Annotated in this window: 32 protein-coding genes, 1 other RNA gene and 3 pseudogenes (1 of these 36 running past the window's edge); 14 read left to right on the top strand and 22 right to left on the bottom strand. The window is 59.7% G+C overall.

Translation table 11 applies throughout. The features are described from left to right. On the bottom strand, positions 1 to 876 hold an 876-nt coding region (locus NTD85_RS27375), incomplete at its 3' end, for an AraC family transcriptional regulator (protein WP_262143727.1). A gap of 211 nt (positions 877 to 1,087) precedes the next feature. On the opposite strand from NTD85_RS27375, the gene NTD85_RS27370 reads away from it, so the two are divergent. The 3 genes from NTD85_RS27370 to NTD85_RS27360 are packed head-to-tail and all read left to right on the top strand — an operon-like array spanning position 1,088 to position 5,873. After that, positions 1,088 to 2,683: an FAD-binding oxidoreductase gene (locus NTD85_RS27370; RefSeq protein WP_262143726.1), complete on the top strand. Its 1,596-nt coding sequence runs from the start codon at positions 1,088 to 1,090 to the stop codon at positions 2,681 to 2,683. A gap of 5 nt (positions 2,684 to 2,688) precedes the next feature. Next, on the top strand, positions 2,689 to 4,284 hold the full coding sequence (locus NTD85_RS27365) for a glycerol-3-phosphate dehydrogenase/oxidase (RefSeq protein WP_262143725.1): 1,596 nt from the start codon (positions 2,689 to 2,691) through the stop codon (positions 4,282 to 4,284). Between the two features lie 20 nt (positions 4,285 to 4,304). Continuing rightward, positions 4,305 to 5,873 (top strand): FGGY-family carbohydrate kinase, encoded by a 1,569-nt coding sequence (locus NTD85_RS27360; protein WP_262143724.1) that lies wholly within the window; start codon positions 4,305 to 4,307, stop codon positions 5,871 to 5,873. A 14-nt stretch (positions 5,874 to 5,887) separates the two neighbouring features. Here NTD85_RS27360 and NTD85_RS27905 read toward each other — a convergent pair. Then, positions 5,888 to 5,983: pseudogene (locus tag NTD85_RS27905) on the bottom strand (metal ABC transporter ATP-binding protein); the annotation flags it as partial. Between the two features lie 130 nt (positions 5,984 to 6,113). On the opposite strand from NTD85_RS27905, the gene NTD85_RS27355 reads away from it, so the two are divergent. From NTD85_RS27355 to NTD85_RS27340, 4 genes are all read left to right on the top strand, one after another. After that, positions 6,114 to 7,403 (top strand): phospholipase, encoded by a 1,290-nt coding sequence (locus tag NTD85_RS27355; protein WP_262143723.1) that lies wholly within the window; start codon positions 6,114 to 6,116, stop codon positions 7,401 to 7,403. A 48-nt stretch (positions 7,404 to 7,451) separates the two neighbouring features. After that, complete coding sequence (locus NTD85_RS27350) at positions 7,452 to 9,410, top strand: DUF1302 domain-containing protein (RefSeq protein ID WP_262143722.1); 1,959 nt, start codon at positions 7,452 to 7,454, stop codon at positions 9,408 to 9,410. Between the two features lie 148 nt (positions 9,411 to 9,558). Next, the gene (locus NTD85_RS27345; protein ID WP_262143721.1) at positions 9,559 to 10,932 is read left to right on the top strand and encodes a DUF1329 domain-containing protein; all 1,374 of its coding nucleotides are present in this window, start codon (positions 9,559 to 9,561) and stop codon (positions 10,930 to 10,932) included. A gap of 187 nt (positions 10,933 to 11,119) precedes the next feature. Beyond that, positions 11,120 to 11,356, top strand: coding sequence for a FitA-like ribbon-helix-helix domain-containing protein (locus tag NTD85_RS27340; protein WP_217436894.1), 237 nt, complete (start codon positions 11,120 to 11,122; stop codon positions 11,354 to 11,356). Positions 11,357 to 11,527: 171 nt separating this feature from the next. On the opposite strand, the pseudogene NTD85_RS27900 reads toward NTD85_RS27340, so the two are convergent. Next, positions 11,528 to 12,124: pseudogene (locus NTD85_RS27900) on the bottom strand (methyl-accepting chemotaxis protein); the annotation flags it as partial. A 309-nt stretch (positions 12,125 to 12,433) separates the two neighbouring features. Next, positions 12,434 to 13,414: pseudogene (locus NTD85_RS27895) on the bottom strand (methyl-accepting chemotaxis protein); the annotation flags it as partial. 288 nt (positions 13,415 to 13,702) lie between these two features. Here NTD85_RS27895 and NTD85_RS27330 point away from each other — a divergent pair. Then, on the top strand, positions 13,703 to 14,371 hold the full coding sequence (locus NTD85_RS27330) for a histidine phosphatase family protein (protein ID WP_262143719.1): 669 nt from the start codon (positions 13,703 to 13,705) through the stop codon (positions 14,369 to 14,371). 76 nt (positions 14,372 to 14,447) lie between these two features. Here NTD85_RS27330 and NTD85_RS27325 read toward each other — a convergent pair whose 3' ends face one another. Continuing rightward, positions 14,448 to 15,926: an ArnT family glycosyltransferase gene (locus NTD85_RS27325; protein WP_262143718.1), complete on the bottom strand. Its 1,479-nt coding sequence runs from the start codon at positions 15,924 to 15,926 to the stop codon at positions 14,448 to 14,450. A 30-nt stretch (positions 15,927 to 15,956) separates the two neighbouring features. Then, positions 15,957 to 16,544 (bottom strand): ribosomal protein S5-alanine N-acetyltransferase, encoded by a 588-nt coding sequence (gene rimJ, locus NTD85_RS27320; RefSeq protein WP_262143717.1) that lies wholly within the window; start codon positions 16,542 to 16,544, stop codon positions 15,957 to 15,959. 142 nt (positions 16,545 to 16,686) lie between these two features. On the opposite strand from rimJ, the gene NTD85_RS27315 reads away from it, so the two are divergent. Beyond that, positions 16,687 to 17,259, top strand: a complete 573-nt coding sequence (locus NTD85_RS27315) for a GNAT family N-acetyltransferase (protein ID WP_262143716.1) — start codon at positions 16,687 to 16,689, stop codon at positions 17,257 to 17,259. A 90-nt stretch (positions 17,260 to 17,349) separates the two neighbouring features. Here NTD85_RS27315 and NTD85_RS27310 read toward each other — a convergent pair whose 3' ends face one another. From NTD85_RS27310 to NTD85_RS27250, 13 genes are all read right to left on the bottom strand, one after another. Further along, positions 17,350 to 18,756: a DUF2252 domain-containing protein gene (locus NTD85_RS27310; RefSeq protein WP_262143715.1), complete on the bottom strand. Its 1,407-nt coding sequence runs from the start codon at positions 18,754 to 18,756 to the stop codon at positions 17,350 to 17,352. Positions 18,757 to 18,951: 195 nt separating this feature from the next. Further along, positions 18,952 to 24,633, bottom strand: a complete 5,682-nt coding sequence (locus tag NTD85_RS27305; protein ID WP_262143729.1) for a S8 family serine peptidase — start codon at positions 24,631 to 24,633, stop codon at positions 18,952 to 18,954. Between the two features lie 836 nt (positions 24,634 to 25,469). Then, on the bottom strand, positions 25,470 to 25,925 hold the full coding sequence (locus NTD85_RS27300) for a hypothetical protein (RefSeq protein ID WP_262143714.1): 456 nt from the start codon (positions 25,923 to 25,925) through the stop codon (positions 25,470 to 25,472). Between the two features lie 110 nt (positions 25,926 to 26,035). Beyond that, the gene (locus NTD85_RS27295; RefSeq protein ID WP_262143713.1) at positions 26,036 to 27,451 is read right to left on the bottom strand and encodes an HlyD family type I secretion periplasmic adaptor subunit; all 1,416 of its coding nucleotides are present in this window, start codon (positions 27,449 to 27,451) and stop codon (positions 26,036 to 26,038) included. Positions 27,452 to 27,546: 95 nt separating this feature from the next. After that, entirely contained in the window at positions 27,547 to 29,685 is a 2,139-nt protein-coding gene (locus tag NTD85_RS27290) for a type I secretion system permease/ATPase (RefSeq protein WP_262143712.1), read from the bottom strand. Positions 29,686 to 29,819: 134 nt separating this feature from the next. Next, a complete protein-coding gene (locus NTD85_RS27285; protein ID WP_262143711.1) occupies positions 29,820 to 31,232 on the bottom strand; it encodes a TolC family outer membrane protein in 1,413 nt (470 codons plus the stop codon). Between the two features lie 189 nt (positions 31,233 to 31,421). Continuing rightward, positions 31,422 to 31,811: a transfer-messenger RNA gene (ssrA, locus tag NTD85_RS27280) on the bottom strand. Between the two features lie 96 nt (positions 31,812 to 31,907). Beyond that, a complete protein-coding gene (locus NTD85_RS27275; RefSeq protein WP_103484340.1) occupies positions 31,908 to 32,186 on the bottom strand; it encodes a hypothetical protein in 279 nt (92 codons plus the stop codon). 129 nt (positions 32,187 to 32,315) lie between these two features. Further along, complete coding sequence (locus NTD85_RS27270; RefSeq protein ID WP_262143710.1) at positions 32,316 to 35,126, bottom strand: FAD-binding and (Fe-S)-binding domain-containing protein; 2,811 nt, start codon at positions 35,124 to 35,126, stop codon at positions 32,316 to 32,318. Next, positions 35,123 to 35,794, bottom strand: a complete 672-nt coding sequence (locus NTD85_RS27265) for a lactate utilization protein C (RefSeq protein WP_003221497.1) — start codon at positions 35,792 to 35,794, stop codon at positions 35,123 to 35,125. Before NTD85_RS27265 ends, NTD85_RS27270 begins: the two co-directional genes overlap by 4 nt. Continuing rightward, entirely contained in the window at positions 35,794 to 37,248 is a 1,455-nt protein-coding gene (locus tag NTD85_RS27260; protein ID WP_262143709.1) for a LutB/LldF family L-lactate oxidation iron-sulfur protein, read from the bottom strand. The genes NTD85_RS27265 and NTD85_RS27260 overlap by 1 nt, the downstream gene beginning before the upstream one ends. Continuing rightward, positions 37,245 to 38,069 (bottom strand): (Fe-S)-binding protein, encoded by an 825-nt coding sequence (locus tag NTD85_RS27255; RefSeq protein ID WP_262143708.1) that lies wholly within the window; start codon positions 38,067 to 38,069, stop codon positions 37,245 to 37,247. The genes NTD85_RS27260 and NTD85_RS27255 overlap by 4 nt, the downstream gene beginning before the upstream one ends. 161 nt (positions 38,070 to 38,230) lie before the next feature. Then, positions 38,231 to 39,925: a lactate permease LctP family transporter gene (locus NTD85_RS27250; protein WP_262143707.1), complete on the bottom strand. Its 1,695-nt coding sequence runs from the start codon at positions 39,923 to 39,925 to the stop codon at positions 38,231 to 38,233. 261 nt (positions 39,926 to 40,186) lie between these two features. On the opposite strand from NTD85_RS27250, the gene NTD85_RS27245 reads away from it, so the two are divergent. Beyond that, positions 40,187 to 40,954, top strand: a complete 768-nt coding sequence (locus NTD85_RS27245; protein WP_045122286.1) for an FCD domain-containing protein — start codon at positions 40,187 to 40,189, stop codon at positions 40,952 to 40,954. 144 nt (positions 40,955 to 41,098) lie between these two features. On the opposite strand, the gene smpB is transcribed toward NTD85_RS27245, so the two are convergent. Further along, positions 41,099 to 41,581 carry an SsrA-binding protein SmpB gene (gene smpB, locus NTD85_RS27240; RefSeq protein WP_003221505.1) on the bottom strand — a complete coding sequence of 161 codons (483 nt, stop codon included), beginning with the start codon at positions 41,579 to 41,581 and terminating at the stop codon, positions 41,099 to 41,101. A 119-nt stretch (positions 41,582 to 41,700) separates the two neighbouring features. On the opposite strand from smpB, the gene NTD85_RS27235 reads away from it, so the two are divergent. Genes NTD85_RS27235 through NTD85_RS27225 form a run of 3 tightly spaced genes read left to right on the top strand, consistent with a single transcriptional unit; the run spans position 41,701 to position 43,853 of the window. After that, positions 41,701 to 43,104, top strand: a complete 1,404-nt coding sequence (locus NTD85_RS27235; protein WP_262143706.1) for a sodium-dependent transporter — start codon at positions 41,701 to 41,703, stop codon at positions 43,102 to 43,104. 7 nt (positions 43,105 to 43,111) lie between these two features. Continuing rightward, positions 43,112 to 43,546, top strand: a complete 435-nt coding sequence (locus NTD85_RS27230; protein ID WP_003221509.1) for a type II toxin-antitoxin system RatA family toxin — start codon at positions 43,112 to 43,114, stop codon at positions 43,544 to 43,546. Further along, positions 43,539 to 43,853, top strand: coding sequence for an RnfH family protein (locus tag NTD85_RS27225; RefSeq protein ID WP_103484337.1), 315 nt, complete (start codon positions 43,539 to 43,541; stop codon positions 43,851 to 43,853). Before NTD85_RS27230 ends, NTD85_RS27225 begins: the two co-directional genes overlap by 8 nt. A gap of 61 nt (positions 43,854 to 43,914) precedes the next feature. Here NTD85_RS27225 and NTD85_RS27220 read toward each other — a convergent pair whose 3' ends face one another. After that, positions 43,915 to 44,442, bottom strand: a complete 528-nt coding sequence (locus NTD85_RS27220; protein ID WP_003221514.1) for an outer membrane protein assembly factor BamE — start codon at positions 44,440 to 44,442, stop codon at positions 43,915 to 43,917. 97 nt (positions 44,443 to 44,539) lie between these two features. On the opposite strand from NTD85_RS27220, the gene fur reads away from it, so the two are divergent. Beyond that, on the top strand, positions 44,540 to 44,944 hold the full coding sequence (fur, locus tag NTD85_RS27215; protein WP_003221515.1) for a ferric iron uptake transcriptional regulator: 405 nt from the start codon (positions 44,540 to 44,542) through the stop codon (positions 44,942 to 44,944). A gap of 75 nt (positions 44,945 to 45,019) precedes the next feature. Here the strand turns inward: fur and recN are convergent, their stop codons facing one another. Beyond that, on the bottom strand, positions 45,020 to 45,765 hold the end of the coding sequence (recN, locus tag NTD85_RS27210) for a DNA repair protein RecN (RefSeq protein WP_262143705.1). It continues 928 nt past the right edge of the window; only the last 746 of its 1,674 coding nucleotides appear in the window; its start codon lies off the right edge, out of view; it ends in the stop codon at positions 45,020 to 45,022.

The following is a 45,765-nucleotide window of genomic DNA, read 5'->3' as shown; positions in this document are numbered from 1 at the left end:
CTCCGCCAGCTCCTGACGCAAATCATCCAGAATCTGCTGATACGACGTCCCCGCCTGATGCAACTGCCGTTGCAACGTGCGCACCGACACCGCGAGCTGCTCGGCCACCTGTTCCTTGCGCGGCAAGCCTTCCTTGAGCAACTGGCGCAGGATGCTTTTGACCCGCTGCTCCAGCGATGCATCCTCCAGCGTTGCCATCAAGCCCATCGCGTGTTCTTCCAGCGTACGCAGCAATTGCGCATCGGCCTGACGCAGCGGTAATTGCAGATACGCCAGCGGCACGATCAGCGCCGAATAGGCCTGCTCGAACAGCACCGGGCAATCGAAAAAAGCTTCGTACTGCGCCTGGGTAGCGTCTGGCGGGCACGGATGTTCCAGCCACACGGCGGCGGGCGACATCTGCGTGTCGGCGATCCAGCGTGCATATTGCAGCCAGGAGCCGAGGACGTTTTCCACCAGATGCCGGCGAATCCGCGGACGCTCGTAGCGGCAAGTCCAGATCAGATGCACGTGGCCGTCTTGCACTTCGGCGCGGCTGACGCCCATGTCGCCCACCAGTTTTTCGAACGGCATGATCCGGCTCATGGCATCGCCCAGGGTCGCGCAGTTCATGGTGATGTAACCGAGCACGCTCCAGGAATTGGGCAGGACGAAGTTTGCCGCGTTGAGACCAAACAGCGGATCGCCCGAGTGCTCGCAGAAATAATCGAGTAGGCGTTCATGGGTTTCGCCCGGCAGGCGCAGGCTGTTGTCGCTCAGTTGCTGCGCCTGCAATCCGGCTGCCGCCAACGCCGGCTCGATGGCCATGCCCAGTTGCTCGGCATGGCGCACGTATTTGAGCAGCGGCGGAACCGAGGTGAAGCCGAGCGATTGCATGATCCGAATTCCTTGATCAAGGCCTGCGTGAGCGAATGAATGCCTGAAAGGTAATTTGAAACCCCGACTAAAGTAAATGGCTGGCACTTGCGCGACGTTTGACTCAATTGGCTACTCGAACTGGCCGGATGCGACCGTGACACTTTTGGGCCGCTGACTAGTATGGAGGCCTGCCACATCACTGATCAGACTGCATAAGAAGGACACACGCATGCGACGCTGGAACGGCTGGGGAGAGGCAACAACGGTGGTCGAACTGCCGGCCCAGGGCGCGAGTTTTCTCCATGAACGGCTGGGGGCCGGGCGCGCGTTGCCCGATGCCACGCTGGAGTCGGCATTGGCGCGGGTGCCGCTCTCACGATTGGCGGCGCACACCTTGTACAGCGTCGACGCCCATGATCGCCTGCTGCATGCCCGGGGCCAGAGCCTGCCGGACTGGCTGGCGTTGCGCGAAGGGGCGCTGGGCATCTATCCCGACGCGGTGGCATTCCCCGAGACTGCCGAGCAGATCCGTCAATTGCTGGTCCTTGCCCATGAGCAGGACCTGTGCCTGATTCCCTACGGCGGCGGCACCTCAGTGGCCGGGCACATCAATCCGCCGGATTCGACGCGGCCGGTGGTGACCGTGTCGCTGGCGCGGATGAATCGCCTGATCGACCTCGACGAGCAGAGCCAATTGGCGACGTTCGGCCCCGGTGCCAGTGGCCCGCAGGTGGAAAGTCAGTTGCGCGCTCGCGGTTACACGCTGGGGCATTTCCCGCAGTCGTGGGAGTTGTCGACGCTGGGCGGTTGGGTCGCCAGTCGCTCCAGCGGTCAGCAGTCGTTGCGCTATGGGCGTATCGAGCAATTGTTCGCTGGCGGCACCCTGGAAACCTTCGCCGGCCCCTTGGAAATTCCGACCTTTCCAGCCTCGGCCGCGGGGCCTGATCTGCGCGAAGTGGTGCTCGGTTGCGAGGGCCGCTTCGGGATCATTTCCGAGGTCAAGGTACGGGTCAGTCCGCTGCCCACCGATGAGCGTTTTTACGGCGTTTTCCTGCCCAGTTGGAGCAAGGCGCTGCAAGCGATCCGCCAACTGGCCCAGGCGCGGGTGCCGCTGTCGATGCTGCGCCTGTCGAACGCGGTGGAGACCGAAACCCAACTGGCGCTGGCCGGTCATCCGCAGCAGATCGCCTGGCTGGAAAAGTATCTGAACCTGCGCGGTGCCGGTGAAGGCAAGTGCCTGCTGACCTTCGGCGTGACCGGCAACCGTCGGCAAAACGCGCTGTCGCTGAGCCAGGCGCGGCAGCATCTGAAAGCCTTCGGCGGTGTGTTCACCGGCACCTTGCTCGGCAAGAAGTGGGCGCAGAACCGCTTCCGTTTCCCCTACCTGCGCGAGAACCTGTGGAACGCCGGCTACGTGGTCGACACCCTGGAAACGGCCACCGACTGGAGCAACGTCGACCACCTGCTCAACCTGATCGAAAACAGCCTGCGTGACGCGTTGGCGGCGGAGGGTGAGCGGGTGCATGTGTTCACCCATTTGTCCCACGTCTACGGCGAGGGTTCGAGCATCTACACCACCTACGTGTTTCGCCCGGCGGCGGATTATCCGGCGACGCTGGCGCGCTGGCAGGCACTCAAGCACGCGGCCAGCCAGACCATCGTCGACAACCACGGCACCATCAGCCACCAGCACGGCGTCGGCAAGGATCACGCGCCGTATCTGCCGCGCGAGAAAGGCGCACTGGCGATGGATACCTTGCAGGCGCTGAGCAAGCACTTCGATCCGGCCGGGCGCCTCAACCCCGGCACGCTGTTGCAGGAGTGACGGTCATGCACCCGGACTGGAACGCTGCGTGGCGCCAGCAAACCTTGCCGACATTGGCCGACGAAACCTGGGATCTGATCGTCATCGGCGGCGGCATCAGCGGTGCCGGCATCCTGCGCGAAGCGGCGCGGCGGGGCTGGCGTTGTCTGCTACTGGAGCAACGGGATTTTGCCTGGGGCACCTCTAGCCGATCATCGAAAATGGTCCATGGCGGTTTGCGTTACATCGCCAAGGGCCAGTGGCGCCTGACCCGCGATTCGGTGCGCGAGCGCCAGCGTCTGCTCAACGAAGCGCCGGGGCTGGTGGAGCCGATGAGCTTCATGATGCCGCACTACCGTGGCGGCTTTCCTGGGCCGCGTGTGTTCGGTGGCTTGTTGTCGGTGTACGACGCGTTGGCGGGACGCCGCAGCCATCGTTTTCATGATGCGCAGCAACTGCGTTTTCTGGCGCCGGGGCTGAAGGAAAATCACCTGCTCGGCGGTACCTGTTTTGTCGATGCGCTGACCGATGACGCACGGCTGGTGATGCGCGTATTGAGCGAAGCGCGGGCCGATGGTGCGGCGGTGCTCAACGGGGTGCGCGTCGAACATTTGCTGCGCGAAAACGGTCGGGTGTGTGGGGTGCAGATCGAGGACTGCGAAGCGGGTGGATCGCTGCAATTGCGTTGCGGCGTGCTGGCGGTGGCGACCGGCGCGTGGGCTGAGCGCCTGCGTTTGCCCGAGGCTCCGCGACAGTTGCGGCCATTGCGCGGCAGCCATCTGCTGCTGCCGGGCTGGCGCTTGCCAGTGGCGCAGGCGTTCACGTTTCTGCATGCGCGCGACCGTCGGCCAGTGTTCGTTTTTCCGTGGGAAGGGGCAACGGTGGTTGGCACCACCGACCTCGATCATCGCGAGAATCTGGATCAGAGCGCGAGCATCAGCGCTGACGAACTCGACTATCTGCTGGCGGCTTGCACGCAACAATTTCCAGGTGCCGAAGTGACGGCGAGCGATGTGCTGTCGACCTGGTCCGGCGTGCGTCCGGTGGTGGGCAGCGCGGCGGCTGAGCAGCAAGGCAAGCCGTCGAATGAAACCCGTGAACATGTGCTGTGGCAGGAGCCGGGTTGCGTCACCCTGGCCGGCGGCAAACTGACGACGTTTCGCCCGCAAGCCATCGAAGTGCTCAAGGCCTGCGCCGACATGCTTGGCCGCGATTTCGAAGATCACGGCGCGCCGGTGTTCGCAGCCGTCCCGCCACTGACCATTCCCGAACTCAGCCCGCAACAGTATCGACGTCTGGCCGGCAGGCACGGCCGTGATCTGCCGCGACTGGCGCAGCTGATCACCGAGTTGGGCCACGAAACGGTCGGCAATACCGACACCTTGTGGGCAGAACTGGCCTTCGCCTGCGAGGCGGAAATGGTCCTGCACCTCGATGATCTGTTGCTGCGCCGCACCCGACTGGGCCTGTTGCTGGCGCGCGGTGGCGAAGAGCATTTCGCTGCCATCCGCCAACGCTGCCAGCCACGTCTGGGCTGGGACGATGCACACTGGCAGCAAGAGCTGCAACGTTACCGGGCGTTGTGGCAACGCCATCACGGTCTGCCGGATGCCACGCCTTGAGGCCCCTTGAAGAGAGCGCCATGGATAACCACCCGAACACGCGTTACCTGCTGGCGATCGACAACGGCACCCAGAGCGTGCGCGCATTGCTCTTCGATTTGCAGGGCAATCTGCTCAGTAAAGGCAAGGTCGAGTTGCAGGCGTATTACTCGATGCAACCGGGCTGGGCCGAGCAGGACCCGGAATATTATTGGGCAAAACTCGGCGAGGCCTGTCAGCAGGTGTGGGCGCAAACCGGGATTGATCGCTCGCAGATTGCCGGGGTGTCGCTGACCACTCAGCGCGGCACGGTGATCAACGTCGATGCTCAGGGCAAGCCGCTGCGCCCGGCCATTCTGTGGCTCGATCAGCGCCAGAGCGAAGTCGAGGGCGGGATCAAGGGACCGTGGGGCTGGCTGTTCAAACTGGTCGGCGCTCAGGCCACCGTGGATTACTTTCGCGCTCAGGCCGAGGCCAACTGGATCGCCAGACACCAGCCTGAAGTATGGGCAGCGACCGACAAGTTTTTGCTGCTCTCGGGGTTTCTCACCCATCGTTTGTGTGGGCGCTTTGTCGACTCGGTGGGTTGCTGCGTCGGCTATCTGCCGTTCGACTTCAAACGGTTGAAATGGGCCGCGCCCAGCGACTGGAAATGGCAGGCGCTGGCGGTGCGTCCGGAGCAATTGCCAACCTTGCACAAACCTGGCGAAACCCTTGGGTATATCAGCGCTGAAGCGAGCCGTCACACGGGGATTCCCGAGGGGGTGCCGCTGATTGCCGCGGGCGCTGACAAGGCCTGCGAAGTGGTGGGTTCCGGCGTGGTCGATGCGAGCACGGTGTGCCTGTCCTACGGCACCACGGCGACGATCACCAGCACTCGCTCGCGCTATCTGGAAATCGTCCCGCTGATCCCGCCGTACCCCTCGGCGGTGCCGGATCAGTACAACTGCGAGGTGATGATTTATCGCGGTTACTGGATGGTCAGCTGGTTCAAGAACGAGTTCGGCCTGCGCGAGATGCAGCAGGCAAAAGAGCAGGGCATTGAACCCGAGCAACTGTTCGATGCGCTGGTGAATGCGGTGCCGCCGGGATCGATGGGGCTGATGCTGCAACCGTACTGGTCGCCGGGGATTCGTGAGCCGGGTGTCGAAGCCAAAGGCGCGATGATCGGCTTCGGCGACGTGCACACCCGCGCGCACATTTACCGGGCGATTCTGGAAGGGCTGGCGTATGCGCTGCGCCAAGGCCTGGAGAACATCGAGAAGCGCTCGAAGGTGTCGATCAAGCGCCTGCGAGTGGCCGGTGGCGGTTCGCAGAGTGATGCGGCGATGCAGCTGACGGCGAATATTTTCGGTCTGCCGGCGGAGCGTCCGCATGTGTACGAAGCGTCCGGGCTGGGCGCGGCGATCTGTTGTGCGGTGGGGTTGGGCTTGTATGCGGATTTCCCCACGGCAATCGCGGCGATGACGCGGGTGGGCGCGGTGTTCACACCGCAGCCCGAGGCGCAGCAGGTCTATGAGCGTTTGTACAACGAGGTGTACTTGCGCATGTACCGCCAGCTCAAACCGTTGTACCAGAGCATCCGCAAAATCACCGGTTACCCCGCTTAGCTGACCACCACCGTCCCCTGTGGGAGCGAGCTTGCTCGCGAATGCGGAGTGTCAGTCACTATTGTCTTGTCTGACCCACCGCTTTCGCGAGCAAGCTCGCTCCCACAAGGTTATGCGGTGGAATCGGAACCTCTTATGTGGCGCTATCGGAGAACTTTTCTGGTGAGATCGGACAGTGTCAGCGCCGGGGGCGGTTGTTAGGCTCAACCCCCACGGCACCTCCAATAAGAATTAAAAGCAATGAAGCTGACATTTCTCCTGTTGCTGCTTTGTGCAATGGCCCCGACGGCGTGGGGCTGGTCGAACCACACGGTGGGCAGCTATCTGGCGTTGCAGGAATTGCCAACGCTGCGCGATGCGCCGCCGGTTGAGGTCGAGCCGCTGGAGCGTTTTCTTGTCGAGCAATATCCGGCCGTGGTCGCACTGCTGGAACAACAGGAACACTTCGCCCGTGAACACTTCACCCAGTACCCGCCGCGCCCCGACAATCTGAAGCTGCCCGCGGTGCCGGGCGACAATCTGCGCCACGATTTTCTCACGGCGTTGCGGCTCAATCCGCGCATTCCTCTGGCGATGGTCATTCAGCCGCTGCCGGGCCAAGACCTGCCCGAACGCGAACACCTCAGTGCCGATCAGGTGATGGTCGAGCAGACGCTTTCGCCATGGAATCGTCAGCGTTTCATTCGCGTGGCGGACGGCGAGAAAGTCGCGGCGCTGGCGGTATTGGCGACCGCTGCTGATGAGCCGGATTACGGTCACGACATCAATCTGTTCAGCGATAACCCCGGCGAGGTCGGCGCGCTGTATGGCTTCGGCCCGCAGCCGTTCGGCGATGCGCGTTTTCAGTACAGCTCGCAGGCGCCGTTCCACATGGGCTTCTTTCATGAAAGCGCGGTGGTGTATGCCGCTGCCGGATTTCTTCAGCGCAGTTGGCCGGACTGGCGCGCCTATCAGTATCTGGGCCTGGCGCGTTTGGCGTTTGCCAGTGGCCATTCTTACTGGGGATACCGCTTTCTCGGATGGGGCGTGCACCACGTGCAGGACCTGACCCAGCCGTATCACGCCAAGCCATTGCCCGGGGTCGAGCTGCCGAGTCTGTTGCTGCTGGAAGGCAAGGCGCTGGCCGGTTTTGCCGATGATAAAAAAGCCTCGATCGAACGCGTCGCCACCCGCCATATGGAAATCGAAAAGTATCAATCGACCTGGTTGCGCCGTGTGCTACGCGCCGGTCAGGCGCATCCGATGCTCGCGGCCTACGCCGATGTCGCTCAAGACCAACAGTATCCGCCGTACTCGGTGGACTACTTGCGCGAAGTGGTCAGCGCCGAGTCAGTCGAGGACTCGGCGGCGTTCGATGAAGCCATCGGCCAGTGGTTGGAAACGGCGCCGCTGACCAGTGATTTCAGCAGCGGCAATCAGTTGCAGCGCGAGACATTCGAGCATCCGGCACTCAATCAGCAGCTGTTCAAACTGCTCGGACATTTCGGCGCGCACAGCCGGATTTATGTCCGTGCGGGACTGGCACCGTAGCCATCGCGGCCACGCAAAAAAACAATAAGAACAAGGAAGGAGGAACCCATGATCAACACTCGATTGCGCCTCACCGGCGTGGCACTGCCCGGTGTCGGCCTGGCAGGGCTGCTGCAACTCTGCGCGGTGGATGCGCTGCAGGCTGCCGAGTTCAGCGTGCTGGACAATCAAGTCACCGGCTCGATCGACACGACCCTGTCCTATGGGCGTTTGTGGCGGGTGCAGGGCCGCGACAAGAACAACGATGACGTCAACACCAACGACGGCAATCGCAACTTCGACACCGGGCTGGTTTCCGAGGTGTACAAGATCACTTCGGAGCTGGAGGCCAACTACCAGAACTACGGGATGTTCCTGCGCGGCACGGCGTTCTACGACACCCAGTTGATGGACAAGCGCAACGATTACTACCGCAACAACAACCCGGCGCAGCCGAGCCAGAGCTACCCGCAGGACGACCGTTTCACCAGCCAGACCCGCGACATCGCCGGCAGCCGGATCGAGATGCTCGACGCTTATGTCTACGGCAACTGGGACGTGGCGCAGATGCCGGTGACTGCACGGGTCGGGCGTCAGGTGTTCAACTGGGGCGAGGGGATTTTCTATCGCGGCGGGATCAACACCACCAACCCGGTGGACGCGGCGAAATACCGTTTGCCGGGGGCCGAGGTCAAGGAAGTGCTGATGCCGGTGGAGGCCGTGAGCTTCAACATCGGCCTCAGCGATTCGCTGACCCTGGAGAGCTTCTATCAGACCAACTGGAAGGAAACCCGCATCGACCCGGTCGGCACTTTCTACTCGCAGACCGACCTGTTCGCCGATGGCGGCAACACCGGTTACAACAACTTCAGCGGCACCGCGCTCGATACCCCGGTGCCGGGCTTCGGCAACGTCATCGGTCTGTACAGCGCACTGGGCAACAACCCGTTGCTCGGCCCGGCGCTGAAAAGCACCGGCCTGTACGCCAACGGTGTGACCCCGGCCTACGGCAACACGCTGAAAGTGGCGTCGATCGGCAAGGACTACAACGCGCGCAACGACGGCCAGTTCGGCTTCGCCTTCCGCTACATCGCCGAGGAACTCAACAGCACCGAGTTCGGCCTGTACCTGGTCAATTACCACGCCAAGGAACCGACCATTGCCGCTGACCTCGGTGGCTACAAAGGCATCGACATGAATGCCCTGACCAATATGCTCTCCAGCGTCGCTGGCAGTCAGGCCGGGGCGCTGGCGAATGGTCTGGCAACAGCCGACGTGATGGGCAATATTCAGGCGCATCGGCGCTATGCCGAAGACATTCGCATGTATGGTTTCAGCTTCAACACCACTTTGGGCCAGGCCTCGGTATTCGGCGAAATTGCCTATCGGCCGAACCTGCCAATCGGCATCGCCGCGACTAACGACTTGATCGGCGACCTGGCCAACGGTGCCGCTGTGGCGGTCACCGGCAAGGCGATCAACGTCGGCGGGCAGATGGTCACCCTCGACAGCGAGATCAACAACGCCGAGCGCGTGGAGGCGTTCAATACCTCGCTGGGCAGCATCTACAACTTCGGCCCGACGCTGTCGTTCGACTCGATGTTCGGCATCTTCGAACTGGCCTCCGAACACCTGCGCGGCAGCAGTCTGCAATACACCGCCTACGACGGCAGCACGCGTTATTACGCCGGTACCGGCAACACCTCTTATGTGTCCGGCGGTGATCGTGACGATCAGGTCAATCGCAACTCCTACAGCTACACGGTGATGTTCAACGGCACCTGGAACGACGTGTACGCCGGGGTGAACGTGTCGCCGTACGTCGTCTACAAGGACGACTTCAAGGGCAACAGCTATCAGGCCGGCAACACCATCGACGGGCGCAAGGCCTACACCCTGGGGATCAAGGCCAACTACCAGAACAAGCTCGAAGCCGAGGTGCAATACACCAACTTCTGGGGCGGCGGACAGAACAACGGGATTCGCGACCGCGACAACGTCGGGTTCAACCTCAAGTATTTCTTGTGAGTACCAAACACAATTTTTGCGGCAGCTCATCCCCTGTGGGAGCGAGCTTGCTCGCGAAGAGGCCGGCATATTCAACACAGATGTCGCCTGACAAACCGCTTTCGCGAGCAAGCTCGCTCCCACAGGTTTTTGTACTTCGGAGAAGATCATGTTCCACACTTCAAGACTGACCAAGATCTCGCTGGCACTCGTTCTCGGCCTTGTCACCGGCAGCACGCTGGCCGCCATCACCCCGCAACAAGCCGAACAACTGAAAACCACCCTCACGCCCATGGGCGCCGAGCGCTCGGGCAACGCCGCCGGCACCATTCCGGCCTGGACCGGCGGCATCACCCAGGCGCCCGCCGGCTACAAACCGGGCCAGCATCACCCGGATCCGTATGCGGCGGACAAGCCGTTGTTCACCATTACCAAGGCCAATCTCGACCAGTACAAGGCCCACCTCAGCCCCGGTCAGATTGCGCTGTTCAACAGCTACCCCGACACGTTCCAGATGCCGGTCTATCCGTCGCGTCGTTCCGGTTCGGCGCCGCAGTGGCTGTATGACAACACCCTGAAGAACGCGACCTCGGCCAAGCTGCTGGAGGGCGGCAGCGGATTCGCCGATGCCTACGGTGGTGTACCGTTCCCGGTGCCCAAGGACGGCATCGAAGTGCTGTGGAACCACATCACCCGTTATCGCGGGATTTACGTGGTACGTCGCGCCTCCGAAGCCCCGGTGCAGCGCAACGGCAGCTTTGCCCTCGTCACCTCGCAGCAGGAAGCGCTGTTCAACTTCTACCGTCCGGGCGGGCAGTACGCCGACCTGAAAAACATCCTGTTCTACTACCTCGCTTTCGTGAAAAGTCCGGCGCGCCTGGCCGGTGGTGCGGCGTTGGTGCACGAGATGCTCGATCAGCTCAAGGACCCGCGCCAGGCCTGGGTCTACGACGCCGGCCAACGCCGCGTGCGCCGCGCGCCGAACCTGGCATATGACACGCCGATCGCCTCGTCCGATGGCCTGCGCACGGCGGACGATACCGACCTGTTCAACGGCTCGCCGGATCGCTACGACTGGAAGCTCAAGGGCAAGCAGGAAATCTACATTCCCTACAACAACTACAAGGTCGGCAGCCCCGACGTGAAGTACGCACAACTGCTGACCCCGGGCCACCTCAACCCGCAATTCACCCGCTACGAGCTGCACCGCGTGTGGGTGGTCGAAGGCAACCTCAAGCCGGGCGCGCGGCATATCTATTCCAAACGCGTGCTGTTTCTCGACGAGGACAGCTGGGGCGCGGCGCTGGTTGATCAATACGATGGGCGAGGGGAGTTGTGGCGGGTGTCGATGGCCTACCTGAAAAACTTCTACGACCTGCCGACCACCTGGAGCGCACTGGACGTGTTCCACGACCTGCAGGCCCGCCGTTACTACGTGCAGAACCTCGACAACGAAGAAGCCTCCACCGTGGACTTCTCGCAACCGGTGCCGGAAGACGCGTATTTCATGCCGTCGGCGTTGCGCCAGCGTGGTACGCGCTAAGGGTCACCGGACTGATGATCGAACGCAATCCCTGTAGGAGCTGCCGAAGGCTGCGATCTTCTGACTTTGATTTTAAAAACAAGATCAAAAGATCGCAGCCTGCGGCAGCTCCTACAAAGGCTCGATCAAATGGCGTTACAACCTGAAAACGAAGATTCGTAAACCGAGTGGTAGTCTCGCTGCTTCGATGGCTGTATCGCTGGAGTACATTGTGGCGAGTTTGACTATCAGCAATCTTGACCTTCAGCTCTATGAAGAACTGCAGTTAGCGGCAGATATTAATAATCGTTCGATTGAAGAGCACGCGCGTGTGATGTTGCAGAAAGCGCTCGAGCAGAATCAATCTGCCGCTGGCTTGGGGACTCGAATTCATAGACGATTTAATAATGTCGGTGACGTTGAATTGGATGTGCCTTCACGCTGAAGCCAGTATTTTCTCGGCATCGCCAATTTTCAGTGGCAGTAAATCTGACCCAATCGCGGGCAAGCCCGCTCCCACAGGTTTTTCGGTCGTTCACATATTCCGTGTTCGACTCGTTTCCTGTGGGAGCGGGCTTGCCCGCGATTGGATTTACCCTTTGGTGCTGACTGAAAATCAGACGCGGAAGTGGCTGACCATCTGCTGCAACTGACCACCCAGGCGTGCCAGTTCAACGCTGGACGCTGCGGTTTCATCGCTGGCCGCGGCGGTCTGTTCCGATACGTCGCGCACGTTGATGATGCTGCGGCTGATTTCTTCGGCCACGGCGCTTTGCTGTTCGGCGGCTGCGGCGATCTGCTGGTTCATCGACTGGATGTTCGACACCGTGCGGGTGATGTTTTCCAGGGAGTCGCCAGCCTTGCGGGTCAGGGCCACGCTGCTGTCGGTCAGGGCGCGGCTGTTGTTCATCACGGCAGCGACTTGCTGGGTGCCGTTCTGCAGACCGGCGACCAGGCCTTCGATTTCTTCGGTGGATTTCTGCGTACGCTGGGCGAGGCCACGGACTTCGTCGGCGACCACGGCAAAACCACGCCCGGCTTCACCGGCACGCGCCGCTTCGATTGCGGCGTTGAGCGCCAGCAGGTTGGTCTGTTCGGCCACGGCCTTGATCACGTCCATGACGCTGCCGATCTTGTCGCTTTCCTGTTGCAGCACGCTCATGGCTTCAGTGGAACGCACCACTTCGCTGGCCAGGCGCTCGATCTGGGCGATGGCTTCGTTGACCACCTTGTCGCCTTCACGGGCTTCGCCGTCAGCGGCGGCAGCGGCTTGCGAGGCTTCTTCGGCGTTGCGCGCGACTTCCTGCACGGTGGCGGTCATCTCGTGCATGGCGGTGGCCACCTGGTCGGTCTCGACCTTCTGGCTGTTGACACCGGCGCTGGTTTGTTCGGTCACGGCCGAGAGTTCCTCGGCGGCGCTGGCGATCTGGGTCACGCCGTCGCGGATGCCGCTGATCAGGTCGCGCAGGGTCACGCCCATGCGTGCGATGCCTTGTTGCAGCACGCCGAGTTCGTCGCGGCGGGTGACGGTGACGTTCTGGGTCAGGTCGCCGCTGGCAATGCGCTCGACCACGGCCAGGGTCTCTTGCAGCGGACGGGTGATCTGACGGGTGATGATCACCGCGGCAATCACACCGACCAACAGCGCCAGCAGGGTGCTGATCAACTGGAAGGTACGGGCCTGGGCGCTTTCGATGTCGCGACGGTCGAGCTGGATCTGGTACAGCTGCTCGCTGGTGTTGACGATCGCGGTGCCCTGATCGGTCATCTCTTTACGCGCCTGCACCGCTTCGCTGTTGGCGTTCTTGTACGCCTGCAATGCGCTGCGGTAGTTGGTCAGGGCGGTTTCCAGCTGACGGAGCGTGTCTTGCTGGGTACCCGAGAAGTGCGTGTTCAACTGCTTGAGGCTGTCGATGGCCACGTTCAGTTGGCCGACGGCTTTCTGCTCGGTTTCGGCATTGGTGGTGGCGGTGTAGCCGCGCACTTCATAGCGCGCGAGGATGAACGCTTCCTTGGCCTGGGTGATGGCCTGGAACTGCTCGAAACGCTGCTCGCTCATGTCCATTTGCTGCACGCGCTTGCTGATCGCTTCGATCAGGTTGTAAGCGGTGTCGGCGTTGGTGCCCATCACGTCGCGGGCACTGTTACCGGTGCGGTAGGCGTTGCGCATCTTGTTCAGCGAGGCTTGGTATTCGGCGATGGTCGCGGCCTGCTCTTTCAGCAGTTTGACGTTTTCCGGGCTCTTGAACTTGTTGATCAGCGCCTGCTGTTGCGCGGCGAAGCTTTCGAGGGTGGTTTGTACATTCTGCGCGGCAGTTTCGTCGCCGTTGGTCAGCATGTATTGCAGGCGCACCACACGCAGCTTGGTCAGGCCGGCGTTGAGCTGGGTGATGTCGCTCATCCAGTTGCTGCGGTCAATCAGGCCGCCGAGGCTGGTCCAGCCAGTCAGGGCGAGGACGCAGGTCAGGGCCAGGACCAGGCCGAAGCCCAGGCCCAATTTCATGTTCACGCTGATGTTGCCGAACCAGCTATTCATCACAATTCCTCCAGGAACGTAGAGCTACTTGATCGTCGGTCAGGCTGGAAGATTGTTGTTTTTTTGAGCCAGCAAGGGTGTTAGCAGGTTTGTATCGGCCGCAAACACGAGAGCTGAAAGGATTTTGTCCTACGGAATTTGTAACAAGAGCACTTCAAGACTTTTTTCACATGCGTTTCACTCGCTACTTACGCCCGCTTCCTTACCCTCGCCGCATCGAATTGACTGTGATGCATGCCGACGAGGCGGCCCGATGTGGAATTGAGACTGAGTCTGTTCGGCGTCAAACGCTCGATCTCCCTGAGCGGACTGGCCCGTTACCGCAATACCTGGGTGGTGCTCGCCACGTCGCTGCTGGTGATTCCGCTGACCCTGTGGCTGCTCGCCCCGGCGGCGGTGCCGGACCTGGCGCATGGCAATGTGTCCGGCGCCCGCGCGCTGGCGGCCGGGTGGGCCAAGGGCGACATGATCGTGCTGGTGCGTCACGTCGAGCGCTGCGATCACTCCCCGGCGCCGTGCCTGAGCGGCGATGATGGCATCACCGACCGCTCGCGCAGTGTCGCGGTGAGTGTCGGCGCACAGTTCGAGCATCTGGGCCTGAACCGCGTCGATATCTATAACAGCCCGATGCTGCGCACCGTGCAGACCGCCGGTTACATGTTCAACCGCGCGGCCAGCGAAGACTGGCTGATCAGTTGCAAGGGCCGCATCTTGCAGGAAGCGCTGGCGCACAAGATCCCGGGGCGCAATCTGATTCTGGTGACCCACAGTGAATGCATGGCGGAGCTGGAAAAGGATCTGGATGTACCGGTGTCTGACCCTGGCTATGGCTCTTCGCTGTTCGTTTCCGCCGCGAACAAGGCCGCCCCGCGCATGCTTGGCTTTATCGAGGCCTCCGACTGGCACTCAGTGACCACTCGATGAACTGAGGTGTGCAAAGCGTCAGCCCAAACAAAACCCGCCAGTCCGGCGGGTTTTTTATTGTCTGGCGCGAGGGGCGTCAGTAGCCGACGAAGTAGTACGCCTGACGCCCGACCATCATGGTCTTGAGCACTTTGAGTGGTGCGGCGGGTTCGCGGTCTGCCGAGATCACCGCGACGTTCGAGGGTGACGCGCTGAGGAAATCATGCAGTTGCGCGTCGGTGTCCAGCCCCTTGAGCACGCTTTGGGTGTAGAACACGCTGGCGCCGCCGACCCGTTCATTGGCCTGGAAAAGCGCGACCTGATGACCGTTGGCTTGCAGGGCCTGAATGTGTTCGGTCAATGGCAGGAACGACAACTCCTTGTCTGCGTTGGGCAGTGCCCACTGGGCCGCGCCGAGGTAGCTGGCGATCACCACCGTAAGCAGTCCTGCGGCAATCGCCTGACGATGACGGGCGACTTTTCCGATGAAGCGGTCGGTGGTTTCGCGCGCCTGCAAGCGATTGAACAACACGCGCGCGTACTCCGCCGCGATCACGGCAGCCGCCGGGGTCATCGACATCAGGTACACCGTGCGCTTGCTCGAGGCCAGGGTCAGCATGATGAACTGCGCAACGATCCACAGGCTGAAAAACAGCAGGTAACGGTTGGTCTTCAGCTCCTTGCGGAAATGCCACAGGCCCAAGTAGACCAGAATGTTCCACGGCAGGAACGCTTCCGGCAGTTTGGCCAGATAGTAATAGAACGGCTCGTAATGCCCGGCCTCGACGAACGAGCCGCTGAAGCGCCCGACGCTGTTGGTCAGCAGCACTTCAGCGACGGCGTGCGAACCACCGCGCTGGTAAAGCACGGCGAGCCAGATCAGCAACGGAATCAGACCCACGGCCGTGAGCAGGCCGGGACGCAGCCAGGCGCCGATCTTCAAGCGTTTGTCGATGAGGTTATCAGCCAGCAGGTAGGCGAAAATCACTACCCCAGGCATCGCCAGGCCGAGCACGCCCTTGCTCAAAGTAGCGATAGCGATCCCGACGATAAACAGCAGCGAGTTACTAGTGCTCGGTGCGCGTTGTGCCTGAAAGAACGCCAGCAGCGCCGTGGCCACGCCGAGCGCCAGCAGCGCATCCTCGCCGACCCCGCGCACGTTGCTCCAGTAACTGGCCATGGTCGCCAGCAGAATCCCCGCCGTCCAGGCGACCGCTTTCGGGCGCCCGAAACGGCGCAACATGCCGTACAGCAGCATCACGCTGAGCAACCCGGCCACCGCCGACGCCAGCCGCACCGCCCACGGCGAAACACCGAACACGCGCATGGCGCCGGCATCCAGCCACAGGCTCAGCGGTGGTTTTTCCAGAAACGGTTCGCCGAACAGGCGCGGCGTCACCCAGTCATCGTCCAGATGCATCTCCATGGCGATCCCGGCGACCCGGGCCTCGGTGGAGCCTTGCAACTGGTGGTTACCCAAAGCGAAAAAAAACAGCAGGGCGGCGAGTAGAAACAGTGAGGTGGCGGCACGCGGCATGGATTTCAGGCAACCGGAAAGGGCAGGAGCCTTGAGCATACTTCGCCAATGCTTAACAAATTGTGAAACTCACGCTAATTGGCGCGACCAGCGCTGTTCCGGTGCTTCGAACAACGGATTGACCAGCGCCGTCAGCACATGGTCCTGCCAGCGTCCGGCGATATTCAGATAAGCCTTGGCGTAACCCTCGCGCTCGAAACCCAGGCGCTCCAGCAGTCGCGCACTGCGCTCGTTACCGGGCATGTAGTTGGCCATGATCCGATGCAGGTTCTGCGTGTCGAACATGTAGCCGATGCCGGCCTCCAGACCTTCCTGCATCAAGCCTTGGCCCTGATGCGCGTGGTCGATGTGATAACCCAGATAACAGGCCTGAAACGCCCCGCGAATGATCCCGCTGAAATTGCACGCGCCGATCATCTGCTGGCCATCCGGCGTCAACAGAGCTAAATGCATCGCCAGCCCGGCCTCGAAAGCACTGGCCTGGACTTCAAGCCTGCGGCGAATCTGTTCGGTGGAAAAGTATTCGGTGGTGCGAATCGGCGACCAGGGCGCGAGGTGGCGCTGGTTGCGTGCATAGAAATCACTTTCCAGCTCGGCCTGTTCCGGAGCGAGGATGGCAAGCGTCAGGCGTTGGCAGGGCAGGCTCAGCAGTGACATCGGCGGCTCCGGTTGGCAGGGTCGAGGGACAGGATTGATCACGGGATGGAAAAAAACAAACCGCGCTGGCGTCCTGTAAATTTCTTTGGTTGAGTGCACAGGGTTATCGACTGCGGCATTTCCGGGATTGGAGGAACAAGCAATGGAATTTGCATTGACGGTAAATGGGTTGGCACTGCGTGTTCGGGCGCCGGACCCAGCGCTGGTCGCTCCGGTGCGGGAGGCGCTGAACGCCAGTTACCGCGAGCATGCGCTTTTTCTCGAGTGGGCGATCGAACATACCAGTGAGGAGCGGGCGCTGTCGTCCATGCTGCAAGCGCGTGATGACTTCGCCAGCGAGACCGGTGAGCGGCGCTTATTCATCGTGACTGAAGACGGACAAGCCGTCGTTGGCTGCATCGGTCTGGTGCCGCGTCGACGCAAGCGCTACGTCGTCGGTTATTGGGCCAACAGCGCGTTTGCCGGCAAGGGCTACATGCGCGAAGTGCTCCAGCAATTAGTCAGGCGCCTGTCTGAGTTCACCTTGTACCTGACCACATCGTCGGCCAACACCCGCAGTCAGCGTCTGGCTGAAGCGGCGGGGTTTGCGCTGATCAGGGTTCACCCACAGGCGCGGCAATCGCATCAGCACGGCGTGCAGGACACTTGGGTGTATCGCTCCGGCAGCAAACGCCAGGCAAAAAAAAGCCCGCGGGAGAGCGCGGGCGAACCGTAGTTTCTTGAATGAGCGAGCGGACTGTACCGTGTTGATCGCACCGGAGCAGTGAAGAAAAATTCATCTCGGTGGCGGCGGCTCTGCAACGCTTCAGGGCAGATGATCCGCGGCGAAATCGGCTTCCGAACGTGCGCGTAACCGGCCCTTTCGGCAGGCCTGCTGAAAGCGTTCGAAGTCGCGTTCGTTCTGCGCGGTGTAACTGCGGGCGTATTTGAACAGGGCGTCAGCCAAGGCATCGCCCTTGCCGATATAGCCGCTGATGACCGCCGCATTACCCGAGGCTTTGGCGTGCGCTCGGGCCAGCGCGCGACCACAGACCCGTGCATAGGCGGCGAAGGTTTCGGCGTCGAAGTTTTCCAGCTCGGCGGAGATCTTCATGTCGCGCAATTGCCGGACATAGAAAAACCGCCCGGTAGGGCCGGTGGTCCAGCCAAGAAACAGGTCGCTGGCCGATTGCATCAGGCGCTGACCCTCGACCACTCGCTGACCTTCATGGCGCGTCCGGCATTTGGCTTTCACGTAATCGGCCAGCACCGAGCGCCGCGCTTCCTTGAATTGCAGAAACAGCGGCGATTCCCGTTCGTCAGTCAGCAGCGCCACAAGACAGCGGGTGCCAACACTGCCCACGCCGACCACTTTGAACGCCAGATCCTGCACCTGAAACCGCGAGAGCAATTCCCGACGGTCAGCCTGCAGCGTGGTCCTATAATCGCGCATGAACGCTTCGGACAGCGGGCGCCAGTCTGACAGCCGCAGCCAGTCATCATCGGCGTCGAGCAGCGTGGTGTTGTTGTGCAGGTGAAAGATTTCCGGCAAGTCGTCGCGAATGACCAGCCGCCCGTTGGCGTCGCGCTCGCTGATCTTCGGCAGCAACTCGGCGTGGGTGCGCCGTTCGGCTTTATCGACGGCACGCTGTACATGCTCCAGCGCACTCTTGCGCGCCTGATCGAGCAAGTCTTCGTACTTGATCGAGTCGTACCAGGTTTCCAGCGCACTCTGCTCGGCGCACTCAAGCATCGTCGCCTGATAGGCGCCCACCATCTGCCGGCACACCTCTTCCTGAACCGAATCACCATGGCGCAAATCACGGGTGGCGATCACAAAACTGGCCGCCAGACGCTTCAGATCCCACTCCCACGGCCCTGGGTGAGCCTCGTCGAAATCGTTGACGCTGAACAACAGATTGCGCTCCGGCGTGGCAAAACCGCCGAAATTCATCAAATGCGCGTCACCGCAGATTGGCCCGACCAGCCCCATGTTCTCGGTGTCCGAGAGATCGTGCGCCTGCAGCAACGCGTTGCCGCGAAAGAAGGCGAACGGCGACACTAGCATCCGTCCGTAACGCAACTCCACCAGTGAGGCGACGCGGCCCTGACTGGAGGCCTTGATCAGTGGGATCGGATCGCGGCTCATTTTGCCGGTGGTGGCGTGGGCGCTGCGCGAGCAATTCTTGCGGGCGTCCTTGCCTTGCTTCATGCGGTCTTGGAGGGTGGTCATGAGCGCTCGTCGTGGCGGTGGGGGCGGTGTGAGTGTAGAGCGGCGGTGTGCGCTTATCCTGCGCAAATTTCTTTGTGGTTGCGGCGACAACGATGGTCGCGAGGGTAATGGAGTCGAAACCGTGAGCGGCATTGCACCGCTCCGGCTAGCCCGCGATAACTATCGCGGGCCTTTTTCAGGATCTACGAGCAGTATTCAGCGCCAGTTGGCTGCGATGACAGGTTGTAAGACCTGTTGTTCGGCAGCACCGAAAGTCATGGTCGCAGGTGCGGCCGGCGCAAATGCCGCCATGGCCTGAACCAGATGCTCGACATCACTGTCCATCAAGCGATGACGATCTCCGGCCATGATGTCCCGCGGCCGTTCAGGCGTGTCGGCGTACCAATTATGCAACGTGACTGCCTGACCGGTGCCGATCACCGATATTTGCAAGTCCTTATCCTTGTGCTGGAACCACAAATGATCCGGATTTATGTCCTTGTCGAATACCAGATCGCCCCTTGAACCGCTGAACTCGATGTCATTTACGCCATGTCCGACTTCAACCGTCGGCATATTGCCGCTGACCACCACTTTGTTGTTGCCGCCTCCCAGTTTCACCGTAGTGAATGAGCCGGAATCGGTAATGGTGTTGTTACCGTGACCGACCGTGAGTTTATCGATATCACCTGTCACCACGTTGTTGCCGTTGCCAACAGTGATCTCGCCTCGACGCCCCGTAACGTTGATCTTGTTGTCGCCGTTGCCGGCGACTACCTTGACGTTCGAGGCTTCGATATTGATGGTCTTGCTTTCGTCACCCACGGTCACATCATCGGCAAAGAAACCTTTGATTGTCAGCACATTGGGATCCGTAGGCACCACCGCCGCATCGGTCATCGCCGGTGTGCGACCCAGGATGCGATCACGAATGGAGTCGAACGAGGTGTCCGCAGTTCGATTGGGCACGGAAACATCCTCGAACTTCAGTCGTGGGTCTTGAGCTGTCACTACATCCGGCACCGTGATCGGTCGACGCGTCGGTATATCAACGGGCGTCAGACGCCCGGCGTCGCGTCCGACGGGACCGATCTCCGGCAGTTTCGTTGGTTCCAGCGAGCCGATACCGCGCTCGGCGAGAATCTGCTCGACGGTCTTGTGTTCAGGAACGGTTGTAGTGCCGCGGTTGGCATCCCGCTCGGCGAGAATCTGCTCCACAGTTTTATGCTCGGGCACCTTAGGATTCAGATCGATGCCGCGCTCGGCCAGGATTTGATCGATGGTTTTGGTTTCCGGCAGTTTGAAGTCCGGAATCGTGACCGAAGGTTTGAGTACCGGGTCCGGAACGACGATGGTCGGGTGCAGATCAATCGGCGGCAGCGGTTGCACCACGACGGGTTTGTCGAGGCCTGAGTGGTCGATAATCGGTGTTAACGGATTCGGCACCGTGACGGCTGGCTGCCCGGTAACCGGTGGAACTGGCCCGACCGGTGTAACCACCGTCGGCGTTTGATCCGCGAAGAGAAAATCCTGTGCACTGACTTGGGCCACATCCAGCGCGTCCAGATACAGCAACTTGGTACTGGTGCCTTTGTGCGTCACGTATACACCATGAATCTGCGCCAGACCATTGAATGTGGCCCGGTTCTGGTGTTCGACAGTCAACTGACTGAAGTCGGTGATGCCGGTTTGGCGCAGGTCGATTTTGTCGATGCCATGTCGAAATCCGCGCAGAGTGTTGTTGTAGTCCTTAGTGCCTGGCTGGGCAGTCACTACGAAGACGTCCGACGTAGCGCTGTCATGGCTGTAGATCGTACCGCTGAGTGACGCGACCATCTTGCCCTGAGCATCGCTGCTGTACATCACCCCTTTGGCGCCACCGTTCAAGACTACCGTACCCAGACCCTCCTGCGGCTTTAGCGTTGCAGCATCGCTGTTGACGTAAGTCGAGGGCGCGACAAAGCTGTCTTGGAACTTGAAGTTGGTGGCGGTGATTGCTGAAAGTTGCTGATTCTTCAGGGTGAGGTTCTGGCCCTTGCCCAGATCGACACTGACATCCATGCCTTGTTGCGTCAGCTTCAGATCGGCGAATTTCTTGCCGGCGAAACCCACCAGATCGACGACTTCACCTCGAGCAGCTTCGAAGTTGTTGATCGTATCGCTGCCCGCGTCGCGGCGATGAATCACAAAAAAGTCCTTGCCCGTACCACCTGTCAGCGTGTTTTTGCCACGTCCGCCATCCAGCAGGGCGTCGGCGTTACCGGCAACCAGGGTGTCATTGCCATCCCCGGTCACGATGTTGTGAATGCTCGACGGGTTCTTGATTGTCAACGCCGCACCGCCAATGCTGGCGACACCGGTTGACAGGTTGACCGAGGTATCTCCTGATACTGCTGCGGCGTTGATCGTGTTGCGACCGCCCGCGATCCCGTTGACCGAGTCATCCAGCACCGCACGGTTGGCATGGCCAAGCACCGATTTGAGGTATTCATCGGTGTAGTAGTAGGTGTCATCGGCTGTCGCCTTGCTGCCGTACAGACGCAGCGACCAGCTATTGAGCGTGACCGGAAGACCGGATGTCGAGTCGGTCACCTGCAGTACCCAGTTGCCCGCTGAGTGCTCGCCGAAATCATGCGTGGACATGAAGGTGTACTTGAACGAACCCGATTGGGTGCTGCCGACGTCGGTTGCGCTGGCGCCAGGCGTGCCTTCCGGGACCTTGCCCTGACGATTGAGCAGAATACTTTGTGTGCCATCCGGTGAAATCAGCTTCAGCGTCAGATCGCCGAGACGACCGACCTGAGCATCGAAGTCGATTTCGACGTGCTCGACGTTCAATCCTGCATTCATTGCGATGGACGATGTCATTGTCGCGCCCGCTGCGACGGATTTGCCCAGGACGCCGCTGGACGCGCTGTACACATATTCGTTGGCACCGGTGCTCTGGGTCATCCAGGCCTCGGCCAGACGCACGGCGGCTCGTGCGTCGACTTCACCGAAACCGTAGTCATTGCTGGTGTGCATACCGCCACCGTTCCAGCCATGGGCCGTGTTATCGCTCCATTGCGTGGAAGGGTCGTTGATCTTGTGCGCCGACAGCGCGAGGATCTGCTGTACATCGCGATAACCCAGGTTCGGGTTGGCTTCAAGCATCAAGGCAACTACACCGGAGACAATCGGTGCCGCAAAACTTGTGCCCTGCATGCTTGAGTAGTCGTTGCCGAACGTAGAGCCGCGCTCGGTTTCCAGCATGTGGCTGGTGGAGACGACGTTGCTGCCCGGTGCCGATACCAGCAAGCTGGCGCCTGGATTGGAGAACGGTGATGAGCCGATCTGCAAGGTCGACAAATCGCCTTGGGCGTTGATCGCGCCGACCTCTACCGAAAAGCGATTGTTGTTGGTCAGCGAGCCTTGGGCGTTGCCACCCGTGGCACGACTGTTGCCACCCGCCGCGACGATGATCGTGCCGAGGCCACCCCGACCGTTATTCGCCGCGTACTGTGCATTCATGCTCAAGGCAGCGGCGGTGGTGAACTTTCCGTCCTGATAGCTGCTGAGCGCGAAGTCATTCGTGAAGCCCCAGCTATTGTTGGCAATGTCGAAACTGACCATGTGCCCAAGTCCGGTCAGGTCATCGCCCTTGCCGGCCAGGTAGTAGCCGCCCAGTTTTGCGTCATAAGCAACGCCCACACCTCCGATGCCGTTCTTCGCACCGACCATCACGCCGGCAACCATCGTAGCGTGGTTGGATACCAGTCTCGGCAGGGTACCGTTGGTGTTTTGCGTTTGCAGCCAGGCCTGGTCAATGTTCGGTGCCAGATCCGGGTGCTTGACATCGAAGATTTCCGGTGCAATGGCAAACTCGCCGCCCGGTTCGAATTGCCCGATACGCACGCCCTTGCCGGTGTAATCATTCCAGACTGGCAGCACGTTGGTATCGCTCAGGTACCACTCCTGCGCAGCTAGAGGATCCAGCGGCACTTCCGGAGTCAGCAGCGTCACTCCGGCGCGCATCGGGGCGGTCTGACCGCTGCCCAGATCGACAACGGACGCTGACAGGTTGCCGGCTACATCCGCTACACCGTACTTGAAACTGATCAGACCGGTGTAATGAGCATCAGGTGTAAACAGTACATCGCCTTGGGCGGTCAGGCTGACAGTGCCGCCCACCGCATCACCGACGTTGGCAATGTGCAATACACCTTGGCTGTTGAGGCGTTGATCATTGGCCAGCAGGGCATCAGCACTGATCAAATGCGCCTGGGTGCGATCGAATACCTTGCCGGCCTTGTCCAGCGTGAGCACGTCCGCCACTGGCATTGCGTTGGGGATCATCAGATCAACCGCGGAAATGTCCGAGAAGTTGAGCTTCTGGATATGGCTCAGCGTTACCGTTCCGTCGCGACCTGCGACCTTGTCCGCCACTTCATAACCGGTCGCGGTTCGGGTGATCCGATAGTCACCATGGTTACCATGCAATGTGACCAGATTGATTCCGCCGTCACCGTCGATGGTCGCGTTGCCATGGCCCACTTCGATGATGTCGTTGCCTGCACCGCCGTAGATCTTGTCGGCGCCGCCACCCGCATGAATGATACTGCCAGCTTGGGATGCATAAATGGTATCGCCCTGCGGTCCGGCGTAGATCACCGCTTTGCCGCTACCACCGATGATCGTGTTGTGGCCGGTACCACCGACCAGCACGTCGTCGCCCGCACCACCCATGAGCGTCGAATTGCCGGAACCGCCCTTGATGAAGGCGCTGCCGCTTCCGCCGCTGATGATGACGTCGTTGCCGCCGCCGCCTTCGGCGATAGTCAGCCCGGCACTGGCCATATTCAGGAACACGTCTTCAGTGCCGACGATAATGGCCGTATCCCGGCCGCCGTTGCCACGAATATTTCTGGCATCGTCAGAAGCGCTGATTACAAAAACATCATCGCCCTGACCGCCAATGTAGGCGTTACTGCCAGCACCTCCGACCAGCCAGCTACCATTCGGTGCGGCAATCAATGTGTCATCGCCGCTACCGCCGTACAGATTATTCACACTCAGCTTTGCCGCATCCAGGGTTTCACCCGTCGTGCTATGGCTGGCATAGGCAGTAGTAGTGCGGCTATTGATGCCGCTGGTGGTCGAAGTCACGAGTGTGCCGGTGCCTTGAGTGGTCACGGTATTGCTGACCGGGTCGCCAAGGAAGTCGACCGCCAGTGCTTCCTGGCTTTTGCCATTGATGGTGAACGAGCCGGTGGCCAGCACGCGATTACCATCACGCACCTCGGCCTGAATGGACGCCGCTGCGCGCACATTGATTTGAGTGATCCCCAGTTCCGCCAGGGTCTTGAGTTCACCGGCATCCACTTTTGCGTCATGGGTGCCGTCAACCCAGACCCGCAACTTGCTCCAGATAGGATCCTTCTGATCGATCACGCCGTCCTTGTTTGCATCCTCACTCGCCAGTGCCGCAAAGCCGTCCTTGAATCTGGTCTCCCCTGCAGCGCCATTGACGCCGACCTTGCCGCCGTAATACTCGGAAAACATTTGGCTGACGTCTGTGATCTGGCCACTGCCATCGTCAATTACCAGCATGCCAGTGGTGCGATCCGCCCAACCGCTGCGCTTCACCGTACCGCTGTGATCGGTATCGAACAGCACACCTTCACGAATATCTGTCATGTGTACGCCGTTACCGGTCAGGTCCAGCAACAGCGGATCGACGTAGGTGTTGTATGTCGACATCGCCGATAGACCGTTCAAGGTCACGGCACTGTGCAGGCTGAAGTCTGGCTTACTTGCGTCGGGGGCCGGGTAGAACTGCGACAGGTAGGTGTTGGGGCGAGCATTGGGGTCGAGTTGCATTTCACCCGGACGAACGCCGCCCGAGGCCAGACTGGACATTTGTGTGGAGGTAAAATCGGTTTTATTGAGGATCCCCTCAAGGGTGAAGATCTTGTTGGTCGCCGCGTTGCTGATATAGCCGTTGGCTGCGTCACGCGTCCGCTGGTTCTCCTGCTGTACCTGATGACTTGCCTGAGGATCAGGGTTGATTTCGATATTAAGCAGGCTCGGAGGCGGGGCCCATGCAGGTCCGCCCTGATCAATGAGAGTTTGGCCCTCACGATCAGGGTGAATGATCGACATCCCGGATTTTATCGAAATGACATTTGGCTCGTTGTTCCACCATTCGCCTTCCGTCTTGATTTTTTCACCGCCAGCCCGGAAAGACTTGTACAGGTTATAAAGACCGCCACCACCAATGACTTCAATTTCTTTAAGTCCCAGTACGGTTGAAATCAACCCGAAGTTGAAGGATGCAGCATTGGTGAAACTGGGAACAAAGTCGGCACCTGTTGTATGTGAAGCACCGTTATAAGAGCGTTGCAGATCACCTATGCCACTTTGTCTGAATGTTTCATAAACGTTTTCGTAGAGAACACGCCGAGTGCTGAACGTCGAGGCGTCGTATTCCTCTCTGACTTTTTTGAAGTGCTCTATCGAAGCTTGCATATCATAATCCGCCGGCACCATAAATGGTTGGTCGGTCTGTGGATCGATAACATAATTGCCTGCGCCGTCGTTTAACCATTTTGCTGCAACGAGTTTTCCATCTTTGGTCTGGACAGAAAAGTCGTCCTTGCCAAATTGGCCCTGCATCAACGTCAGTTTAGCCACTTGCATTCCTTACTATGAAAAACCTCTTGTAAATTCAAGAGGAGACTTTGGAAATTCCTTTCCTAGCGATAGGCAGAAAATTTGACCTGTACTTGCCCGGATGCGTCAGAGGCACGCAGCGATACATCACGGCTCAAGACACGAGTTGCGCCAATGGCGATATCGATTCGAAGATCGCTGTCCGATCGCCACTTAACCTTCGGCGAAGCATCGTTATTGAAGAAAACGTCACACTCTCCTGAGTAGACCTCATACTCAGTGTGTGTCATGACTTCGTCGATGGTTTGCAGGCTGTTGAAGACAAAAACAGTATCCGAGCAGAAGGGTGCAATGGCGCCACCCCCGGTTCGCGTGACATGGGCAGCCGTATACTTTCCATTAGGCGAAAGATACATCGTCTTTGTAACTTCATCTTCGCTGTCTGGGCTTAGTGATAACAGCGCGACAGCTGCATACTTAATAAGTGTCAGTGCACCAAAAGTTGCCAATATGAATTTGAACCAGCGAATAGCTTTCAAGTGAATCACTCTGATGGAAGTAAGACTTTCGATAGGATTAGCGTTGACAGTGGTGTCTTTTCGGAGAGGCGTCGTTTCCCTGCAACACGTTTGCTCCCGGTCGGCAGCAGTCAACGTTCACGCAAACTCTCGTCCATGTGCTGTTGCAAGGGGCTGAGGAAGTACTCGATCACACGTCGTTGATCGGTCTTCACCTCCGCCGTCACAGACATCCCCGGTGACAGTGCTATGTGTTGGCCGTTGATCATCAGGTGATCGGTTTTCAGGCGGATACGGCTGCTATAAATCAACCCGCGCTTTTCGTCTTCGATGGCGTCGTTGGAGACGCTGACGACTTCACCTGCAACAGTGCCATATTTGGTGAAAGTGAACGTTTCGACTTTGACCGTGACCGGTTGGCCGGCATGGATAAAGCCGACGTCCTTGTTCTCCAGCATTGCCTCCACTTCCACCGGCTGGTCGGCCGGGACGATGACCATCAGTGGCTGGGCGGGGGTGACCACGCCACCGACGGTGTGGATCATCAGTTGCTGAACGGTGCCATCCACTGGAGCAGTGAGGCTGGTAAGGGTTTCCTGGTACCGGGCCTTGGCCAATTCCTCGACCAGCCCCGCCGCTTTCTGGTTGGCCTGCTGTTGCAGGTCGAGCATGGCCCGGCGGTTCTGTGCGACGACACCTTCGCGTCGGCGTCGTGCTTCACTCTGCGCGGCTGTGGACTGTAGGACGCTGGCCTGCTGCACGCTCAGCTGACGTTGCAGGTCGAGTCGCGCCTGCTCTTTTTCAAGGTACTCGTGGCGGGCAACATACTGCTGTGCCAGTAGATGTTGATAGTCTTCGGCCAATTGAGTAGCGATTGGCACGGTTTGCCGAAGGCTGGCAACTTGGGCCTCGGCTGACTGAATTTCCGCGTTGCGCTGCTGGATTTCCGCGTCTACCAGTTCCAGACTGCTGCGGTACTCCTGATATTGCCCTTGTAACCAGCGCTGCGCGCTGCGTACCTGCTGCGGGTCCGCGTCGGTGATTGCGCCGATCAGTGAAGCCGGAGGCTTTTGCTGATTGATCGCTTCAAGCATCGCCGTACTGCGAGCACCATCGATTCGGACCGCGAGCAATTCGCTGCGAATACGTCTGACATCAGCGTCGGCTGCCGTCGGGTCGAGTTCGATCAATAACTCACCTGCTTTCACCGCCTGACCGTCACTGACATGGATGGCCCTGACCACTGCCGTTTCACTGGGTTGAATCAGCTTGGTCTTGCCACTCGGCACGATCTTGCCGGGCGCTACCGCCACCACTTCGATCTTGCCCAGGCACGCCCACAGCAGTGCCATAACCGCGAAGCCCATGATGATCCAGACGAAAATTCTGGGTGCCGGATGCACTGGGGTGTCCTGCAACTCCAATGCGGCTGGCAGAAACTGCACTTCATGGGGCAGGCGTTGCACGCTGTCCATCTGTTTGCGGTGGCGCCAGGATTCACGCCAGGCATGGCGATACCGCTGCATTAACGAAGGCGTTGCGCTCATGGGAAATCGGTCCTTGAATCCGGGATGCATTCAGTAGCGCCGCGCCTTCAGGCCGGCGCGGCGGCTCTATCAAAAACAGGTTAGTGAGGTCGGCTTCAGCTTTGTTGCATGCGGTGTAACCGCGAGTAATGCCCGGCCTGATGAACCAGTAATTCGATATGGCTGCCCTGCTCGACGATTTGCCCGCGATCAACCACCAGAATTCGGTTGGCATCGCGCACCGCCGACAACCGATGCGCGATGATAATGACGGTGCGTCCAGCACAAATGCTCTGCATGTTCTGCTGAATAATACGTTCGGACTCGTAGTCGAGAGCGCTGGTAGCTTCATCGAAAATCAGAATGCGCGGGTTGCCGATCAGGGCGCGCGCGATGGCCACCCGTTGCCGCTGACCACCGGACAGCGAGGTGCCGTGTTCACCGACCATGGTGTCATAGCCTTCGGGCAGTTCCAGGATGAACTCATGTGCGCCGGCCATCTTCGCTGCATGCATCACAGCCTCGAGTGGTGTACCTGGATCGCTCAGTGCGATGTTCTCGCGGATGCTTCGGTTGAACAGCATGTTGTCCTGCAACACGACTCCGATCTGCCGACGCAATGACGACACGTCCGCCAGCGCCAAGTCCATGCCGTCGACCAGCACGCGACCGCGTTCAGGGACATACAGGCGCTGCAGCAAGCGTGTCAGGGTGCTTTTTCCTGAACCGGAACGTCCCACCACACCGATTACTTCACCCGCCGCAATTTGTAGACTGACGCCGCGCAGAATTTCCGAACCGTCGGCGCGATAGCGAAAATGTACCTGGTCGAACTCGATCGCCCCCTTGAGTGCCGGTAAAGCGCTACGGGTCGCCTGAGACAGTTCGGTACGGGTATTAAGAATATCGCCCAGACGCTGAACTGAAACGCCGGTTTGCTGGAAACTGGTCCACAGTTGCGCTAGCCGCATGATGGGCCCGCTGACACGGCCCGCGAGCATGTTGAAGGCGATCAGTTCGCCCACCGATAAATGCCCGTCGATCACTAGTCGAGCACCCAGCCACAAGGTCGCGACGGTAACCAGCTTTCCGATCAGGGATACGCTTTCATTTGCGATGTTGGACAGTGTCTGGGTGTTGAAGCCCGCGGCGATGTAGGCCGCTATCTGATTGTCCCATTTGCGGATGACCTGAGGTTCGACGGCCATGGACTTTACGGTATCGATACCGTTCACAGTCTCTACCAGAAACGCCTGGTTCTCGGCGCCACGAGTGAAGCTTTCCTGCAGTCGTGCGCGCAGCAGGGGCGTGACGAACAGTGAGACCAGCACATACAAAGGTAGTGACAAAAGCACGATCAATGTCAGCCAGCCGCTGTAGTAGAACATCACAAGAACGAACACCACGGAGAACAGCACGTCCAGTAACAGAGTGATGGCATTTCCAGTCAGAAAACTGCGAATGTTTTCCAGTTCGCGCACCCGGGCTACCGAGTCGCCTACTCGTCGTGCCTGGAAATAGGCCAGCGGCAGGTTGATCAGATGCCGGAACAGACGTGACCCCAGCTCCACATCGATGCGGCTGGCGGTGTGGGCGAATACATAGCTGCGTAACCCACTCAGAGCTGACTCGAACAGCATGATCCCCAAAAGCCCGGCAGCGATCACGTCGAGGGTGGTAAGACCGTGGTGCACCAGCACTTTGTCCATCACCACCTGGAAAAATAATGGAGTGACCAGTGCAAACAGTTGCAAGGCGAAGGAGACCAACAGCACTTCGCCGAGTAGCTTGCGATATTTGACGATGGCCGGAATAAACCAAGTGAAGTCGAAGCGCGAGGTTTCACCGGACTGTCCCGACTCGGCGCGCACCAGCAACAATTGCCCGCTCCAGAGTGCGGCCAAGGCTTCGAAGCTGATGACTTGCGGACGCTCGGCGCGGGGGGCCTGAATCAGTGCCTTGCCCTGATCGAGTTTGGCGATGATGAAGAATGATCCATCGCGGTCGACCGCAATCGCCGGCAGTGGTGTGCGATCGAGACGGGCGACGGTAGTGGTGACAGATTTGGCCTTAAGGCCAAGTTTTCGCGCAGCGAGCAATAACTCACGTTGAGTGAACAGTTCGTTCGTTGGTGCGAATTCGTGAGCCAGTTGCTCGGCGGATGCGGACACCGAATGAAACCTGGCGAGCATCACCAGACACACAAGACCGGTGTCCAGCGCAGGCGACTCGTCGCCTCTTCCTTGATTACTCATAAGCTTCCATGCATCCCGCATTACGACAGTAAATTGCTAACCCTTTCAAAAGGTTAAATCAATTCTGACACAATTAGTATCAATATGATGGCGTGCATAGGAGATTTTCTTTCACTACCGCTTTGAAGTGGCCCTCACATCATGTTGCGCTCTTGCGGCGGCAGGAAGTCACGATCAGCGTCGTAGTCTTTATTCAAGTACAGGGCCAGATCGTGCAGGTCTGTGGGGCTCAGCATCCCGGCCGCCTGTTTGAGTTTCAACGTATCGATAATGTAGTCGTAGCGTGCATTGTTGTACTCACGTACGGCAGCGTATAGCTGACGCTCGGCGTTTAGCACATCCGCAGTATTCCGCGAGCCCAAGTCCCGTCCTGCCTGATTGGCCTTCACCGATGCCTGACCCGAGCGAATGGTTTGCCGACGTGCAATTACCTGTTCGATATCGGAATTGACCGCCCGATAAAAATTGCGGGTGTCCTGCACCACCTCACGGCGGCGGTCTTCGCGCTCGTCTTCACTTTGTGCCAGCCGCTCGGTAGCTTCGCGTACCTGTGAGCGGGTCATGCCTCCGCTATACAGAGGAATGTTCAACTCGATGCCAATGCTGCCTTGTGCCACATTGCCGCGATAGCCATCGCGGCCGAAATCGGTCGGGTTGCTGTAGCCGAAACCATCGTTGTCACCCTTGCGCCAGGACGCTACCGCATCGACAGTTGGCGCAAATCCGGCCTTGCGCTGGCGGTTGGTCTGCTCGGCGGCGATCACCGCATATTGACTGGCCTGTAACGCCAGGTTCTGCTTAACCGCGTGGCTGACCCAAGCGTTGGCATCGCAAGGGGCCGGAAGCGCCACGGGTAGCTGATGTTCAATTCCTTCGATAGCCGAGTAATCCTGATTTGTCAGGCGAGACAGTCCTTCATAGGCATCGTCGACCTTGCGCTGAGCAAGTCTTCGATTGGCGCTTGCGTTGTCGTAGGCTGCTTGTGCATCCAGTACATCAGTGATACTCGACGCACCGTTGTCCAGCCGTGCCTGAGCTTGTTGCTGTTGGCGTTTGAGTGCCGCTTCCTCTGCTTTGGATGCAGCCAGCAAGTCTAGAGCGCGCAAAGTCTCGAAGTAGTTCTTCGCGGTGTTTAAAATCAGTTGTTGCTCTTTGGCCTCCAGCTCCAGCTCGGCTTGAGAGGTGCTGGCGTGCGCGGCTTCGAGTTGGAACCAACGATCGGCGCGAAACAGCGGTTGATTGAGATTTGCTTGAAACACCGAATTACTACGGGTGCGGGTCAGGCCCGGTTCATCCCGTTGCAGTCGTACTGACTCCACTGTGCTGCCGGCATTCAGCGTGGGCAGTAAACCGGCCCTAGCTTGTGGAATACTTTCACGCTTGGCGAGATAGTCATGGCGCGCGGCAGACAGTTGTGCGTCGTGCTGGACTGCTTGTCTGTAGACGTCCAGCAAACTGGCGCGATTATTATCGGCAACGGCGTTGGGCGTGATGATCACAAGCGCAAGGGTGAACAGAGGAGCGATCAAGCGGGGGAGGTCAGTCATAACTATCCATGTCGAATTGCAAAAGCGTTTCAGCCGAGCTGAAAAGGCGCGAATCCTACGCGTGCTGTTGCGCCTCAACAAGCGGATTTGTAGCCACTTGCCATCATTTGCGTTAGATCAATCGATAGCATTCGTGATGAATTTCAGGCACAAAAAAAGACGTCCATGGACGTCTTTTTTCGTTGAGTTTGGTGGAGCCGGGGGGATTTGAACCCCCGTCCGCCAGTGCTCCGCTGTCGGTACTACATGCGTAGCCGTGTCTATTAAGTTAACCCTCAGCGACCCGACGGGCAGGGTGCTTTGGGCGAGTTGTGTAAGTTTTAGCCGCTTCGTCCACAACGTACTGCACGGCGATTCTGTTCTATATGACAATCACTTCGGGTTTACAGACATCCCCTGATGATTGCTGGGCCCGAAGGCACCAGGAGTGCATGTCAGCTGCAATTAAGCAGCGAGAGCAGCACCGTATTGGTCGTCATTGGCAACTATAAGAAGTTGCAACAGTGGATTTACGACTTCTGTTACCAAGTCGGCATGCACCTAAAGTTTCGTCACCGGCGTCGAATCCTAATCGGCCCCGAACTCATTGCCTCGTACATCAGCTGAGGCAACAAGCCTGCGCAGTGTACGCCAAACGGCCCCCGAGGCCAACCCGAAGGTTGGCCGGGGCGTGAATCAGTTGTTGGTACCGGTGGATTTACGCAGTTCCACGATGGTTTGCGAGGTTTCCGCAATGCAGTCGTCGATTTTACCTTGGGCCTTGAGCGCTTTGGCTTTGGCAACACTGGTTTCAGCGCGCTGAGTCAGTTCTGGATTCGTAGACAGCTGCCCTTTGGCATTGTCGATGGTCTGGATATTGGCATCGCACAGGTCGGCAGGCTTGTCGGCGGCGAACGAGGTGGAGGCCAGCATCGAGGCAGTAACGAACAGACCTAACAGTACAGAACGTTTCATGTGTATCTCCTTGAACTGAGGGATCCAGACTTCGCTGGCCGTCAGGACGGGCAACCGGATGGAGGAAAAGCCCCGTTTAATGGGGCTTGTTCTGTGGACTACGATCGCGCACAAGGGTTCTATTTTTCTTCAGCAGGCCTTGGCGCGGGTCACCCGATCCACCAGATAGACCAGTCCGTGATAGTCGATGCCACCGTGTTGCGTCAGGCCGATCTCACAGGTGCGGCTGGTGGAAATCCCCTCGCTGCAGTGCTGCACCGCGTCCTTGAGGGTGCGCAGCGAATGGCTGTTCAGCTCCGGTGTGGTGAAGCCCTTGTCGCCGGCAAACCCGCAACAATGAATGCCTTCCGGGATCACTACGGTCTTGCTGCATTTGCGCGCGAGATCGATCAACGCCTGGCTTTCGCCCAGATGCTGTGTGCTGCAGGTCACGTGGACGGCAATCGGTGCTTCTTGCGGGGTGAACTTCAGACGATCGAGAAGATGCGTACGGATGAAGCGCACCGGGTCGTACAGATCCAGGCGCACATCTCCCACGTCCTGCACCAGGCGCAAGGTGCACGGGCTGGTGTCGCAATAGATCGGATCGAGCCCGCCACGGCTGGCATGGAGGAGGGCGCTGATCAGTTCCTGGCGTTTGTGTTCGGCCTGTTCGGCGTAGCCTTTGGAGGCAAACGGCTGACCGCAGCAGAGGTTGTCCTGATTGTCCGGGAAGACTACTTGGTAACCGGCCTTTTCCAGCAGGCCACGGGTCTTGTCGTACAGCGACATCTGCTCCTTATCGCCGGCTGCCGGGCCCATCACCCGTGAAACGCAGGCGGCCAGATAGACCACGCGCGGCCGTTCGTCCGACACGCTCGGGCTGAAGCGAATGGCTTTTTCCGGTTGCGGCATTGCGTTGGTCCACAACGGCACCTGGCCTTTGGACAAGCGCGTCAGCGTCGCCGAAAGCTTGGCCAGACGCGGTGCGCCGAGCAGCATCCGTGCGCCGTTTGCCACGTGCAGGGTGAAGCGTGCGCCTTGCAGGGTCTTGGCGAAATTTCCTTCGATCCAGTCGGCGGTTTTCTGATGCGTGGCATTACGGGCGCGGAGCTTTTTCACCAGTTCGCCGGTATTGATGCCTACGGGGCAACGCTGCGCGCACAATCCGGTCGCGGCGCAGGTTTCGATGCCTTGGTATTCGTAGGCTTGTTCCAGCTCGGTGGTGTCAACGCCGGCGCGTTTTTTCGCCTGAATGTCACGCCAGATCACGATGCGCTGACGCGGGCTGAGGGTCAGGCCCTTCGACGGACAGACCGGTTCGCAGAAGCCGCACTCGATGCATTTATCGACAATCTCGTCAGCCGCCGGTAGCGGCTTGAGGTGCTTGAGGTGGATCTGCGGATCTTCGCTGAGCACCACGTCCGGGTTGAGGATGCCGCTCGGGTCGAGCAGACGTTTAAGCTGCCACATCAACTGATACGCATCGCTGCCCCACTCCAGCTCAACGAACGGCGCCATGTTGCGCCCGGTGCCGTGTTCGGCCTTCAGCGAACCGCCGAACTCCACCGCCACCAGTTGCGCCACGTCGTCCATGAACGCCTGATAGCGTGCGACTTCTTCCGGACTGTTGAAGCCTTGGGTGAAGACGAAGTGCAGATTGCCTTCCAGTGCGTGTCCGAAAAGGATCGCTTCGTCGTAGGCGTGTTTGTCGAACAGCGCAATCAGGCGATTGACGCCGATAGCCAGTTGCTCGACCGGGAAGGTCACGTCTTCGATGATCACCGTGGTGCCGGTTTTGCGCACCGCGCCGACGGCGGGGAAGGTGTCCTTGCGGATGGCCCAGAGTTTGGCGTTCTCGGCCGGGTCTTCGGTGAAGTCGACCTGTTTTTCCACCGGGAAACTGGTCAGCGAAGCCATGATCTGCGCCAGCTGTTCCTGCAGCAAAGTGGAAGAGGCGGCGCGGGATTCGATCAGCAGCGCGCAGGCATTGTTCGACAGGTGTTGTACGAAATCCGGCATGCCCGGTTTGTCCTGCACCGAACGCAGACTGCGTCGATCGAGGAGTTCCACCGCCGACACCGGTTGGCTTTTCAGTACGGTGACCGCGTTGCAGCAGGTTTCCACATCCGGGAACACAATCAGCGCCGAGGCCTTGTTCGGGTGGTCGATCACCGTGTCGTAGGTCACCGCACTGATGAAGCCGAGCGTGCCTTCGGAGCCGACCAGCAGGTGGCTCAAGATATCCACAGGCTCGTCGAAATCCACCAGGGCATTGAGTGACAGGCCGGTGGTATTTTTCAGACGGTATTTGTGGCGAATTCTCGCCGCCAGTTCGGCATTGGCGCGGGTCTCACGGCCCAATGTCGCCAGGCGCTCCAGCAGATCGCCGTGGCTGGCGCGAAACGCGGCGACACTGGCGGCGTCTTCGGTATCGAGGCGCGTGCCGTCGGCAAGAACCAGACGAATCCCGGCCAAGGTGTGATAGGTGTTTTGCGCGGTGCCGCAGCACATGCCGCTGGCGTTGTTGGCGACGATGCCGCCGATTTTGCAGGCGTTGATCGATGCCGGATCCGGGCCGATCTTGCGCCCGAACGGTGCCAGCCACGCGTTGGCCTGCGCGCCGATCACCCCGGGTTGCAGGCGAATCTGCATGCCTTGGCCGCGAATCTCGCGAGCGTTCCAGTTATCCCCCAGCACAATCAGCACCGAATCGCTGATCGCCTGCCCGGACAAACTGGTGCCAGCGGCGCGAAAGGTCACTGGGACTCGATCGCGCTGGGCCAGTTTCAGCAGCGCCACCACTTCGTCTTCGGACTCGACGCGGATCACCAGTTTGGGAATCAGCCGATAAAAACTGGCGTCGGTGCCGAAGGCCAAGGTCGACAGCGGATCGTCGAAGCGGCGCTCCGCTGGGATCAGTTGCTGCGCATCGCGCAGAAAATTCACCGGAAGCGTCATTGGTCCTCCAGGATCAGCACCACAAGGTCTTTCGGGCCGTGGGCGCCGTAGGCCAGCACTTGTTCGATGTCGGCAGTTTTAGACGGGCCGGACACCAGCAGCGCGTTGGTCGGCATGCCTTGGGCCCACTCGAATTCCTGTTGCACCTGATAGAAGTTGTCGCGGATTTCGCTGGCCTTGAGCAGGGCGAAATGCACCGGTGGCACCAGACTCATCAGTCGCGGTTCTTCACGGGTTGGCCAAAGGATCAGGCTACCGGTCGCGGCGATGGCGCCGAGGGTGCCGGTAAGGCTGGCCGGGGTGTCGTTGAACAGCTCGGCTTTCCATTCTTCCATCGGCCGGTTGTAGGACTTAAGCGTCGGCAGATCAGGATTGTTCGCCCAGTGTTGTGTGATGCGCTGCCCGTGGGGTGTAGTCGGTGCGATCAGCAGGCTCGGTAGCTGACGGTCACGCAGCAATTGCGCGAGCAGCGCCGGCCAGTCTGCGCCGGTAGTCAGATGGATCTCGGTGTGCACCGCTTCCATCAGTTTGCGCAGTTGCGGGATACGTTGCTCGGCGCTGTAGGTGTAAGGCTGCGTCACCAGATCGACGTCGAAGTCGTCGGCAATCGGTGTGGCGCCGGTCAGACTTTTCCGTAGCTTGGCGAGGATATTTTGCTTGGCGCTCATCAGCGGTCTCCCTGTTTGGCCAGATGCTCGCGGGCCATGTCATGCAGTGAGCGGGCGGCGGGTTTGGGTGCGCTGTGGTTTTGCGTCCATGGGCCGATATCGCTCGGGGTCAGGGCGCGCAGGCGCGTGGCGAAGAATCCGAACAACCGATACAGCGTCGGCGAGCTGTTGAGTTTCGCCCAGGCGTTCCAGATAAAGCGTTCCTTGCGCGAATACTTGCTGCCCTGGCCGCGCATCACTTGATGCGGACTGTCCGGGGCTTTGACGTTCTCTTCGCGTAGGCGTCGCAGCAGAGCGGGGATCGGAATTTTTACCGGGCACACTTCGCCGCAGGCGCCGCACAGCGACGAAGCGCTCGGATGATCCGGGACTTTCGCCAGACCGACCATGTGCGGGGTGATGATTTTGCCGATCGGTCCCGGGTAAACCTCGCCATAGGTGTGACCACCGACGCGGGTGTAGACCGGGCAATGGTTCATGCAGGCGCCGCAGCGGATGCAGTTCAGGGTCTGGCGCAGCTCGCTGTCGGCAAAGGCCTGGCTGCGACCGTTGTCGAGCAGGACCAGGTGCACTTCCTGTGGGCCGTCGAGTTCATGTTCCTTGCGCGGGCCGGAGATCATGTTGACGTAAGTGGTGATCGGAATGCCCAGCGCCGAGCGGGTCAGCAGCGATAGCAGCGGCACCACGTCGCGCAGGTTTTCCACAACCTTTTCGATGCCGGTGACGGCGATGTGCACCGGCGGCACGGTGGTGGTCATGCGACCGTTGCCTTCGTTTTCCACCAGTAGCAGGGTGCCGGTCTCGGCCACGGCGAAGTTGACGCCGGAAACGCCGATGTCCGCTTCGAAGAATTTCTGCCGCAGGACCCTGCGACCGATCTGAATGAGTTGGTCAACGTCCTTGGTGTACTCCACGCCAAGTTTGTCGTGGAACAAGGACGCGACCTGACCGGCATTCTTGTGGATCGCCGGCATAATGATGTGTGAAGGCTTCTCGTGGTCGAGCTGGACGATGTATTCCCCCATGTCGGACTCCAGGCATTCAACACCTTGAGCCTCGAGGAAATGGTTCATCTCCATCTCTTCGCTGACCATCGATTTGCCCTTGATCACTTGCCGCGCCTCGTGAGCGCGGATGATCGAAAGGACGATGCCATTGGCTTCGTCCACCGTTTCCGCCCAGTGCACTGTCACACCGTTGCGGGTCAGGTTCTGTTCCAGTTGCTCGAGCAGGTCGGGCAACTTGGAGAGCGCACGCGCCCTGATCGAGTTGCCCAGGGCGCGCAAATGTTCTCTTTCGTGGGCATCGCTGAAAGCCGCTGCCCGCTTGGTCATCAGTGAATCCATCGCAGTGCGGAAGTTGTTCCGTAGCTGCTGATCGCCCAAGGCGTTGTGCGCCCGGGTGCGGAAGTCTTCTTCTACGGCGACCGTAGGAATAATCGTCGAGGTGCTCATTTCGCACCTCCGGTTCGTTGCCAGAGGAAGCTCGCCAGGTGTTGCCCGCGCAGTGCTTCCTGCTGTTTTTCCAGCGAGCCGTTGATGTTCATCAAGCAGCCGCAGTCGGCACTCAACACCTGATGCGCGCCGGATTCCTTCAACGCTCGGGTCTTGTCAGCCACCATCGCGCCGGAAATGTCTGGCATACGGACGCTGAATGTCCCACCGAAGCCACAGCATTCGCTTTCGTGATCGTGGTTGACCCGTTCCACGTTGCTCAACTGCGCCAACAACTCGCGGCCGTGCAGGTGGGTGTTCATCTCGCGGCGTGCCGAACACGAGGTGTGCAGCGCGACTTTGACCGGCTCGCCGCTGTCCTTGAGCTGCACCTTGCAGACGAACAGCAGGAACTCGGCCAGCTCATAGGTGCGGGCCGCGAGGGCCTGCACCTGTTTCAACGTTTCCGGCTCGTCCTTGAACAAGTCGGCGTAATGTTCGCGCAGCATGCCCGCGCAGGAACCCGATGGCACCACCACCGGATAGCCCCCGGCAAACAACGCCAGTTGCGAGCGCGCGACCGTCCGCGCCTGCTCGGTGTAACCCGAGGTGTAGGCCGGTTGCCCGCAGCAGCTCTGCCCCTGCGGGTACTCGACGCGGATGCCTTCGCGCTCCAGCAAGTGGATCGCGTCCATCCCGGCTTCGGGGTAGAACAGATCGACCACGCAGGTTCCGAACAGGTAGACCCGCGACGGTTTCTCGCTGGGGTATTGCCGAGGTTCGGGCAGTGGCGGTGCAACGCGGGTGGCGTTGGGCACAGCGTTGTAAAAAAGCTCGCTCATCAGGCGTGTCTCCGGGTGGGCCCGGTTATCCGTCTGTGGCGGCTGCTGAATATAGACAGCATTGCTTTCAGCAGCCTTACAGACCGGGTGGTGAATTGCTGACGCCGGAATCACCAGCCGGCGTCGGTTATTTCCGTGTTGCTTGTAGGCTTCTTCCAGCTTTAGTGCACCAGCATGCCGGTAAACCAGTAGGCCTGGGCCAGGGTAATCAAGCCGACAATCGTCGCAAAGAATAGGCTGTGCTTGAGGGTGAAGCGGAACAGATCCGATTCCTTGCCCACCAGGCCGGTCGCGGCGCAGGCCACGGCGATCGATTGTGGCGAGATCATTTTGCCGGTCACGCCGCCGCTGGTATTGGCGGCTACCAACAAGGTGTCATTGACGCCGATCTGGTGCGCGGTGGTCGCTTGCAGCGAACTGAACAGGGCGTTCGACGAAGTATCGGAGCCGGTCAGGAACACACCGAGCCAGCCGAGGAACGGTGAGAAGAACGGGAAGGCTGCGCCGGTTGCGGCCAATACCAGAGCCATGGTCGAAGACATCCCCGAGTAGTTGGTGACGAAGGCGAAGGCCAGCACCATGCCGATCGACAGGATTGGCCAGCGCAGTTCGTAGAAGGTCTCTCTCAAAGTGGTCAGACCAGTTTTGAAGTTGATCTTCAGCACCAGCATCGAGACCAGCGCCGAGAAGAAAATTGCTGTACCGGTTGCGGAAATCGGATCGAGTTTGAACACCGCAGGAATCGCAGTGGGGGTGGCGACGATCGGCGCGGTCTTGATCACCAGTTGATCAAGGTGCGGGATGGCGAAGTTGAATACCCAGGCGTACATCGATCCGCCGGCGGCGAACATGGCTTTAAAGGGTTTGAGGGTCCAGATGGTCACCAGCACGGTGAGGATCAGGAACGGCGACCACGCCTTGAAAATTTCCCCAAGACTGTAGGGCGAAGCCACGGTGGTGCGCTTCTGGCCGAAACCGCCGACGCTGGCGGTCACCGCCGTGCTCGAGGTGGCGCCGGCGATCTGTGCACCGGCGGTGCGTTTTGGTTGCCAGACTTTTAGGAACAAGGTCAGGGCGATCAGGCTGGCCAGGGCAGAAGTGATGTCCGGCAGTTCCGGGCCGATGAAGTTCGAGGTGAAGTACTGCGTCACGGCAAAGCTTAGGCCGGCAACCAGCGCAGCGGGCCAGGTTTCGTGCACGCCGCGCAGGCCGTCCATCATGAACACCAGCCAGAACGGCACGAACAGCGACAGCAGTGGCAGTTGGCGGCCGGTCATGGCGCCGATCTTGAACGCGTCGATGCCGGTCACCTGGCCGGCCACAATGATCGGAATTCCCAGCGCGCCGAACGCTACCGGCGCGGTATTGGCAATCAGGCACAGGCCGGCGGCGTAGAGCGGGTTGAACCCGAGACCGACCAGCAGCGCAGCGGTGATCGCTACCGGCGCACCGAAACCGGCGGCGCCTTCCAGGAAGGCGCCGAAGCAGAAACCGATCAGCAATACCTGCAGGCGCTGGTCATCAGTGATCGACAGTACCGAACTGCGAATGACCTCGAACTGACCACTCTTGACCGTCAGTTTGTAGAGAAACACTGCCGCGACAATGATCCAGGCAATCGGCCACAGACCGTAGGCAAAGCCGTATCCAGCAGCGGCGAAGGCCATGTCGACCGGCATGTGGAAGGCGAAAATCGCCACGGCGATCGACAGGGCAAGCGTGATGCTGCCGGCCACATGCCCCTTGAGGCGGAACACCGCCAGAGCCAGAAAGAAGAAAACGATGGGGATGACGGCCGCGAGTGCGGAGACGCCGAGACTGCCGAGCGGGGTATAGAGCTGTTGCCAGGTTTGCATATGGGGTGGCCCCTAATTGTTGTTGGTCAGGCACTGTCAGCGTTCTTGGTTAATTGGTAATACCAATTTACAATCGCTGTTGGCTAGGGTAAAAGCCTTGATGTCGGTGTGTCAATTTGTCGCCCTGAAACTTTTGTCGAATAAGCGGTGCAGAGGGCATCTGATCCGGTCGGACGATTGCGCACTGACAGGTGTCGGCGCGGCGCCGATCGGCCAGAATAGAGAGCCCGGCGTGCGGTCGGGATCGTGGAGAGTTGAGTTATGGGGTTTGATCAGATTCGTCAGCGCCGTTTGTCTGACGATATTGTCGAGCGACTCGAGGGGATGATCCTCGAGGGCACGCTGAAGTCCGGTGAGCGGCTTCCGGCCGAGCGAACGTTGGCCGAGCAGTTCGGCGTATCGCGCCCGTCGCTGCGTGAAGCGATTCAGAAACTGGCGGCCAAGGGCTTGCTGGTCAGTCGCCAGGGTGGCGGTAACTATGTGGTGGATACGCTTGGCTCGACCTTCAGCGATCCTCTGCTATTGCTGCTTGAAAGCAACCCCGAAGCGCAGCGTGACTTGCTGGAATTTCGGCACACTCTGGAGGCATCGTGTGCCTATTACGCCGCATTGCGCGCCACGGATGTGGATCGTGAGCGTCTGACAGCAGCGTTCAACGAGCTGCAGGATTGCTACACGCGACATGACGAAGTGAGCCGGGCGGAAGAAGGGGCGGCGGATGCGAAGTTTCATCTGGCAATTGCCGAAGCCAGCCACAACGCGGTGCTGCTGCACACCATCCGCGGATTGTTCGATCTGCTCAAGCGCAACGTGGTGACCAACATCGGTGGCATGTACAAGCAGCGCACGGAAACCCGCGACATGCTGATCGCTCAGCATCGGGAACTGTATCTGGCGATTATCGAGGGGCGTGCGGAGCAGGCGCGCGAGGTTTCCAGTCGGCACATTCTGTATGTGCAGGAAGTGCTGGAAGAGGTGCGGCAGGAGGTTCAGCGCATGGCCCGGGCGGAGCGGCGCAAGGGGATGTGACGGCAATTCAGTTGTGGCAAGGGCGCTTGCTATCACTTGCTTGCGCAGCAGGCGCCCTCAGCTCTCGCCATTGTCTGTAAAGCGGGGGCCGCTACGCGCCCCAGCGGGAGCAAGCTCCCTCGCCACAGTATCAGGCAGAAGAAATTATTCTTCTTTGCCCTTGTTGCGCACGGCGCGCTGCAGCTCACGACCGGCGTCGCGTTCGCGCTCGGTGTCTCGCTTGTCGTATTCCTTCTTGCCCTTGCCCAGAGCGATCTCGCACTTGACCATGTGCTTGCTCCAGTAGAAGGACAGGCACACGCAGGCGTAGCCTTTCTGTTGCACGGCAGCGGCGAGTTTTTCCAGCTCGCGTTTGTTGAGCAGCAGTTTACGGGTGCGGGTCGGATCGGCGATGACGTGGGTGCTGGCGGTCATCAACGGTGTGATGTGACTGCCGAGCAACCAGGCTTCGCCGTCCTTGAGCAGGACGTAACTGTCGACCAGTTGCAGCTTGCTTGCCCGCAGACTTTTTACTTCCCAGCCGGCCAGGACCAGACCAGCCTCGAACCGATGTTCGATGAAGTAATCGTGTCGCGCCTTTTTGTTCTGCGCGATGGTCCCTGTTGGGTGTTTCTTCTGTTTAGCCATAGGGGCGGCATTATATGGAGATAAACGGTCCTCGGCTACGGTGATGCTGCGTGCTTGAGCAGGTTGAGTGAATCCCGGACAATGCGGCCTCTTTTTCTAACGCTTGGGCGTGATATTCGATGTCGACAGACAAGGTTTCTGTCCACGGCAGTTGGGCTAGCCGCTGGGTTTTCATATTCGCCGCGACCGGTTCGGCCGTGGGACTGGGCAGCATCTGGAAATTCCCCTACATGGTCGGGGTCTACGGTGGCGGCGCCTTCGTGCTGATGTTTCTGGCCTGCATCGCCCTGATCGGGATTCCGGTCATGCTGGCTGAAACCCTGATCGGCCGCCGCGCGCGGCAGAGTCCGGCAAACGCCCTGAAGGTGCTGGCGCTGGAAGCCGGGCACTCGGGCAAGTGGTCGTGGGGCGCATTTGCCGGGATGATCACGGCGCTGCTGATCCTGTCTTTCTATAGTGTGGTCGGCGGCTGGTCGCTGGATTACATCATCGACATGGGACGCGGGGACTTCCAGGGCGCTACGGCGGATCAGGTCGGCGCTTATTTCGGCAATGTCATCTCCGATCCCTGGCGCCTGACACTTTGGCACACAGTTTTCATGCTGTTGTCGGCCGTGGTGATCGCCAAAGGCGTGGTTGCCGGGCTGGAACGCAGTCTGCGCATCATGATGCCGCTGCTGTTTGTGATGGTGCTGGTGCTGCTTGGTTACAGCATGACCACCGGGCATTTCATGGAAGGCGTGCATTTCATGTTCGATTTCCACCCGGAAAAAGTCCTCGATGGCTTGCTGCCCGCCATGGGGCACGCGTTCTTTTCCCTGAGCGTGGGCGTCGGTTCGATCATGATCTACGGCGCTTACATGACCAAGGAGGCCTCGCTGTCCGGCACCGTAGTCGGTGTCGCGCTGCTCGACACCTTCGTTTCGCTGGTGGCCGGTCTGGCATTGTTTCCGATTGTGTTCGCCGGCGGTTTGAACCCCAGCGAAGGCCCGGGGCTGATGTTCGTAAGTCTGCCATTTGCCTTTGGTAACGTGGTTTTTGGCCAGTTGATGGGTGTGGTGTTCTTTGTCCTGGTAGCAATTGCCGCCTGGAGTTCGGCGATTTCCCTGCTCGAACCGATGGTTGCCTATCTGGTTGAACGCACGAAAATCAGCCGTGGCTGGGTGACTTTCTGGCTGGCCTTCATCTGCTGGTTCGTTGGTCTGGGGACGGTTTTCTCCTTCAATATCTGGAAGGAAGCCAAATTTTTCGTGAACGAAGGCGGGCTGTTCCATCTCTACCAATGGGGTGCGGCGGGCGGTCTGGACTTCTTCGGCGTGATCGATTTCTTCACCTCGCGGATCATGTTGCCGCTCGGTGGCCTGTGTTTTGTGCTGTTTGCCGGTTGGGTGATGGGGCGTGATGCGGTGCGTGACGAGTTGTCGATTCGTAACCCGGCGCTGTTTTCCCTGTCCTTGTTCTTGATGCGCTACGTGGCGCCTATCGGCATTCTTGTAGTGTTTGCCGCTCAGCTCTGGAAGTAACGCTTACATGACGACACATATTCAACGTTCGGCGTTGCTGCCATACCCGGCGCAATTCCTCTACGACCTGGTCAACGACGTCGCGCGTTACCCGGAATTCCTGCCATGGTGCTCGTCCGCCGAGGTGCTGGAGAGCTCGCCCGAGCACATGCGCGCCAGCGTTGGCGTGGCCAAGGGCGGTCTCAGTCAGCACTTCGTGACGCGCAATACGCTGGTGCCGGGGCAGTCGATCGAGATGAACCTGGAAGAAGGCCCGTTCAATCAGTTGCATGGCGTCTGGGTGTTCAAGGCGTTGAACGAGAAGGCCTGCAAGATCAGTCTCGACCTGTCTTTCGACTATGCCGGGCCGCTGGTGCGCGCGACACTCGGCCCGCTGTTCAATCAGGCGGCCAATACGCTGGTGGATGCTTTCTGCCAGCGTGCCAAGCAGATGCATGGTTGAGCCGGTGATCGAGATCGAGGTGGTGTATGCCGCCGTGGATCGTCAGATCCTGCGCACTTTGAGCGTCCCTGAAGGGGCGACAGTGCGTGAGGCGGTGCTCAAGTCAGGTATCGGCGATGAATTTCCAGAGCTGGACCTGAACGAATGTCCGCTGGGGATCTTCGGCAAGGTGGTGGCTGACCCACAGGTTCGCTTGATTCAGGCGGGGGATCGCATCGAGATCTACCGGCCGTTACTGGCGGATCCGAAAGAGGTTCGGCGCTTGCGGGCGGCCAAGGCTGCCGAAGCCAAGGCGCGAAATCAGTAGGACGAGCAAATCGCAGGCAATAAAAAACCCGGAAATTCCGGGTTTTTTATTGCCTCGCCCATTACTGCGGCGAGGTGTCCAGCGGCTCAGGCGTCGGAACCGGAACGGTTTCAACACCATCCACGTCCTTCTGGATCGAATCCAGCAAGGAGCCAGGTTTGGCTGGTTGTTCCGGCTTCGGCTTCTCGGCGTTTTCAGCAGGGGCGGTCACGCTGGTGCCACTGTCCTTGCCGAGAATGGCTTCGTCACGGCTCACGCCCGGCATGAAGTCACCGGACAGGCTGACAAGCTGGTCGTTAGAGTTGAAAATAACACTCATGCGTTCCTGTTGGCGTTCACCGCCACCAGGTTGCAGGCTGTACAGATAATCCCAGCGATCGGCATGGAACGTGTCGGTCAGCAGAGGGTTACCCATGATAAACCGTACTTGCCGACGGGTCATTCCCGGGCGTAACTGGTCTATCATGTCCTGCGTGACGACATTGCCCTGCTGGATGTCGATTTTGTAAACCCCGGGGAATGAACAACCGGCGAGTGCGAGCAGTCCCACAAAGGTGAAACTGGTTAGCAAGAGCTTGGTGTTTTGCATCGGTGGGCGACTTCCACTATCTTGGCTGGGACAACGTAAACGCCGATCATACCCGCATTAAGAGAAGCTGCGAAGCAGCATCGCGAGAAAGCTGACCATGGTTGAAAATAGCGAACTACGCAAAGCCGGCCTCAAAGTGACCCTGCCACGGGTCAAGATCCTGCAAATGCTCGACTCTACCGAGCAGCGTCACATGAGTGCCGAGGACGTCTACAAGGCGTTGATGGAAGCGGGCGAGGACGTCGGTCTGGCCACGGTTTACCGTGTTCTGACCCAGTTCGAAGCCGCTGGCCTCGTGGTCCGTCACAACTTCGACGGTGGCCACGCGGTATTCGAATTGGCCGACGGTGGCCACCACGACCATATGGTCAACGTGGAAACCGGTGAAGTCGTCGAATTCGTCAGTCCGGAAATCGAAAAGCTCCAGAAGGCAATTGCCGAGGAGCACGGTGTTGATCTGGTAGATCACAATCTGGTGCTGTACGTACGCAAGAAAAAGTAAGCATGTCGCGCGAATTTCAGGTTCGCGAAACGAACGAAGGCGACCCAAGGGTCGCCTTCGTGCTTTCTGCTGCTCTTAAACTTTTGCGGTGACCACCATTTTTTTCGCGTGAGCCAAAGATTCCTTGGTCAGGTCGATGCCGCCCAGCATCCGCGCCACTTCTTCTATACGATCGTTCTTGCTCAGCTTGGACACGGCGGTGTGAGTCGCCTGCTCGCCCCGTACCTTGTGCACGAATAAATGCTGATGACCCTGCGCCGCCACTTGCGGCAAGTGCGTCACGGTCAGCACCTGCCCGCGATCGCCAAGACGTCGCAACAATTGGCCGACGATTTCGGCTGTCGGCCCGCCGATACCCACGTCCACTTCGTCGAATACCAGGGTTGGTACCCGTGAGGTCTGCGCGGTGATCACCTGAATCGCCAGGCTGATCCGCGACAGCTCGCCACCGGAGGCCACTTTGGCCAGCGCTTTCAGCGGCTGACCGGGGTTGGCACTGACCAGCAGCTCGACTTGCTCCAGGCCGTTGGGTAGCAATTCGTCACTGCTGTTGGCGCGCAATTCGATGGTGAAGCGACCGCCGGGCATGCCCAGGCGCTGGATTTCCTGTTCCACGGCGCTGGCGAGGCTGCCGGCGGCTTGATGGCGCAAGTCGCTCAGCTCGCGGGCTTTTTCTTGATAGTGGCGTGCGTAGGAAGCCAGCTCTTCACCCAGACGCTCGATGGATTCGTCATTGGCGTTGAGGGTTTCGATCTCATCCAGCAACTTTTGCTGCAGCTCGGCGACTTCGGTTGGCTGGATCCGGTGCTTGCGGGCCAGGG

This window comes from Pseudomonas sp. 13B_3.2_Bac1 (assembly GCF_025466205.1).
GTDB lineage: Bacteria > Pseudomonadota > Gammaproteobacteria > Pseudomonadales > Pseudomonadaceae > Aquipseudomonas > Aquipseudomonas fluorescens_H.
The sequence above is the reverse complement of the archived record's forward strand: the minus strand, read 5'-3'. Positions and strand labels throughout refer to the sequence as shown.

Bases quoted from the DNA above. Each gene is read 5' to 3' on its own strand.
- NTD85_RS27370 (WP_262143726.1), top strand. From the start codon at position 1,088: ATGCGACGCTGGAACGGCTGGGGAGAGGCAACAACGGTGGTCGAACTG.
- NTD85_RS27365 (WP_262143725.1), top strand. From the start codon at position 2,689: ATGCACCCGGACTGGAACGCTGCGTGGCGCCAGCAAACCTTGCCGACA.
- NTD85_RS27360 (WP_262143724.1), top strand. From the start codon at position 4,305: ATGGATAACCACCCGAACACGCGTTACCTGCTGGCGATCGACAACGGC.
- NTD85_RS27355 (WP_262143723.1), top strand. From the start codon at position 6,114: ATGAAGCTGACATTTCTCCTGTTGCTGCTTTGTGCAATGGCCCCGACG.
- NTD85_RS27350 (WP_262143722.1), top strand. From the start codon at position 7,452: ATGATCAACACTCGATTGCGCCTCACCGGCGTGGCACTGCCCGGTGTC.
- NTD85_RS27345 (WP_262143721.1), top strand. From the start codon at position 9,559: ATGTTCCACACTTCAAGACTGACCAAGATCTCGCTGGCACTCGTTCTC.
- NTD85_RS27340 (WP_217436894.1), top strand. From the start codon at position 11,120: ATGGCTGTATCGCTGGAGTACATTGTGGCGAGTTTGACTATCAGCAAT.
- NTD85_RS27325 (WP_262143718.1), bottom strand. From the start codon at position 15,926: ATGCTCAAGGCTCCTGCCCTTTCCGGTTGCCTGAAATCCATGCCGCGT.
- rimJ (WP_262143717.1), bottom strand. From the start codon at position 16,544: ATGTCACTGCTGAGCCTGCCCTGCCAACGCCTGACGCTTGCCATCCTC.
- NTD85_RS27315 (WP_262143716.1), top strand. From the start codon at position 16,687: ATGGAATTTGCATTGACGGTAAATGGGTTGGCACTGCGTGTTCGGGCG.
- NTD85_RS27310 (WP_262143715.1), bottom strand. From the start codon at position 18,756: ATGACCACCCTCCAAGACCGCATGAAGCAAGGCAAGGACGCCCGCAAG.
- NTD85_RS27305 (WP_262143729.1), bottom strand. From the start codon at position 24,633: ATGTCCAGTCTGGCCTCGGGCGGCGTTCGTCCGGGTGAAATGCAACTC.
- NTD85_RS27295 (WP_262143713.1), bottom strand. From the start codon at position 27,451: ATGAGCGCAACGCCTTCGTTAATGCAGCGGTATCGCCATGCCTGGCGT.
- NTD85_RS27290 (WP_262143712.1), bottom strand. From the start codon at position 29,685: ATGAGTAATCAAGGAAGAGGCGACGAGTCGCCTGCGCTGGACACCGGT.
- NTD85_RS27285 (WP_262143711.1), bottom strand. From the start codon at position 31,232: ATGACTGACCTCCCCCGCTTGATCGCTCCTCTGTTCACCCTTGCGCTT.
- NTD85_RS27275 (WP_103484340.1), bottom strand. From the start codon at position 32,186: ATGAAACGTTCTGTACTGTTAGGTCTGTTCGTTACTGCCTCGATGCTG.
- NTD85_RS27270 (WP_262143710.1), bottom strand. From the start codon at position 35,126: ATGACGCTTCCGGTGAATTTTCTGCGCGATGCGCAGCAACTGATCCCA.
- NTD85_RS27265 (WP_003221497.1), bottom strand. From the start codon at position 35,794: ATGAGCGCCAAGCAAAATATCCTCGCCAAGCTACGGAAAAGTCTGACC.
- NTD85_RS27260 (WP_262143709.1), bottom strand. From the start codon at position 37,248: ATGAGCACCTCGACGATTATTCCTACGGTCGCCGTAGAAGAAGACTTC.
- NTD85_RS27255 (WP_262143708.1), bottom strand. From the start codon at position 38,069: ATGAGCGAGCTTTTTTACAACGCTGTGCCCAACGCCACCCGCGTTGCA.
- NTD85_RS27250 (WP_262143707.1), bottom strand. From the start codon at position 39,925: ATGCAAACCTGGCAACAGCTCTATACCCCGCTCGGCAGTCTCGGCGTC.
- NTD85_RS27245 (WP_045122286.1), top strand. From the start codon at position 40,187: ATGGGGTTTGATCAGATTCGTCAGCGCCGTTTGTCTGACGATATTGTC.
- smpB (WP_003221505.1), bottom strand. From the start codon at position 41,581: ATGGCTAAACAGAAGAAACACCCAACAGGGACCATCGCGCAGAACAAA.
- NTD85_RS27235 (WP_262143706.1), top strand. From the start codon at position 41,701: ATGTCGACAGACAAGGTTTCTGTCCACGGCAGTTGGGCTAGCCGCTGG.
- NTD85_RS27230 (WP_003221509.1), top strand. From the start codon at position 43,112: ATGACGACACATATTCAACGTTCGGCGTTGCTGCCATACCCGGCGCAA.
- NTD85_RS27225 (WP_103484337.1), top strand. From the start codon at position 43,539: ATGGTTGAGCCGGTGATCGAGATCGAGGTGGTGTATGCCGCCGTGGAT.
- NTD85_RS27220 (WP_003221514.1), bottom strand. From the start codon at position 44,442: ATGCAAAACACCAAGCTCTTGCTAACCAGTTTCACCTTTGTGGGACTG.
- fur (WP_003221515.1), top strand. From the start codon at position 44,540: ATGGTTGAAAATAGCGAACTACGCAAAGCCGGCCTCAAAGTGACCCTG.